This window comes from Serratia sp. Nf2, from assembly GCF_003028435.1.
Classification (GTDB): domain Bacteria; phylum Pseudomonadota; class Gammaproteobacteria; order Enterobacterales; family Enterobacteriaceae; genus Serratia; species Serratia marcescens_L.
Window position 1 is genome coordinate 1 of record NZ_PYTW01000013.1, and the last position, 56,445, is coordinate 56,445.

The following is a 56,445-nucleotide window of genomic DNA, read 5'->3' on the forward strand; positions in this document are numbered from 1 at the left end:
TACGCTTTTCACCCGGAGAGTCAAGCGTTTATTTCGCTTTCTTCTCGCTGACCCGGCGGCTTGTCAGTCGTTGTTCCCGGTCAGTGGAGGCGCATTATAGGGAGTTCTCGGCGGGCCGCAACCCCTATTTTCAATATTTTTTCCGACCGTTGAATGTTTGACCAAAACACCGTTAAAGTGGCAGTTTTTTCAACGATTTAAAGCCGTAGCCCTGCAAAACGGGTAATAAAGCGTCAGTATCTTCATTTAACGCCATGCAATACGCCAGATTCTCTTCCTGGCTTGAGACCAGATTTTCCTGCGTCGAGATGAGCCAGGCGGTACGACGGGCAATCGCTGCGCCGGAATCCACCAGCCGGGTGCCTTCCGGCAACACCTGCATCAGCTCTTCAGCTAATAGAGGGAAATGGGTACAGCCCAGCACGACGGTATCCGGCGGCTCGCGCATGCTCAGCCACGGATGCAGGATCTTCTTCAGCACCGGCAACGGCACGGCTTCGCCGTGCAGCTTGGCCTCCGCCAGCTCCACCAGCTCTGAAGAGCCCAGCAGTTCAATCTTGCAGTCGGTAGCAAAACGGGAAATCAGTTCGTGGGTGTAGCTGCGCTGTACGGTGCCGCGGGTCGCCAACAGGCCGACAATGCCGTTGACGGTAAGACGGGCGGCAGGCTTGATGGCGGGCACCACGCCCACGACCGGGAAACTGAAACGCTCGCGCAGGGCCGGCAAGGAAACGGTGCTGGCGGTGTTGCAGGCAATGACGACAATCGCCAGAGGATGCCGCTGCTGCACCGCGCCGACAATCTCCAGTACGCGCTCAACGATAAACTCTTCGGACTTCTCGCCGTAGGGGAACGCCACGTTGTCGAAAGCGTATATATAGTGGAGATCCGGCAGCAACTGCCGAATCTCCTGATATACCGACAGCCCGCCGACGCCGGAATCGAAAACCAGCACCGTCGGGCGAGGTGTGGCGGTACTGTTAGAAGGTATAGCTTCCAGTGAGGTAATATTCTCTTCCTGGAGTAGCGTAGCCATAGGCCGTCTCATAATCTTTATCAAACAGGTTGGCAATTCTACCACGAACTGTCAGATGAGATGTGACCGGATACGAAACTGCGAGATCCCACAGGCTCACGCCGCCAAGTTTAACCGTACGCGTAGTGTAGCCGCTGTAATCACCGTCGTAGCGCTCTCCCAGATACTGGTAGGTTACCGCCCAGTCAAAGTCATACAACTGCCAGTCCAGCTCATATTTCACCTGCTGTTTGGCACGGCGCAGCAGCACTTCGTTGGTCTTGGCGTTGCGAGGATCGACATAGTCATAGCCAATCTGGTGCGTCAACGGGCCGGTATCAAAAGACGCCGTCGCTTCAATACCTTTAATCCTTGCCTGATTAACATTGTAATAGGCAGAACCTGAACCGCTTGATGCATAGCTGATCAGATTATCTATATCATTGCGATAACCGGTGACGCGCCAGGTAACCGGGCCGGTCAGCCCCTCAAATCCCCCTTCCCACTGTTTGCTTTCTTCCGGTTTCAAATCTGGGTTGCCGCCAAAGCTGCCGTACTGTTGCCCCAAATTCGGCGCTTTAAACGCAGTACCATAAGACGCGATGGCACGATAGCCCTCAACAAACTCCCAAGCCACGCTGGTTTGCCAAGTACCATGCCAACCAAACTGCGAGTTATCGTCACCGCGCACCGCACCTTCCAAAGTAAAGGCATCCACTTGTTGCTGCGCCGTCAGATAAAGCCCGGTATTACGTTGGCTCTTGCTATCAGTGATGTAAGCCGTACCCGGCTCGATTTTTTGATTCTGCCAATCGACACCCGTACTGATATGGCCTTGAGCAACCTGGAACGTATTGCCCCACTGCACATTGTATTGCGTGGAATCATCCAGGGTTGCAGATGCAGAATAAGGGCCGTATTTGGGATCATAGTTATAGTCTTTGGTATGGCTATAGCTCGCGATCAACTGCGCAGCATAGATGCCGTCCTGATAGCGCAGACCGCTATCCCAACTTTGGCTATAGAGTTGGCGAGTGTCGGGCAACGCATCCAAATGTGCCGGATCCGCATAACTGTAATTACCGTCATAAGCCGTGCGATTGTCATAACCATAGCCACGAACAAAGCCGCTGAACGCCTCATTGAACTTGTGCTCAATGCCGCCATACAGAGATTTGCTCATGAAACCGTCGCGGTCAGGCTGCGCCGGATTGCCGAAGCTGTCCGGCAAATTAGCCACTACATTATATCCTTTGGTATAGGTGTAATTCCCTGCCACCGTCGCCACGGTGCTGTCGCCAAGCTGTTGCTGGGTCGACGCGTCATAGGACTGATAGCCGTTGGAACCGACGCCTGCGGAGAGCGTAGTGCCGTTCTTTTCGCGGGTGGTGATGATGTTGACCACGCCGCCGATGGCGTCGGAGCCGTACACCGCCGAACGCGGGCCGCGAATGTATTCGACTTTCTGCACCAGCGAAATCGGGATTTGGCTGAGATCGGAAGAGCCGCTGACGCCCGCCTGATTAAGACGAATGCCGTCAATTAGCACCAGCACATGGCTGGAGTTGGTGCCGCGAATAAACAGCGAACTTTGTTGCCCCAGGCCGCCATTCTGCGAAATATCCACGCCCGGCAGGCGGCGCATCACGTCGGTCAGGCTCTTGGCCTGCCAGCGATCGATATCGTTGCGGGTGACGATGGAAGTCGGCGCCAGCACGGAAGAAACCGGCTGCGGGAAGCGGTTGGCGGTCACCACCAGGTTATCGCCATTCGTGGCTGTCGTGTTGTCTTGCGCCCATCCAGAAAAAGCCGTGACGGAGGAGACCACCGCCAGCAGCGTATTTTTTGTAATTGTCATGAGAAAAGCATCCAAACTTAATTGGCGGATGCCGCAGGATCATGGCCGGTAGTTCGCGACGGCCACGGACATTGCGACGTAACACCGGCAGGTCTTCGGGCTTGGGATTTGCGGGCCGCGGGGCGCGACCGGCAACGGGCGATGACTTCCCATCCTGCAGTGGACAGTGTCTGCGTCGAAACGCTATCGCCGTGACTTCCCCTTACCGCTGCGCGTCAGCTCCGGATTCACACCGGATTCCCTTTTCACTCACTGCTTGAGGCCGGACGGCAATGCTACGATCAATGAAAATAGATGTCTAGACTGCTACTAATGTTACAAATAATAAACGCGACAAAACTGGACTTCACGGGCTGATTCCCTACAATCCCCGCTGATCAAATTTGCCTGACGAGAAGACACACATGACGCCCGAGAATTTGCCTATTGAACGTTACGATGACCAACTGGCGGAGAAAGTCGCCCGCCTGAAGACGTTGATGTCACCGTTCGCGGCGCCCGAGCCGGAAGTGTTCCGCTCGCCAGTCGACCACTACCGCATGCGCGCCGAATTCCGCATCTGGCACGACGCGGACGACATGTACCACATCATGTTCGATCAGCAGACCAAGCAGCGTATTCGCGTCGATCGGTTCCCTGCCGCCAGCGAACTGATCAACCGCCTGATGAGCGCCCTGATCGCCGCACTGAAACCGGAGCCGATCCTGCGTCACAAGCTGTTCCAGATCGATTATCTGTCGACGCAAAGCGGCAAAATCATCGCCTCGCTGCTGTACCACCGCAAGCTGGATGACGTTTGGCAACGGCGCGCCGAGCAGCTGCGCGACGAACTGCGCGCTCAGGGTTTCGATCTGCAGCTGATCGGCCGGGCGTCGAAGACCAAAATCATGCTCGACCAGGATTATGTTGACGAAGTGCTGCCGGTCGCCGGCCGCGACATGATCTACCGCCAGGTGGAGAACAGCTTTACTCAGCCCAACGCGGCCATGAACGTGCAGATGCTGGAATGGGCGCTGGCGGTGACCGCCGGTTCCAAAGGCGATTTGCTGGAGCTGTATTGCGGCAACGGCAACTTCTCGCTGGCGCTGGCGCGCAATTTCGAGCGCGTGCTGGCGACCGAGATCGCCAAACCGTCGGTGGCGGCGGCGCAATACAACATCGCTGCCAACCATATCGACAATGTGCAGATCATCCGCATGGCGGCAGAAGACTTCACTCAGGCAATGAACGGAGTGCGCGAATTCAACCGATTGAAAGGCATCGATCTGAGCGGCTACAACTGCGAGACGATTTTCGTCGATCCGCCGCGCAGTGGGCTGGACGCTGAAACGGTGAAGATGGTGCAGGCTTACCCGCGCATTCTGTATATCTCATGCAACCCGGAAACGCTGTGCGCCAATCTGGAAACGCTGCAGACCACGCACCGGGTCAGCCGCCTGGCGCTGTTCGATCAGTTCCCGTATACCCATCACATGGAATGCGGCGTGCTGCTGGAAAAGCACCGCTGATACGACAGGGGCGCCATCATGGCGCCCCGTTTCATTACGACTCTTGAGTCGGCGCATCCGGCGCCTTGCGCGCCTTCAGCTTGACCCCGATCCACAGCACCAGCGCCACGCAGATTACCGACGGCAGGAAGTTGGAACCGATCTGCGGGTATTCGGCGCGCACGATGGCGCTGTACATCAGCAGCCCCAGCAGGAAACAGGCCGCCGCCAGTTTCGGCATGCCGTCCGGCATAGCGCGGTTCAGGTAACGCTGATGCAGGCAGTACACCGCCAGCACCAATGCGATCAGCGGGAAGATCGAAAACGGCACCACCGAGCTGAACAGCGCGGCAAAGGAACCGTTGATCGAAAGGCCGGCAATCAACGCCAGCAGTAAGGTGCCATTTTCACGGCCTGGTTTTTCCATCACTTTTTACCTTTTTTATACGTGGGACACAGAAGCTTTTTCTTGTTCGCGGCGATACCAGTAATACGCCCCTTTGGAGATCATCCGCAGTTGCAGCACCAGCCGTTCTTCCAGCTGCTGCCGCTGCTCGACGTCGATATCCAGCGCTTCCGCGCCGGCGCTGAACACGATGGTGACCATCGCCTCCGCCTGCGCTTCGGTAAAGCTGCGCGGCATGTGGTTTTCCAACTCGAGGTAGTCCGCCAATTCGGCGATGAAATGCTGGATCTCGCGCGCCACCGCCGCACGGAATGCCGCCGACGTACCGGAACGCTCGCGCAACAGCAGACGGAAGGCATTCGGGTTGTTGCCGATAAATTCCATAAAGGTGGACACCGAGGTGCGGATCACGCTGCCACCCTTGGCGATGCGTTGGCGCGCCTGGCGCATCAACTGACGCAGCATCAGGCCGCTTTCGTCCACCATGGTCAGCCCCAGCTCATCCACATCGCGGAAATGGCGGTAAAACGACGTGGGCGCGATGCCCGCCTCGCGTGAAACTTCCCGCAGGCTCAGGCTGGCGAAGCTGCGTTCGGCGCTCAGCTGGCTGAATGCGGCTTCGATCAGGGAACGACGAGTCCGTTCTTTTTGTTGTGCTCTGACGCCCATATGCATATCCGGATAGGTTCCATTCTCTCAGTCTAACGCCCTAGACTCGGCAATATAGCAAATTTTATTGCAACAGCATTTATACTAACGCGCTCTATCACACTTCCGCCCTGAGCCGATTGTGCTTTGCCTCAAAAAGCCTAATGGTGATTGGGTGAGCAGCGCTATGATGTTAAGATACCGTTGTAATCTTGTATAAAAAAACAGGTCTCTCCTACATGCAACAGCACTATCAATTTGATGCCATTGTGATTGGCTCGGGCCCTGGTGGTGAAGGTGCCGCCATGGGGCTGGTGAAACAGGGCGCCCGCGTGGCCGTTATCGAACGGTACAACAACGTAGGCGGCGGATGTACCCACTGGGGCACCATCCCTTCCAAAGCCCTCCGCCACGCCGTCAGCCGCATTATCGAATTCAACCAGAACCCGCTTTACAACAACTCGCGCACGCTCAGCGCGACCTTCCCTGACATTTTACGCCACGCCGATAACGTCATCAGCCAGCAGACCCGCATGCGCCAAGGCTTCTATGAGCGGAACCAGTGCAAACTGTTCGCCGGCGACGCGCGCTTCATCGACGCCAACACCGTTAGCGTCAGCTATATGGACGGCACCCAGGACACCATCCGCGCCGACCACATCGTGATCGCCTGCGGCTCGCGCCCTTACCATCCGGCCAGCGTCGATTTCAATCACCCGCGCATCTACGACAGCGACTCCATTCTCGAGCTGAGTCATGAACCGCGCCACGTGATCATTTACGGCGCCGGGGTGATCGGCTGCGAGTATGCGTCTATCTTCCGCGGCCTGAACGTCAAGGTGGATCTGATCAACACCCGCGATCGCCTGCTGGCGTTCCTCGATCAGGAGATGTCGGATTCGCTCTCTTACCACTTCTGGAACAACGGCGTGGTGATCCGCCACAACGAGGAGTTCGAGAAGATTGAAGGCACCGAAGACGGCGTGATCGTGCACCTGAAGTCCGGCAAGAAGGTGAAAGCGGACTGCCTGCTGTACGCCAACGGCCGTACCGGCAACACCGACTCGCTGGGCTTGGAAAACGTCGGCCTGGAATCGGACAGCCGCGGGCTGCTGAAGGTGAACAGCATGTACCAAAGCGCGCTGTCGCACATCTACGCGGTCGGTGACGTGATCGGCTATCCGAGCCTGGCTTCCGCCGCCTACGATCAGGGCCGCATCGCCGCGCAGGCGATCGCTTCCGGCGAAGCCAGCGGTCACTTAATCGAAGATATCCCGACCGGCATCTACACCATTCCGGAAATCAGCTCCGTCGGCAAAACCGAACAGGAACTGACGGCGATGAAGGTGCCGTATGAAGTGGGCCGCGCCCAGTTCAAACATCTGGCGCGTGCGCAGATCGCCGGGATGAACGTCGGCAGCCTGAAGATCCTGTTCCATCGCGACACCCTGCAGATCCTCGGGATCCACTGCTTCGGCGAGCGTGCGGCGGAGATCATCCACATCGGACAGGCGATCATGGAACAGAAAGGTGAAGGCAATACTATCGAGTATTTCGTTAATACGACCTTCAACTATCCGACCATGGCCGAAGCCTACCGGGTGGCGGCGCTTAACGGCTTAAACCGCCTGTTTTAACGCGTTGTCGATGTAACCCTGCATGTGCTCGCGGATCGCTTCGGCCAACTGTTCATAACGGCTGCGCAGTGGGGAACCGGGGCGATACACCAACGCGATGGTGCGCTTCGGCTCCGGCTTGTAGCAATCCAGATAGCAGACGCCGTCGCGTTCGCGCTGCGGCGGCACCGCCAGTGACGGCAGCAGGGTAATGCCGCTGCCGGCCGCGACCATATTGCGCAGCGTTTCCAGACTGGTGGCGCGGAAGTGAGTATCTTCGTCCGCGCCCGCCTGGAAGCAGAAGCCCATCGCCTGATCGCGCAGACAGTGGCCATCCTCCAGCATCAGCAGCTTCTCTCCCGCCAAATCCGGCATCGCCACGCGCTCGCGCTGCGCCCACGGGTGATCGGAATACACCGCCAGCTTCATCGGTTCATCGAACAAAGGCACTTCGATAAATGCCTCGGTTTCCTTCACCAAGGCCAGAATGGCGCAGTCCAATTTGCCGCTGTCGAGTTGCGCCAGCAGTTGCTGGGTTTGCGCTTCGTGCAGGTACATTTCCAGTTTCGGGAAGGTTTTGTGCAGCGTCGGGATGATCTGCGGCAGCAGATAAGGCCCCACGGTCGGGATCAGGCCGATGTGCAGCGGCCCGGACATGGCTTCGCCCTGCTGGCTGGCCATCTCCTTCAATACTTTCACTTCGCGCAGCACGGTACGCGCCTGCTCCACCAGCAGCAGACCCGCCTGGGTGAACAGCACCTTGCGGCTGGTGCGCTCGAGCAGCATGACGCCCAACTCGTCTTCCAGCTTGCGGATCTGCCCGCTCAGCGTGGGCTGGCTCACATGGCATGAATCGGCCGCACGGCGGAAGTGCCGGTGCTCGGCCAAGGCGACCAGATACTCTAAATCACGAATATTCATTGTTTCCCTCCATTCCATGATAGCTCATGGCGATAGATAAGATAGCAATGAGCGATTAGATCTATCAAGCCCCAGCGACAATAATGTGTCCCAACGAAGCGATATCGCGCTAAATGCTAAAAATTACTTTTCCTAATTAAGGGGTTAATCAATGTTTACCAGTCAAGAAGGCAAGAAAGTTCCTCAGGTTACTTTCCACACCCGTCAGGGCGACCAATGGATTGATGTGACCACTGATGACCTGTTCAAAAACAAAACCGTTATCGTGTTCTCGTTGCCGGGCGCGTTTACGCCAACCTGTTCTTCGAGCCATCTGCCGCGCTACAACGAGCTGTCCAGCGTATTCAAGCAGCACGGCGTCGACGGCATTCTGTGCGTCTCGGTGAACGACACCTTCGTGATGAACGCCTGGAAGGCCGATCAGCATGCGGAAAACATCACCTTCGTGCCGGACGGCAACGGTGAATTCACCAAAGGCATGAACATGCTGGTCGAGAAAGCGGATCTGGGCTTTGGCCCACGTTCATGGCGCTACTCGATGCTGGTGCGCGACGGCGTGGTCGAGAAAATGTTCGTCGAGCCGAACAAGCCGGGCGACCCGTTTGAAGTGTCCGACGCCGACACCATGCTGAAATACCTGGCGCCGGAATTCAAAGTGCAGGAATCGGTCTCCCTGTTCACCAAGCCGGGCTGCCCATTCTGCGCCAAAGCCAAGCAGATGCTGCAAGAGCGCGGCATTCAGTATGAAGAGATCGTACTGGGCAAAGACGCCACCACCGTCAGCCTGCGCGCCGTCAGCGGCCGCGCCACGGTACCGCAAGTGTTCATCGGCGGCCGTCACATCGGTGGCAGCGACGATCTGGAAACTTTCCTGTCAGCTTAATAAGTAATAACAAAGCCAACGTGAACTTTGGCGGGCTACGGCCCGCCCTTTTTTTACCTTTCAGGAGCGGATATGAAACTGTTGAACGTTGATGTCGCGGTCATCGGCGGCGGCACCGCAGGGCTCGGCGCCTATCGCGCGGCCAAACTGTCTACCCCCAGCGTGGTGATGATCGAAGGCGGGCCTTACGGCACCACCTGCGCGCGCGTTGGCTGTATGCCATCCAAGTTGCTGATCGCCGCTGCCGAAGCGGTGCATCAAATCGAACGCGCGCCGGGCTTTGGCGTGCACCCAACCGGTAAAACCCGCATCGACGGGCGCGAAGTGATGGCGCGCGTCAAGCGCGAACGCGATCGCTTCGTCGGCTTCGTGCTGGAAGGCATGGACGAGATCCCGGCCGGCGACAAAATTCAGGGCTATGCCCGGTTTATCGACGACAACACGCTGCAGGTCGATGAGCATACGCGCATCGTGGCGCAGCGCATCGTGATCGCCACCGGTTCTCGCCCCAGCTGGCCGGCGCCGTGGAACGAACTGGGCGATCGTCTGATCGTCAACGACGATCTGTTCAATTGGGATGATTTGCCACAGTCCGTCGCGGTATTCGGCCCCGGCGTCATCGGGCTGGAGCTGGGGCAAGCGCTACACCGCCTCGGCGTCGACACCAAGGTCTTCGGCATCGGCGGCGCGGTTGGGCCGCTGACCGACAGCGCCGTGCGCGATTACGCCGCCAAAGCGCTGGGGGAAGAGTTCTACCTCGACGCCGACGTGAAGGTAGAGATGATGCAGCGCGAAGGCGACAAGGTGTTTATCCGCTATCAGGATTTGCAGGGCCAACCGCAGGAGATCCTGGTGGACTACGTGCTGGCCGCCACCGGCCGCCGCCCCAACGTCGATCGGCTGGGTCTCGACAACACCGGCCTGCAGCTCGACGCCCGAGGCGTGCCGCTGGCCGACCGCCTGACGATGCAAACCAGCGTGCCGCATATTTTCATCGCCGGCGACGCCAGCAACCAGCTGCCGCTGCTGCATGAGGCCAGCGATCAGGCGCGCATCGCCGGCGCCAACGCCGGCAGCTTCCCAGAGATCAATCCGGGCCTGCGCCGCAGCGCGATTTCGGTGGTGTTCTCCGATCCGCAGATCGCCATGGTCGGCTCAACCTTCCGCGAGCTGAGCGAGAAGTTCAGCGCCTGCGGCTGCTTTGAAGTGGGCAACGTCTCGTTTGAGAATCAGGGCCGCTCGCGGGTGATGCTGCGCAACAAGGGCATTCTGCACGTCTACGGCGAGCAAGGCACCGGCCGTTTCCTCGGCGCGGAAATGATCGGCCCAGATGCCGAGCACATCGCACACCTGCTGGCCTGGGCGCACCAGCAGCAGATGACCGTCGATCAGATGCTGGACATGCCGTTCTATCACCCGGTGATTGAAGAAGGCTTGCGCACCGCGCTGCGCGATCTGCAGGCGAAGCTCAAACTCGGCGTGACCGAAATCGAGCGCTGCCAGCGCTGTCCGGGCGAATAACCTCTCATTCTCCGTTCAACCCCACCGGGCCTTCAGGCCCGGTTTTTTGCGCAACACTTTCCACATTTTCCTTCCTCCTCTTGCCTCACGGCCCTTCTGCACTCATTTTTTATGCTTCGACATTGAATTGATACCAATAATGATACTAAAATGAAGGAAGGAGCCAGAATGGAGGAAGAACATGGAAAAGCGTGAACACTATACCTATCGCATCACCTGGTCAGCGGAAGATCGTGAATATGTCGGGCTGTGCGCCGAATTCCCCTCGCTGTCCTGGCTGGCCGCCACGCGTACCGGCGCACTGGAGGGTATCGAAAAAGTGGTGAGCGAAACAATCGCCGACATGCTGGCGCAAGGCGAAACGCCGCCGCAGGCGCTGGCGGAAAAAAACTTCAGCGGAAAACTGGTGTTGCGCATGACGCCGGAACAGCATCGGCGGCTGGCGATCGGCGCGATGGAGGAAGGCGTGAGCCTGAACCGTTATCTGTGCGCACGCCTGGCGGGGTAAAGGTTCAAGGGCGGCGCCGGGCCGCCCTTGACGTCGTCAGGCCAAACGCTGTTTCGCTGCGGCGATTGCCGCGGCCACCTGCTGCGGTGCGACGCCGCCTTTGGCCGCACGCTTGTCCAGGCAGGATTGCAACGCCAGGATCGGGTAAACGTCGTCACCGATCGTCGCGCTAAACTGCTGCAAATCCGCCAGCGGCAGCGCTTCCAGCGGTTTACCCTGGCGAATCGCCTCTACCACCGCCTCGCCGACGATATGGTGCGCTTCGCGGAACGGCACGCCCTTGGCGACCAGGTAATCCGCCAGCTCGGTGGCATTGGCATAGCCCTGCTCCGCCGCTTCCTGGCAGCGCGGGCGTTTCACCTGAATGCCGTCCAGCACTAGCGCCGCCATTTGCAGGCAGTCCATCCAGGTGTCGAGCGCGTCGAACAGCCCTTCTTTGTCTTCCTGCATGTCTTTGTTGTACGCCAGCGGCAGGCCTTTCAGCGTCATCATCATGCCGGTCAGCGCGCCCTGTACGCGGCCGCACTTACCGCGGATCAGCTCCAGCGCGTCCGGGTTTTTCTTCTGCGGCATCAGCGAAGAGCCGGAGGTCACGCGGTCGGACAGCTCGACAAACGCCGCTTCGCCGCTGTTGAAGAAGATCAGATCTTCGGCGAAGCGCGACAGGTGTACCATGCTGATGGCGGCATTGGACAGCAGCTCCAGCACGTGATCGCGATCGGATACGCTGTCCAGGCTGTTGCGGGTCGCCGAGGCGAAGCCCAGCCAGCCGGCCAGCTGCTCGCGATCGATAGGATAAGCGGTGCCGGCCAGCGCGCCGCTGCCCAGCGGGCTGACGTCCAGCCGTTTCAGGGTATCCTGCAGACGGCTCTCATCGCGCGCCAGCATCTCGACATAGGCCAGGCACCAGTGCGCGAAAGTCACCGGCTGCGCGCGTTGCAGGTGGGTATACCCCGGCATCACCGCATCCTGGTTGGCTTCGGCGGTTTCCACCAGCGCCTGCTGCAGCTGGACGATTGCCTGATGCAGATCGCCGATCTGCTGTTTGCACCACAGCTTCAGATCGGTCGCGACCTGATCGTTGCGGCTGCGGCCGGTGTGCAGCTTCTTGCCCAAATCGCCGACCTTCTCGATCAGCTTCTGCTCCACCCAGCTGTGGATGTCTTCGGCATCGCTTTGGACGATCGCCAAAGGATCGGCCTGAACTTCCGCCAGTAGCGCATCCAGCGCCTGTTCCAGCTGCTGTTGCTCCGTTGCCGTCAACACGTTAACGGTCACCAGCGCCTTAGACCAGGCCACCGAGCCCTCGATATCCTGCTCCGCCAGGCGATAATCGAACCGCAGCGAATCGTTAAGTTGCTTGAACCGCTGATCCGCCGCCTGAGTGAACCGTCCGCCCCAAAGTGCCATATCTTACTCCTGAATTTTTATGCGAAAGGGCGCAGCATGCTGCGCCCTTGCAGAGTCACGCCAATCGATTATTTATTCTTTTTCTCGTTCAACGCGCGGATGCGTGAAGACAGAGAGAACAGACGGATAAAGCCGCCCGCGTGGCTGTGATCGTAAACTTCATCTTCGCCGAAGGTGGCGAACTCTTCGGAGTACAGGCTGTTGGCCGATTTCTTCTGGGTCGCCGTCACCTGGCCTTTGTACAGCTGCAGCACGACTTCGCCGTTCACCTCTTCAGCCAGCGCTTCGGCGGAAGCCTGCAGCGAGCGGCGCAGCGGCGCGAACCAGCGGCCGTCGTACACCACATAGGACATCTCCAGGCCCAGCTGCTCGCGCCATTTGAAGCTGTCGCGATCCAACACCAGCTGCTCGACGGCGCGCAGCGCCGCCACCATGATGGTGCCCCCCGGGGTCTCATAGCAGCCACGGGATTTGATGCCCACCAGGCGGTTTTCCACGATGTCGATACGGCCGACGCCGTGCTTGGCACCCAGCGCGTTCAGGGTTTCAAGGCACTGGTACGGCGACAGCACTTTACCGTTAACCGCCACGACGCGGCCTTTCTCAACGGTAACGGTCACCTGCTCAGGCTGGTCCGGCGCTTCCTGCGGATCGACGGTCCACACCCAGCAATCTTTGTTCGGCGCATTCCACGGACTTTCCAGCACGCCGCCTTCGGTCGAGATGTGCCAGGCGTTCTCATCGCGGCTGTAGATTTTTTCCAGCGATGCGGTGGTCGGGATGTTGCGCTCTTTCAGGTAATCCAGCAGCGCTTCACGGGAACGCAAGTTCCACTCACGCCACGGCGCCACCACCTTCAGCTGCGGCGCCAGCGCGGTGTAGGTGGTCTCGAAACGCACCTGATCGTTGCCTTTGCCAGTCGCACCGTGGCACAGCGCGTCGGCGCCCACTTTCAACGCCAGCTCGACCTGCGCCTTGGCGATGATCGGCCGCGCCATCGACGTGCCCAGCAGGTAGCTGCCTTCGTACAGGGCGCCGGTCTGCAGCACCGGATAAACGTAATCGCGGATAAATTCTTCACGCAGATCGACCACGTGACATTCAGAGGCACCGGACTGCAGGGCTTTTTGCTCCACGCCTTCCAGATCGCTGCGCTCCTGGCCGATGTCCGCCACGAACGCCACCACTTCACAGCCGCCGTAGTTCTCTTTCAGCCATGGAATGATGGCCGAGGTATCCAAGCCGCCGGAGTACGCCAGAACGATTTTTTTGATGCCTTGGTTTTGCATGATCTATTCCTTTCTAATTCTAAAATTAAGCGAGGATCCGGGTGCCAATCGACACGCCGTTAAACAAAGCAGAAAGCTGATCGGCATGGCGCCAGCTGGCGATATCCACCGGGCGGCCGAGGGTGCGGGCCGCGTCGAGCGCCGCATTCACCTTCACCACCATACCATCGGTGATGATGCCTTGCGCGATCAGTTGTTCCGCTTTTTGCGCCGTCATTTCCGCAATGCGTTGCCCCTTGCCGTCGAGGATGCCGCTGACGTCCGACAGCAGGATCAGATCCGCCCCCAGCGTCGCCGCCAGCGCCGTCGCCGCCTGATCGGCGTTCACGTTCATTAACTGCCCTTCGGCAGTGATGCCGATGGAGCTGACAACCGGCAGGTAGCCAGCGCTCAGCAGGGTATTGAGCAGCGCGGGCGAACCGGGCTGCGCGTTGCCGACGTGGCCCAATGCCGGATCGAGAGGGGTCACGACCGCGCTGCCGCCATCCGCCAGGCTCAGGCCGACGGCGTTGATTTGGTGTTTAATCGCCCACGCCAGCAGCGTTTTGTTGGCGGTGCCGGCCAGCGCGCCGGTGATGATGTCGATCTGATCGGCCGGCGTGACCCGCAGGCCGTTCTTTTTCACCACCGGCAAAGCGAGCTGCTTCATCAGTTCGTCCACCACGCAGCCGCCGCCGTGCACGATCACCAGCGGACGCTGATGCTGCTGCCGGTAGCTGTCCAGCGCGGTAAACAGACGCTCCAGCGCTTCTTCACTGTCTAATAACACGCCACCTAACTTGATAATTAACGGGTTCATTGCTGTTTACTCACGCTGGTTTAAAGGAGTGACTGGGTTTCCGGGAAGCCGAAACGGATATTCAGGCATTGCACCGCCTGCGCCGCCGCGCCTTTCAGCAGGTTGTCTTCCACCGCTACGGCGATCAGATGCTCGCCCTGCACCGCAAAACCGATGTCGCAGAACGGCAGCCCCACCACCGCTTTCAGCGCCGGCACGCCCTGGTCGTACAACCGCACCAGCGGCTTGTCGTCATAGGCGGCATGATAGGCGGCGGCGACGTCCTGCGCGGTCACGCCGGCCTTCAGGCGGCAGGTGATGGTTTCAAGGATGCCGCGCGGGAAATTGCCCAGGTGCGGCGTAAAGATGACCGGCACGCCCAGGTGCGCGGCGATCTCCGGCTGGTGCCGATGAGTGAAAATACCGTACGGCTGCAGGCTCACTTCGCAGAAGCTGGTGGTCATGCTGGCCTTGCGCCCGGCGCCGCTGACGCCGCTGGTGGCGTTAATCACCGGCCACTGGTCGAGGTTCAGCAGCTGTTTTTCGATCAACGGTTTCAGCGCCAGCTGCGCCGCCGTCGGGTAACACCCCGGCACGGCAATCAGCTGCGCCTGTTTAATCTTGTCGCTCTGCCATTCCGCCAGGCCGTATACCGCCTGCTCCAGCAGGGCGCCATGCTGATGTTCGAAACCGTAGTACTGGCTATAAAAACCGGCGTCCTGCACGCGGAAGGCGCCCGACAGATCGAACACCACGCAGCCCGCCGCCAGAAAGGCCGGTGCGATATCGTGGCTGACTTCATGGGCGGTGGCGAGGAACACCACGTCGATGCCCTGCGCCGCCTTGGCAACGTCGATCAACGGCTGCAGCGGCAGATCGACGATGCCTTTCAACTGGGGATGGAGATCGGAAAGCAACTTTCCTGCATCTGCACTTTGCGCTGAAACCGCTAAAGCGGTTATGTTCATGTGTGGGTGGCGATTCAGGTAAGCCGTGAGCTCCGCTCCGGCGTAACCGCTGGCACCAACGATCAGCGTATTCAACATGTGGCCTTTCACCTTCTAAACTGACGTGCGGTCGCTTGCGACCCAGGTAACAGGGCTAGCCAGCGTTGATGCGCCGTTCACCCACGGAGCCAGGCGTTGATGCTTTTATAAACATCTGGGTATCGGGTTCCCTTATGCACCGGCTTACTGTATTTTTATTCAAAATAAATGCATGAATATTGATACTATCCTAACCAAAGGCTGTCAACAGTGAAGATGAAATTACCTCCATTTATTGAGCTGTACCGGGCGTTGATCGCCACTCCGTCAATCAGCGCCACCGATGCCGGCCTCGATCAGAGCAATGAGGCGTTAATCAACTTGCTGGCCGGATGGTTTGCCGACCTGGGCTTTCGCGTCGACGTACAGCCGGTGCCGGAATCGCGCCACAAATTCAACCTGCTGGCCAGCATCGGCGAAGGCAGCGGCGGCCTGCTGCTGGCCGGCCATACCGACACGGTGCCTTACGACGAAGGCCGCTGGACGCGCGATCCCTTCACCCTGACCGAGCACGACAACAAGCTCTACGGCCTGGGCACCGCCGACATGAAAGGCTTCTTCGCCTTTATTCTGGATGCGGTGCGCGACATCGACGCGAGCAAACTGACCAAGCCACTGTACATTCTGGCTACCGCAGATGAAGAAACGACGATGGCCGGCGCGCGTTATTTCGCCGCCTCCACCGCCATTCGTCCGGATTTCGCCATCATCGGCGAACCGACCTCGCTGCAGCCGGTGCGCGCGCACAAGGGCCACATGGCCAACGCCATTCGCATCGTCGGCCAGTCCGGCCATTCCAGCGATCCGGCGCGCGGCGTCAACGCCATCGATCTGATGCACGACTCCATCGGCCGCCTGATGGAGCTGCGTAAAACCCTGCAGGAACGCTACAACAATCCGGCGTTCGCCGTGCCTTATCCCACCATGAACTTTGGCCATATCAGCGGCGGCGACGCGGCCAACCGCATCTGTGCCTGCTGCGAGCTGCACCTGGATATCCGTCCGCTGCCCGGCATGACGCTCGACAACATCAACGAGCTGATGCATCAGGCATTGGAGCCGGTGAGCCAACGCTGGCCGGGCCGCCTGACCATCGAAGAGCTGCACGCGTCGGTGCCGGGTTACGAATGCCCGACCGACCACCGCATGGTGGCGGTGATCGAGGAACTGCTGGGCACCCGCACGCAGGTGGTCAACTACTGCACCGAAGCGCCGTTCGTACAGCAGGTCTGCCCGACGTTGGTGCTCGGCCCCGGTTCCATCGATCAGGCCCACCAGCCGGACGAATACCTCGACACCGCGTTTATCGAACCGACGCGCAAACTGCTGGGCCAACTGGTCAATCACTTTTGCCGGCAATAAACCCGACATTTAACAGGGGAAATGCTTTATGCTTCCCCTACCTCAAAATAAGTAGAAACCGGCGAAATAAGCCACGCTGATAACCGACGCGGCGTAATTAAATTTCAGAAAAAGCGCCGATTTTGATGTTTTTTTGCTAAAAATAGTGTCAATTGACGATTGGACAGGAACGCGATGTGATCAGGCAGGCGGTCTGCGCCTGACGCGTGAAATTTATTTACAAGATAAAAATCATACAGAACTGGGTCAGGGGTTATATGAACGAACAATATTCGGCAATGCGCAGTAATGTCAGTATGCTCGGCAAATTGCTCGGCGATACCATCAAAGAAGCGCTGGGCGAGCATATTCTCGATCGCGTTGAGACCATCCGTAAGCTTTCCAAATCCTCACGCGCCGGCAACGAAGCGCATCGCCAGGAGCTGCTCTCCACCCTGCAGAACCTGTCCAACGACGAGCTGCTGCCGGTGGCGCGCGCCTTCAGCCAGTTCCTCAACCTGACCAACGTCGCCGAGCAGTACCACAGCATTTCGCCCAACGGCGAGGCCGCCAGCAACCCGGAAGCGCTGGCTCAGCTGTTCAGCCGTCTCAAAGACAAAAAGCTCAGCGACAAAGAGTTGCAGCACGCGGTGTCGCAACTCTCCATCGAGCTGGTGCTGACGGCACACCCGACGGAGATCACCCGCCGCACCCTGATCCACAAGCTGGTGGAGGTCAACACCTGCCTCAGCCAGCTCGATCACAACGATCTGGCCGACTACGAGCGCAACAAGATCATGCGCCGCCTGCGCCAGCTGGTGGCCCAGTCGTGGCACACCGATGAAATTCGCAAACATCGCCCCTCCCCGATCGACGAAGCCAAATGGGGCTTCGCGGTGGTGGAAAACAGCCTGTGGGAAGGCGTGCCGGCGTTCCTGCGCGAGTTCAACGAACAGCTGGAAAACTCCATCGATTACAGCCTGCCGGCGGAAGCGGTGCCGGTGCGCTTCACCTCCTGGATGGGCGGCGACCGCGACGGCAACCCGAACGTGACCGCCGAAATTACCCGCCATGTGCTGCTGCTCAGCCGCTGGAAAGCCTGCGACCTGTTCACCCGCGATATTCAGGTGCTGGTCTCCGAGCTGTCGATGACCGAATGCACCCCGGAGCTGCGCGCCCGCGCCGGCGGTGACGAAGTTCAGGAACCGTACCGCGAAATCATGAAGCAGCTGCGCAGCCAGCTGATGAGCTCCCAGGCCTATCTGGAAGGCCGCCTGAAAGGCGAGCGCGTACTGAAACCGCACGACCTGCTGGTGAACAACGAGCAGCTGTGGGAGCCGCTGTATGCCTGCTACCAGTCGCTGCAGGCCTGCGGCATGGGCATCATCGCCAACGGTCAACTGCTGGATACCCTGCGCCGCGTGCGCTGCTTCGGTGTGCCGCTGGTGCGCATCGACGTGCGCCAGGAGAGCACCCGCCATACCGAAGCCATCGCCGAGCTGACCCGTTATCTGGGGCTGGGCGACTATGAAAGCTGGTCGGAAGCCGATAAACAGGCGTTCCTGATCCGCGAACTGAACTCCAAACGCCCGCTGGTGCCGCTGAAATGGCAACCGAGCGCCGATACGCAGGAAGTGCTGGAAACCTGCCGGGTGATCGCCGAAGCGCCGCAGGGCTCGATCGCCGCCTACGTGATTTCGATGGCGCGCACGCCTTCCGACGTGCTGGCGGTGCACCTGCTGCTGAAAGAGGCCGGCTGCCCGTTCGCGCTGCCGGTCGCCCCGCTGTTCGAAACCCTCGACGATCTGAACAACGCCGACGACGTGATGACCCAGTTGCTGAACATCGACTGGTATCGCGGATTTATTCAAGGCAAACAGATGGTAATGATCGGCTACTCCGACTCGGCGAAAGACGCCGGCGTGATGGCCGCCTCCTGGGCGCAGTACCGTGCGCAGGACGCGTTGATCAAAACCTGCGAAAAGGCCGGCGTGGCGCTGACGCTGTTCCACGGCCGAGGCGGCTCCATCGGCCGCGGCGGCGCACCGGCGCATGCGGCGCTGCTGTCGCAGCCGCCGGGCAGCCTGAAGGGCGGCCTGCGCGTCACCGAACAGGGTGAGATGATTCGCTTCAAATTCGGCCTGCCGGAGGTCACCATCAGCAGCCTGGCGCTGTATGCCGGCGCGATCCTCGAGGCCAACCTGCTGCCGCCGCCGGAACCGAAGAAAGAATGGCGGGCGTTGATGGACGACCTGTCCGAGACTTCCTGCCGGATGTATCGCGGCTACGTGCGTGAAAACCCGGACTTCGTGCCTTACTTCCGCGCGGCCACGCCGGAGCTGGAGCTGGGTAAACTGCCGCTGGGTTCACGCCCGGCCAAACGCAAGCCGAACGGCGGCGTGGAGAGCCTGCGCGCCATTCCGTGGATCTTCGCCTGGACGCAGAACCGCCTGATGCTGCCGGCCTGGCTCGGCGCCGGTGCCGGATTGCAGGAAGCGGTGAAAGCCGGTAAGCAGGCGGAACTGGAGGCGATGTGTCGCGACTGGCCGTTCTTCTCCACCCGCATCGCCATGCTGGAAATGGTGTTCGCCAAGGCCGACCTGTGGCTGGCGGAATACTACGATCAGCGCCTGGTGGATAAATCGTTGTGGCCGCTGGGCCAACAGCTGCGCGATCAGCTGGAAAGCGACATCAAGGTGGTGCTGACCATCGCCAACGATGCCCACCTGATGGAAGACCTGCCGTGGATCGCCGAATCCATCGCGCTGCGCAACGTTTATACCGACCCGCTGAACGTCTTGCAGGCCGAGCTGCTGCACCGTTCACGCCAGCAGGATCAGCCGGACGCCCGCGTCGAGCAAGCGCTGATGGTCACCATCGCCGGCGTCGCCGCCGGGATGCGCAACACCGGCTAGTGAGCCTAATCGCGGCCCCGTTTATCGGGGCCGTTTTTTTATGCCTTGTCTTCCCCCACAAAAAAAGGGCGCCGCGGTAAAGCGGCGCCCTTTTTTCAACAGAACAGGCCTGTCAGGCGGCGGCCACCGGGCGCACGCCCAGCGTGTGGCAGATCGCGTAGCTCATCTCTGCACGGTTCAGCGTATAGAAGTGGAAATCTTTCACCCCTTCGCGGCTGAGGATCTTCACCATGTCCATGGCGATGTTGGCGCCGACCATTTTGCGGGTCTCCGCATCGTCGTCCAGCCCTTCGAACATGCTGGTCATCCAGCTTGGCACCCGCACGTTGGTCATGGTGGCGAAACGCTGCAGCTGCTTGAAGTTGGACACCGGCAGAATGCCCGGCACGATTTCCACGTCGATACCGGCGGCGACGCAGCGGTCGCGAAAACGCAGGTAGCTCTCGACGTCAAAGAAGAACTGGGTGATGGCGCGGCTGGCGCCGGCGTCGATCTTGCGCTTCAGGTTGATTAAATCGGCCTGGGCGCTCTTCGCCTCCGGGTGCACTTCCGGGTAGGCGGCGACGGAAATGTCGAAGTCGCCCACGTCTTTCAGCAGCGCCACCAGATCGGTCGCGTACATTTCCGGCTTGCCGCCGCCCGGCGGCAGATCGCCACGCAGCGCCACGATATGGCGGATGCCGCTGTTCCAGTAATCGGTCGCGATGTCGCGCAGCTGCGCCGGGCTGGCGTCGATGCAGGTCAGGTGCGGCGCCGCCTCCAGGCCGGTGCGTTCCTTGATCCCCTTGATGATGCTGTGGGTGCGATCGCGCTCGCCGGAGTTGGCACCGTAGGTGACTGAAACGAATTTGGGTTTGAGAATGCTCAGACGATCGATCGACTGCCACAGGGTCTCCTCCATCTCGCTGGTGCGCGGCGGGAAGAACTCGAATGATACGTTAATCTGGCCGTTCAACTCCGCCAGACTCTGATTCAGCGCTTCCCGCTGGTTTGCGTGGAAAAAACTCATACCCTGCCCACCTCTTATCGATCACTGTTTTTATTTCATCTTGATGAGCGTCTATACGTTTAGACGTCTAGATAGAAAATGCCGCATGTTGGCTAAAGAGTCAACAGGAAAATGAGGGGAATAAGATGATTAATCCTCACCCGCTCAACGAGGAAATTTCATGACGGCGACAGGGATAAGTATGGCAGTAAAAGCAAAGGGGCGCGGTGAACCCGCGCCCGCAGAGGATTAAAGCAGCTGCGCCAACCGGTTAAGGTCTGACTGGATCGCGCCGGCGGTCACGTCGCGGCCGGCGCCCGGCCCGCGGATCACCAGCGGATTATCGCGATACCAGCGGCTTTCGATGGCGAACACATTGTCGCACGGCAGCAGCGAGGCCAGCGGATGCTCAGGACGCACCGCCTCCACGCCGACCCGCGCCTTGCCGTTGGCGTCGAAACGCGCCACGTGACGCAGCACCAGGCCCATTTCGCTGGCGGCCTCAAAGCGCTGCTGCATCTGCTGGTTCAGCGCCTCGCCGTTCTCGAAGAACTGATCGACGGAACCCTGCTCGCAGCCCGCCGGCACCAGCGACTCGACCCGCACCTGGTTCGGTTCGATGTCGTAGCCCGCCTCGCGTGCCAGGATCACCAGCTTGCGCATCACGTCCTGACCGGAGAGATCAACCCGCGGATCCGGTTCGGTCAGCCCCTGCTGCCAGGCCTGATCCACCAGCTCGGTGAAAGGCACCGTGCCGTCATACTGCAAGAACAGCCAGGAAAGCGTGCCGGAGAAGATGCCGCTGATCGCCAAAATGCTGTCGCCGCTGTCGCGCAGATCGCGCACCGTATGGTTGACCGGCAGGCCGGCGCCAACGGTGGCGTTATACAGCCAGTGGCGGCCGGTTTTGGCGAAGGCGTCGCGAATTTGGCGATAGGTATCGCTGCATGAGGCACCCGCCAGCTTGTTGGCGCCGATCACGTGGAAACCGTAGCTGGCGAAATCCAGATACTGCCCGGCCAGCTCTTCGCTGGCGGTCACGTCGAGCACCACCAGATCGTCGAACGGGTGCGCGCGCATCCACAGGAACAGCGACTCTTCGTCGAGCGCCTGCGCCTCGTCCTCAAAGAACGCCAATGCGCGGCTGGCATCCAGCCCGTCGTAGTTCAGCAGGCTGCGGCGGCTGTCCACCACCCCCGCCAGGATAAATTCGAAACCGCTGCGCGCGGAAATATTGGTCTGCTCGCGGGCAAACAGCTCCAGCCAGCGCGACCCGATGTTGCCCTTGCCAAACAGCACCAGACCGATGCGCTTCTCGGCGCGGAACAGGCTTTGGTGCAGCCCCTGAATCAGCAGCGCGGTCGGCCCCTGGCGCAATACCGCCACCAGGCTGATGCCATCTTCCGCCTGCCAAATAAACTCGACCGGCTGATCTTTCAGCTGCTGATAGAAACGGTGGCTGTGCAGCGGGTTCTTGCAAACCCCGGCGCCGACCATCGCCACCAGCGCCAACCCTTCGCGCAGGTGCAGTTCACCCGGCAGCGCCGAGGCCTGCAGGGTCGCCAGCGCGCTGTTGACCACCTCGGAGGTGTAGCACAGCTGCACCCGATTGCGGTCAGGATGAATGCCCACCGCCAGCGGTTTGATCTGCGCGCGCTTGAGCACCAGATCCAACTCTTTCTGCGCCAGTTTGAAGTCGTGCTGAGCGGCGACGTGCAGCTCAATCAGACACACGTCATCGTGGCTGGTGACAATCTTGGCGCCGGTGCCGGACGCCAATACGCGCTCGATGCGCGTCGAGCCCTGCTCCGGCTGGTAGCTGCAGCGCAGCTGAAGATCGATATCGCTGCCGGAGACCGGCTGCAGGGTGCGGGTATGCAGCACCGGCGCCGCCAGGCGCGCCAGCTCGCTGGCTTCGTCCAGGCGCAGCAGCGGCAACAGGCAGGCGTCTTTCACCTTGCGCGGGTCGGCGCTGTATACCCCGGCCACGTCGCTCCAGATGGTGACGCGCGCCGCGCCGGCCAACGCGCCGACCTGAGTGGCAGAGTAATCGCTGCCGTTGCGCCCCAACAGCACGGTTTCTCCGGCGTCGTTACGCGAAATGAAGCCGGTCACCACCAGGCGTTTGCCCGGATGTTGAGCCAACAATTGCTGCAGCAGCGGATAAGAACGGCCTTCATCCACCTGCGGCTGCGCGGCGCGCTCGGCGCGCAGGAAATCACGCGCGTCCAGCCAGGCCGCCTGCATATCCAGGTGGTTGAGCACCGCCGCCATCAGGCGCGCCGACCAGATCTCGCCGTGCCCGACCACTTCGGCATAGCACACCTCGTCGACTTTGCCGTCCAGCAGCACCGCCAGACGTTCCAGATCCTGAATGAACTCGGCGATCAGCGGCTCGGCGCTTTCCGCCGGCAGCAGGCCGCCGATAAGATCGCTGTGATAGCGACGCAACGTCTGCTGCACCTGGTGCGCAGACAGGCGGTCGCTCTGGCTGAGCTTCAGCCAGTTGATCAACTGGTTGGTGGTACTGCCGGCGGCCGATACCACCATCATGTCGCCCGGCTGGCTGTATTCCGCCATAATCCCGGCCACACGCAGATAACACTTCACATCCGCCAGACTGCTGCCGCCAAACTTGTGCAGTTGACGCCCGCTCACCGGCCCTGCTACAGCAATTGCATTCATGCTTACCTCGTTGCCGCCGCCTGGAACGCGCGTTCCAGATCGGCAATCAAATCTTCACTGTCTTCAATACCCACGGAAATGCGCAGCAGGCTCTCGGAGATGCCGGCCGCTGCCCGCGCCTCCGCCGCCATGCCGGCGTGGGTCATGGTCGCTGCATGCGAGATCAGGCTTTCTACGCCGCCCAGCGATTCTGCCAGAGTAAACAGCTCAAGGGCAGAGAGAAAACGGCGCAGCACCGCTTCATCGCCGTCCAGTTCAAAACTCAGCATCGCGCCGAAGCCGCGCTGCTGCCGGCGGGCGATCTCATGCCCCGGATTTTCCGGCAGGGAGGGATGATACAGCTTTTTCACCAGCGGTTGCTGCTGTAAATAGCCGACAATCGCTTCGGCGTTTTGCTGCGCCGCCTTGATGCGTGGCGACAGCGTGCGCATGCCGCGCAGCAGCAGATAGCTGTCGAACGCGCCGCCGGTCACGCCGATATTGTTCGCCCACCAGGCCAATTCGACCGCCAGCTCGGGATCTTTGGCAATCACCGCGCCGGCCACCACGTCCGAATGCCCGTTCAGGTATTTGGTGCAAGAATGGACCACCAGATCGGCACCCAGTTCGATCGGCTGTTGCAGGGCCGGGCTGAGGAAGGTGTTGTCCACCACCGTCAACGCGCCCGCTGCGTGTGCGGCGGCGCAGATCGCCGCGATGTCCACCACCCGCAGCAGCGGATTGCTGGGGCTTTCAATCAGCACCAGCTTCGGCTTTTGCGCCAGCGCCTGCTGCAGGGCGGCTTCATTACCCTGATCGACGAACAGCACGCGATAGGCGCCGCGCTTGCTCAGGCTGTCGAACAACCGATAGCTGCCGCCGTAACAGTCGTGCGGCGCCACCAGCAGATCGCCCGGCTTCAACAGCACGGTGGTCACCAGATGGATCGCCGACATCCCGCTGCCGGTCATCACCGCGCCGGCGCCGCCTTCCAGCTCCGCCAACGCGCGTTGCACCACGTCGCGCGTCGGGTTGCCGCGGCGCGAGTAATCATGGGCTCGGGGTTGGTTGAAGTCGGTAAAGTTATAGGTGCTGGACAAATGAATCGGCGGGACAACGCAGCCATACTGTTCGTCGTCGTTCAGGCCGCTGCGTACGGCAATCGTGGCTGGTTTACGCGTCATGGGCTCGCTCGGCTCTCGGTTCGGTGAATGAGGCCTAAAGAGTAATCGCAGGATTGATAGACGTCAATACATCTGGACATCTAAACTTCTCTGCGTATAGATTGAGCAATGGCACAATACCCGCTAAAATTATGCCGATATGACATGACGATAAGATGTTAAGCCACAATGTCCGGCCAAGGCGGGGCATTCAGTGACCCTGGTCGCGTAAAATTGACATTTATTTAGTGAGAACAGTGAAGATCGGGCATAATTGGCCGGTTTTTAGAATTTTGTAATTTTTCTGACAAAGTTAAGGTGTCCCATGGCTGAGTGGAACGGCGAGTATGTCAGCCCTTACGCTGAACACGGTAAAAAAAGCGAGCAAGTCAAAAAGATCACGGTATCCATTCCGCTGAAGGTCCTGAAAATCCTCACCGACGAACGGACCCGTCGCCAGGTGAACAACCTGCGCCACGCCACCAACAGCGAACTGCTGTGCGAAGCGTTTCTGCATGCCTTTACCGGCCAGCCGCTGCCGAACGATGAAGACCTGCGCAAAGAGCGCAGCGATGAAATCCCGGAAGCCGCAAAAGTGTTGATGCGCGAACTGGGTGTCGATCCCGATACCTGGGAATATTGAGAACCGCCCGGCGAACGCCGGCGGCAGAAACGAAAAAAGGCGCCAAAGGCGCCTTTTTCATCGGACGATAAGAAATCTTATTTCTTAGCGCCTGGTACGCTGAAACGCTTGTTGAAGCGGTCAACGCGGCCACCGGTAGCAACGTCACGCTGCTTGCCAGTGTAGAACGGGTGGCATGCGCCACAAACGTCCAGGTTCAGATCGTGGCCCACGGTGGAGCGGATCTTCATCACGTTACCGCAAGAGCAGTTAGCAGTAACTTCTTCGTATTTTGGGTGGATACCTTGTTTCATGGGAAACCTCAGTTAAGGCCGTGTCGCTATCCAGCCCTGTTTCGCCAGACACCACACGTGGTTGATAATAGAATTTTGGTATCGAATTATACCAAAGGCGGCAAATTATACAGCATTAGTCGGGGCGCGCAATCGGAACCGTACATTTGCCGATGCGCCGTGTAAACTGATGCCCACTTTTTTCAATTTGGATGAGATCATGCCCGTCGTACACGTTGCCTTGCCGGTTCCCCTCGCCCGCACCTTCGACTATCTGCTGCCGCCCGGCATGCAGCCGGTGGCCGGCGCGCGCGTGGGCGTCCCTTGGGGCAGGCAGCATGCGATCGGCATCGTCACCGGCTGCAGCGACACCAGCGAACTGCCGCTGGACAAGCTCAAACCGATCGACAGCGTGATCGACGCCGAGTCTCTGTTCTCCCCCAGCCTGTGGCGCATCCTGCGCTGGGCCAGCGATTACTATCACTACCCCATAGGCGAAGTGCTGTTTCACGCGCTGCCGATCCTGCTGCGGCAAGGCAAACCGGCCGAAGCCGCGCCGCTGTGGCAATGGTTCGCCACCGAAGAGGGGCGCGCCACCCCGCCCGAAAGCCTGAAACGCGCGCCGAAACAGCAGCAGGCGCTGGCGGCGCTGCTGCAACGCCCGGTCTACCGCCATCAGGTCAGCCAGCTGGAACTGACGGAAAGCGCCCTGCAGGCGCTGCGTGCCAAAGGGCTGATCGATCTGCGCGCTCAGGTCGCGGATACGCACGACTGGCGCCCCAATTTCGCGGTGCTCGGCGAGCGGCTGCGGCTGAACACTGAACAGGCTACCGCCGTCGGGGCGATCAGAAGCGAGGATGAGCAGTTCGCCGCCTGGCTGCTGGCCGGGGTGACCGGCTCCGGCAAAACCGAGGTCTACCTCAGCGTGCTGGAGAACGTGCTGGCCAAAGGCCGGCAGGCGCTGGTGCTGGTGCCGGAAATCGGCCTGACGCCGCAAACCATCGCCCGCTTTCGCGAGCGCTTCAACGCGCCGGTAGACGTGCTGCACTCCGGGCTGAACGACAGCGAGCGGCTGGCGGTTTGGCTGCGCGCGCGCAGCGGCGAAGCCGCCATCGTCATCGGCACCCGTTCGGCGCTGTTCACGCCGTTCCGTCAGTTGGGCGTGATCATCATCGACGAAGAGCACGACAGCTCCTATAAACAGCAGGAAGGCTGGCGCTATCACGCCCGCGATCTGGCGGTGTTCCGCGCCCGGGAAGAGGACATCCCGATGGTGATGGGCTCCGCGACCCCGGCATTGGAAACGCTGCACAACGTGCAACTGGGCAAATATCGCCAGTTGAAGCTCACCCAGCGCGCGGGCAACGCCAAACCGGCGGCGCAGCACCTGATCGATCTGAAGGGGCTGCCGCTGAAAGTCGGCCTGTCGCAACCGCTGCTGAAGAGCATGCAGCACCATTTAAAGGCCGGCAATCAGGTGATGTTGTTCCTCAACCGCCGCGGTTACGCCCCGGCGCTGCTGTGCCACGAATGCGGCTGGATCGCCGAGTGCCAACGCTGCGATCACTACTACACCTTCCACCAGCACCAGCGTCAGCTGCGTTGCCACCACTGCGACAGCCAGCGGCCGGTGCCGCACCAGTGCCCACAGTGCGGCTCTACCCACCTGGTGTCGGTCGGCGTCGGCACCGAACAGCTGGAGCAGGAGCTGGCGCCGCTGTTCCCCGATACGCCGATCACCCGCATCGATCGCGACACCACCAGCCGCAAGGGAGCGCTGGAGCAGCACCTGGCGGATATCCATCGCGGCGAAGCGCGCATTCTGATCGGCACGCAAATGCTGGCCAAGGGCCACCATTTTCCCGACGTCACCCTGGTGGCGTTGCTGGACGTGGACGGTGCGCTGTTCTCCGCCGACTTCCGCTCCGCCGAGCGTTTCGCCCAGCTGTATACCCAGGTCTCCGGGCGGGCCGGCCGCGCAGGCAAACAGGGGGAAGTGCTGCTGCAAACCCACCATCCGGAGCATCCGCTGCTGCAGGTGCTGCTGCAACAGGGTTACGACGCCTTCGCCAAACAGACGCTGGCGGAGCGCAACAGCGTGTTTCTGCCGCCTTACACCAGCCACATCATCGTGCGCGCCGAAGATCACGATAACCAGCAGGCTCCGCTATTCCTGCAGCAACTGCGCAACCTGCTGGAAGCCAGCCCGCTGAAGGACGATTCGCTGTGGGTAATGGGGCCGGTGCCGGCGCTGCAGTCCAAACGCGGCGGCCGTTTCCGCTGGCAGCTGCTGCTGCAGCACCCGACGCGGCGCGTCCTGCAACAGCTGATGAAAAGCTCGCTGCCGCTGATCGGCACCCTGCCGCAAACGCGCAAGGTGAAATGGACGCTGGATGTCGATCCGATCGACAGCTGATCCCGGAAAAGTCCGATTTAGCTGCCGCAGTGCAAACGTTTACCCTTGAAATTGCGAGCGAACGCTAAAAAACCTTCTCAGGTCACATTTTTTATGCAAATTAGGTAACAAAGGCGGGACATATTCTGTTTAGAATGTCTGCGAGGGCAAATTTTGTCGCCACATCGCAGCGCGACGGAGTGCCCGAACGCGAGTGGCGCTCAATGACAACAATCTCGCCACCGCATGCCGGACATTGTGAGCAAACAGCAGTAGTGGCGTCGGCATGGGGCTGACGCAAGGAGAAAGGCGTTGGAACACAAGAAAGAGTTATCCATGGCGACCATGAAAGACGTCGCCGAAATGGCGGGCGTTTCAACGGCTACCGTATCGCGTGCGCTGATGAACCCGGAAAAGGTGTCAACGCCGACGCGCCAAAAGGTGGAACAGGCCGTGCTGGCCGTGGGTTATTCTCCTCATGCTCTGTCACGCAATATCAAGCGCAACGAATCCCGCACCATCCTGGTGATCGTGCCCGACATCTGCGATCCGTTTTTCGCCGATGTGATCCAGGGGATCGAACAGACCGCTGCCCAGCAAGGCTATCTGGTGCTGATCGGCGACTGCGCCCAGCAAAATCAGCAAGAGCGTACCTTCGTCAATCTGATCATCACCAAACAGATCGACGGCATGTTGCTGCTGGGCTCCAACCTGCCGTTCGACGCCAGCAAGGAAGAACAGCGCAACCTGCCGCCGATGGTGATGGCCAACGAATTCGCCCCCGAGCTGGAACTGCCGACGGTGCATATCGACAACCTGACCGCCGCCTTTGAAGCCGTGCATTATTTGCATCAATTGGGCCACCGGCAGATCGCCTGTATCGCCGGGCCGGAACAGATGCCGCTGAGCCATTATCGGCTGCAGGGTTACGTTCAAGCGCTACGTCGTAATGGCATTACCGTCGAAAGCAGCTATATTACCCGGGGTGATTTTACCTACGAAGCCGGCGCGCAAGCGCTGACGGCGCTGATGGCTCAGCCGAAACCGCCGACGGCGGTGTTCTGCCACAGCGACGTCATGGCGATCGGCGTGCTGTCCCAGGCGAAGAAAATGGGGCTGCGGGTACCGCAGGATCTGTCGATCGTCGGCTTTGACGACCTCAAGCTGGCGCAGTATTGCGATCCGCCGCTGACCACGGTGGCGCAGCCGCGCTTCCAGATCGGCCAGCAGGCGATGTTGTTGCTGTTGGAGCAGTTGAACGGCCAGACGGTGGCCAGCGGCTCCCGGCTATTGGACAGTGAATTGATTATCAGAGGCAGCACCGCTGCCCCGAAACGCTAGTCAAATATTTTAGGGTTCAGTAACATGACGGACTTATCCTTTCATCAGGACACAGCGGAATAATAGTGGCACAAAAAGACTATGTAAGCCGTGGGCGCGCAGCAGGAGCTAAGCGTAAAACCCCCAGCCGTAAAAAACGCAGTTCTCCGAAGGTTTCCAAAACCGTGCTGGCGTTAGCCGCCGCGTTGCTGGTTGTCTTTGTCGGTGGCCTCTATTTCATTACGCACAACAAGCCGGAAGACGCGCCGTTGTTGCCTGCGCACACCACGCGCCCCGGCAACGGCCTGCCGCCGAAGCCGGAAGAGCGCTGGCGCTACATCAAAGAGCTGGAAAATCGGCAGATCGGCGTGCAAACCCCGACCGAACCGACGGCCGGCGGCGAGCTCAACTCCAAAACTCAGTTGACCGCCGAACAGCGGCAGCTGCTGGAGCAGATGCAGGCCGACATGCAGCAGCGCCCGACGCAGCTGAACGAAGTGCCGTATAACGATCCGGGCCAGGCCAACGCGCGCAGCAACCGCCAGCAGCAGCAGATGCAACAACAGCAAATGCAGCAGCAACCTGTGCAGCAACAGCAGCAGGTCAGCCAGCCGCCGCGCAACCCGTTCAACAACGGGGCCACCACCGCGCCGGTGCAGCAGCACCCGCAGCCAAAACCGACTACCCAACAACCGGTGCAGGTGAAACAGCCTGAGCCGAAGCCGCAACCGAAGCCGGAGCCGAAACCGGAAGTGAAACAGGAAACGGCCAAGCAGGAAACCAAACCGGAGTCGAAGCAGAAGTGGATGGTGCAATGCGGTTCGTTCCGCGCCACCGATCAGGCTGAATCCGTGCGCGCGCGCCTGGCGTTCGAAGGCATCGAGAGCCGCATCACCGCCGGCGGCGGTTGGAATCGCGTCGTGCTCGGCCCTTACAGCAGCCGCGCCGCCGCGGACAAAACCCTTTCGCGCCTGAAGGGCGTCGGCATGTCGAGTTGCATTCCCCTCTCCGTTGGGGGTTGAAAAGCGTCAATCCCCCCCCATCTATACTCTCAATATGCCTCGTAGCGTCTGCGAAAGCAGGCGCTGCGGGGACTTCTTTCCGTCTTTAACGAGGGTCTGCTCGTGACAACAATTGTAAGCGTACGCCGCAACGGCCAGGTCGTCATCGGTGGTGATGGCCAGGCAACCCTGGGTAATACGGTGATGAAGGGTAACGTCAAGAAAGTGCGTCGCCTGTATAACGACAAAGTGATCGCCGGTTTCGCTGGTGGCACCGCTGACGCCTTCACGCTGTTTGAACTGTTTGAACGCAAACTGGAAATGCATCAGGGCCACCTGGTGAAAGCCGCCGTCGAGCTGGCGAAAGACTGGCGCACCGATCGCATGCTGCGCAAGCTCGAAGCGCTGCTGGCGGTCGCCGATGAAAGCGCTTCGCTGATCATCACCGGCAACGGCGATGTGGTGCAGCCGGAAAACGATCTGATCGCCATCGGCTCCGGCGGCCCGTACGCCCAGGCCGCAGCCCGCGCCATGTTGGAAAATACCGAGCTGAGCGCCCGCGACATCGTTGAGAAATCCCTCAACATCGCCGGCGACATCTGTATTTACACCAACCATTTCCACACCATTGAAGAATTGCCTTCCAAAGCGTAAGGATCGAATACCATGTCTGAAATGACCCCGCGCGAGATCGTCAGCGAACTGGACAGCTATATCATTGGCCAAAACAAGGCCAAACGCGCTGTCGCCATTGCCCTGCGCAACCGCTGGCGCCGGATGCAGCTCAACGAGATGCTGCGCCACGAAGTGACCCCGAAAAACATTCTGATGATCGGCCCGACCGGTGTCGGTAAAACCGAAATCGCCCGTCGTCTGGCGAAGCTGGCCAACGCGCCGTTCATCAAGGTTGAAGCCACCAAGTTCACCGAAGTGGGCTATGTGGGCAAAGAAGTGGATTCCATCATCCGCGATCTGACCGATGCCGCCATCAAAATGGTGCGCATGCAGTCGATCGAGAAAAACCGCACCCGTGCCGAAGAGTTGGCCGAAGAGCGCATTCTCGACGTGCTGATCCCGCCGGCCAAGAACAACTGGGGCCAGCCGGAAGAGCATCAGGAGCCGTCCGCCGCCCGCCAGGCATTCCGCAAGAAACTGCGCGAAGGCCAGTTGGACGACAAAGAGATCGAAATCGATCTGGCCGCCGCGCCGATGGGCGTGGAAATCATGGCGCCTCCGGGCATGGAAGAGATGACCAACCAGCTGCAGTCGATGTTCCAGAACCTCGGCGGCCAGAAGCAAAAGCCGCGCAAGGTGAAGATCAAAGAAGCCTTCAAGCTGCTGGTGGAAGAAGAAGCCGCCAAGCTGGTGAACCCGGAAGAGCTGAAAGAGCAGGCGATCGAAGCGGTTGAACAGCACGGCATCGTGTTTATCGACGAGATCGACAAAATCTGTAAGCGCGGCGGCCAGAGCTCCGGTCCGGACGTCTCGCGCGAAGGCGTGCAGCGCGATCTGCTGCCGCTGGTGGAAGGCTGCACCGTGTCGACCAAGCACGGTATGGTGAAGACCGACCACATCCTGTTCATCGCTTCCGGCGCATTCCAGACCGCCAATCCGTCGGATCTGATCCCGGAACTGCAGGGCCGTCTGCCGATCCGCGTTGAGCTGCAGGCGCTGACTACCGAAGACTTCGAGCGCATCCTGACCGAACCGAGCGCGTCGCTGACCGAGCAGTACAAAGCGCTGATGGGCACCGAAGGCGTCAACATCGAGTTCACCGCCGACGGCATCCGCCGCATCGCCGAAGCCGCGTGGCAGGTCAACGAAAGCACCGAGAACATCGGCGCGCGTCGTCTGCACACCGTGCTGGAGCGTCTGATGGAAGATATTTCCTACGATGCGAGTGAAATTAATGGCCAATCCATTACAATTGATGCGGATTACGTGCGCAGTCATCTGGATGAACTGGTGGCGGATGAAGATTTGAGTCGTTTTATCCTATAATCGCTCAATCATTGTCTTGTCAGTCATCTGTGTGGGAGGCATTGCCTCCCACAATTATTTGTAACGGACACAGAAGCGAAACATGAGCTCATCAACCTCCACCACCCCGATCTCCGCCTGGCTGGAAAGTCTACGCCCCCGCACCCTGCCGTTGGCTTTTGCCTCCATCGTGGTCGGCTCGGCCATCGCCGCCTGGCACGGCAGCCTGAAACCTGAAGTGGCGCTGCTGGCGCTGTTGACCGCCGGCCTGCTGCAGATCCTCTCCAACCTGGCGAACGACTACGGCGATGCGGTCAAAGGCAGCGACAAAGAAGATCGCATCGGGCCCTTGCGCGGCATGCAAAAAGGCATGATCACCCAGGCACAGATGAAACGGGCGCTGGTGGTGACGGTGGTGCTGATCGCCCTCGCCGGCTGTTCGCTGATCGCCGTCGCCTGCGAGCAACCCAGCGACGTAGTGGGCTTCCTGGTGCTGGGCGGGCTGTCTATCGTGGCGGCCATCACCTATACCGTCGGCAACAAGCCCTACGGGTATTTGGGGCTGGGCGACATCTCGGTGCTGGTGTTCTTCGGCTGGCTGAGCGTAGCCGGCACCTACTATCTGCAAACGCACACCTTCGACAGCGTCGTGATGCTGCCGGCCACCGCCTGCGGTCTGCTGGCGACGGCGGTGCTCAACATCAACAATCTGCGCGATATCGAGAGCGATCGCGAAAACGGCAAGAACACGCTGGCGGTGCGTCTCGGCCCGCACAAGGCGCGCATTTACCATGCCCTGCTGCTCGGCGGCGCGGTGCTGTGTTTCGCGCTGTTTACGCTGTTCAATCTCCACAGCCCGTGGGGCTGGCTGTTCGTGCTGGCGATCCCGCTGTTGGTGCGTCACGGCCTGCGCGTACTGCGCGATCCGACGCCGGTCGGCATGCGGCCGATGCTGGAGCACATGGTCAAGGCGGCGTTGCTGGCCAACCTGCTGTTCGCCATCGGCGTGGCGCTCAGTTAAAAACTGATGATTTTGCCAACAGGGCGAATAAAGGGATATACTGAACATTCCAGCGGCAAACAGACGTAAAATCCTATGAAATACGATACTTCCGAACTTTGCGACATCTATCATGAAGAGGTGAACGTTGTTGAACCTCTGTTCTCCAATTTTGGCGGGCGTACTTCATTTGGCGGGCAGATCACCACGGTGAAATGCTTTGAGGATAACGGCCTGTTGTTCGATCTGCTTGAAGAAAACGGCCGCGGCCGCGTGCTGTTGGTCGACGGCGGCGGGTCGGTACGCCGGGCGCTGATCAACGCCGAACTGGCACGCCTGGCCGCCCAGAACGAATGGGAAGGCATCGTGGTGTACGGCGCGGTGCGTCAGGTGGACGATCTGGAAGAGCTCGACATCGGCATTCAGGCGATGGCGGCGATCCCGGTGGGTGCCGTGAGCGAAGGCGTGGGCGAAAGCGATATCCGCGTCAACTTCGGTGGCGTCACCTTCTTCTCCGGCGATCACCTGTATGCCGACAACACCGGCATCATCCTCTCCGAAGACCCGCTCGACATCGAGTGATTTTCGGTTATGAAAAAGGGCGCCTGAGGCGCCCTTTTCGTTGCTGCATGGCGTGAGGAATCAGACCTCTTCCATTTTGCCCAGCAGAGCGCGCAGGCGATCTTGCCATACGTGCTGTTCTTCTTTCAGCTGTTGGTTTTCGCGCACCAGCGCTTCGTGGTTGCCGGAGGCAGCCTGAACTTCCTGCGACAGAGAATTGTTTTTGTCTTTCAGCTCTTCAATTTCCATCTGCAACAAGGTGATGGTATCAATCGCCTGCTGTACTTTTGCTTCCAGTTTCTCAAATACTTCAAATGACATGCTTCAGTCCCCTCATGATAGCAAGGCGTACATCTATAAGTAGCGGCCGCAACATCGGCTGCAGCTACTGCGAATATTGCATCGCGCTCAGTGACGCGCGCCGTTACGGAAGGCGCGCCAGTCTCGATTCGTTAAAAACGATTGTAAGTAGCCAGTCTCCGCCTGTCTAGCAACATACCGGATCATCGCGCAGTCTGTTGCAATTTTCCTGCCCCCGCCATCAGCAAAAACTGAAAATCCCCGCCGCCGCCACCGCGAGTTGTTAACAACCCTCGCCAAATCACTGGTCAGATCACACTTTTATGGCTCAGAAAGAACACTAAACGACGCGAAATCGCTCAATTTTATGACGCGCCACACACATTTTGATTTCGCTATTTCTCGTTTATGTTCGTTAACGATAAATTTACATCACGTCCTTATTCAATAATTGGACGAGATGAAAAAAACTGTGCCCATAGGCCGGATGTATACCCAACTGAGCCTATAAACCAACAACCGCCGTTTTGCAGGACAACAACATTATGAGCCAAACCACCAGTCCGACATTAAAAGGCCAGTGCATCGCCGAGTTCCTCGGCACGGCGCTGCTGATCTTCTTTGGCGTAGGCTGCGTTGCCGCGCTGAAACTGGCGGGCGCCAGCTTCGGCCAGTGGGAAATCAGCATCATTTGGGGCCTGGGCGTCGCCATGGCCATCTATCTGACCGCCGCCATTTCCGGCGCGCATCTCAACCCCGCGGTCACCCTCGCCCTGTGGCTGTTCGCCTGCTTCGACGGGCGCAAAGTGGTGCCTTACATCATTGCGCAGGTCGCCGGTGCCTTCTGCGCCGCCGCCCTGGTCTATGGGCTGTACTACAACCTGTTCTTCGACTTCGAAGCGGCTCACCACATGGTGCGCGGCAGCAACGAAAGCCTCGAACTGGCCAGCATCTTCTCGACTTACCCTAACGCGCACATCTCCGTCGGCCAGGCCTTCCTGGTAGAAATGGTGATCGCCGCCATTCTGATGTGCCTGATCCTGGCGCTGACCGACGACGGCAACGGCATTCCGCGCGGCCCGCTGGCGCCGCTGCTGATCGGTATTCTGATTGCCGTGATCGGCGCCTCCATGGGACCATTGACCGGCTTTGCGTTGAACCCGGCGCGCGACTTCGGGCCGAAACTGTTCGCCTACCTGGCCGGCTGGGGCAAAGTCGCCTTCACCGGCGCACGCGACATCCCGTACTTCCTGGTGCCGATCTTCGCCCCTATCGTCGGCTGTGGCCTGGGCGCTTTCGGTTACCGCGCGCTGATTGGCCGCCACCTGCCGTGCGACGTCTGCGTGACGGAAGAAGAGCCTGATGCCAAGACCCAGCAGCGCAAAGCGTGATGGGTGCAGTTTTAAACGGTTAACAACAGCAGGATAATTACCATGACTGTAGAAAAAAAATACATTGTCGCACTCGACCAAGGGACCACCAGTTCACGCGCCGTCGTGCTCGATCACGACGCCAACATCGTTGCGGTATCGCAGCGCGAATTCCCGCAGATCTATCCAAAGGCCGGCTGGGTTGAGCACGACCCGATGGAGATCTGGGCGTCGCAAAGCTCGACGCTGGTAGAAGTGCTGGCGAAAGCCGACATCAGTTCCGATCAGATCGCCGGCATCGGCATCACCAACCAGCGCGAAACCACCATCGTCTGGGAAAAAGAGACCGGCAAGCCGATTTACAACGCCATCGTCTGGCAGTGCCGCCGCACCGCCGACATCTGCGAGAAGCTCAAGCGCGACGGTCTGGAAGAGTACATCCGTCACAACACCGGCCTGGTGGTTGACCCGTACTTCTCCGGCACCAAGGTGAAGTGGATCCTGGACAACGTCGAAGGCGCCCGCGAGCGCGCCAAGCGCGGCGAACTGCTGTTCGGTACCGTCGATACCTGGCTGGTGTGGAAAATGACCCAGGGGCGTGTACACGTCACCGATTACACCAACGCCTCACGCACCATGATGTTCAACATCCACGAGCTGGACTGGGATGAGCGCATGCTGGAAGTGCTGGATATCCCGCGCGCCATGCTGCCGAAAGTCCGTCCTTCCTCCGAGGTATACGGCCAGACCAACATCGGCGGTAAGGGCGGCACGCGTATTCCTATCGCCGGTATCGCCGGAGACCAGCAGGCGGCGCTGTACGGCCAGCTGTGCGTTCAACCGGGCATGGCGAAGAATACCTACGGCACCGGCTGCTTCCTGCTGATGAACACCGGCAAAGAAGCGGTGCGCTCGAAAAACGGCCTGCTGACCACCATCGCCTGCGGCCCGCGCGGCGAAGTGAACTATGCGCTGGAAGGCGCGGTGTTCATCGGCGGTGCGTCTATCCAGTGGCTGCGCGACGAGCTGAAATTGATCAGCGACGCCGCCGACTCCGAATACTTCGCCACCAAGGTGAAAGACAGCAACGGCGTCTATGTGGTGCCGGCCTTCACCGGCCTTGGCGCCCCTTACTGGGATCCGTATGCTCGCGGCGCCATCTTCGGCCTGACCCGTGGCGCCAACAGCAACCACATCATCCGCGCCACGCTGGAATCCATCGCCTTCCAGACCCGTGACGTGCTGGACGCCATGCAGGCCGACGCCGACACCCGCCTGCAATCGCTGCGCGTGGACGGCGGCGCGGTCGCCAACAACTTCCTGATGCAGTTCCAGTCCGATATCCTCGGCACCCGCGTGGAACGCCCTGAAGTGCGTGAATCGACGGCGCTGGGCGCCGCGTTCCTGGCGGGCCTGGCCATCGGCTACTGGAACGATCTGGATGAAGTGAAGAGCAAAGCGGTGATTGAGCGTGAATTCCGCCCAAGCATCGAAACCACCGAACGTAACTACCGCTACAGCGGCTGGAAAAAAGCGGTGGCTCGCGCTCAGGCGTGGGAAGATCACGACTAAACCCAGCCTTGTCGTTCCCCCCAAATTGCGCTGCCTGCGGGCGGCGCTTTTTTTTGCCCCGCCCCGCCACCGCTGCGCTGTGATAGACTTTGCCGATATTTTCTTCCCTTTCTCACAGACAGGTTTGCCATGAAACGTGAATTAGCCATCGAATTCTCCCGCGTTACCGAAGCCGCCGCGCTGGCGGGCTACAAATGGCTGGGACGCGGCGACAAGAACGCCGCCGACGGCGCGGCGGTCCACGCCATGCGCATCATGCTCAACAAAGTGGATATCGATGGCCGCATCGTGATCGGCGAAGGCGAGATCGACGAAGCGCCGATGCTGTATATCGGCGAACAGGTCGGCACCGGCCAGGGCGACGCGGTCGACATCGCGGTCGATCCGATCGAAGGCACCCGCATGACCGCCATGGGCCAGTCCAATGCGCTGGCGGTATTGGCGGTGGGCGATCGCGGCACCTTCCTGCACGCGCCGGACATGTACATGGAGAAGCTGGTGGTCGGCCCGGCGGCGCGCGGCGCCATCGATCTCAACCTGCCGCTGGCGGAGAACCTGCAGAACGTCGCCGCACGGCTGGGCAAACTGCTGTCGCAGCTGACGGTGATCGTCTTGGCCAAACCGCGCCACGACGGCGTCATCGCGCAGATGCAGCAGCTGGGCGTGCGGGTGTTCGCCATTCCTAACGGCGACGTGGCGGCCTCCATTCTCACCTGCATGCCGGAAAGCGAGGTCGATGTGATGTATGGCATCGGCGGCGCGCCGGAAGGGGTGATCTCCGCGGCGGTGATCCGCGCGCTGGACGGCGACATGCAGGCGCGTTTGCTGCCGCGCCATAAGGTGAAAGGCGACAGCGCCGAGAACCGCCGCATCGGCGAACAGGAGCTGGCGCGCTGCCGGGAAATGGGTATCGAGGCCGGTCAGGTGCTGCGCATGGACCAGATGGCGCGCAACGACAACGTGATCTTCTCCGCCACCGGCATCACCAAGGGCGATCTGCTGGAGGGCATCAGCCGCCAGGGCAACATGGCCACGACCGAAACCCTGCTGATCCGCGGCAAGTCGCGCACCATCCGCCGCATCCGCTCAACCCACTATCTGGATCGCAAGGACCCGGCGCTGCACGAATTTTTGCTGTAAGCCGGCAAGAGACCGCCCCCAGCCGCCGCTGAGGGCGGGTTCATCCCGCCACCGGCGTTTTGGCGGGCAGCAGTTTTCCACGCAACAGCAGCCACAGCGTCTTCACCATCAGGCCGATGAGCAGCAGGTTGGCCAACGCGAACAGCCCCCAGGCAAGCACTTGCATATCTGCTCCGCGCTGGCTCTGCAGCAACCGCAGCGACGCGTTCGCCATCGCCGATAAGCCGAACGAGAAAGCCCACATGCCCGGACTGAAGCCACCGGCAAAAAACCAACGCACCAACCTGAACATAAAAAACAGCTGCAGCAGGCCGTAGCCCAACAGGATTAAGGCGAACGTATCGAAGTCGTTGCCATTGACGCATAACCACGCATAGCAGGCGACAAAGGCCGGAGCCAGCTGAATACCGATAACGCCGCGGGCGGCGGCCGGCAGCGCGGTCTTGGTGCGCAGGCGGTGGATGATGGCGGGTTCGAGGGTCAGCCATGAAATCAAACCGGCGCCAAGAAACATCATGCCGATATCATGATGGCCGGCGGTGCCAAACGCCATCGCGCAGATAAAGTTAGCAGCCACCGTCGGCAGGTAGAATCCCGGCGTCGTGGCCTCCGATGCGAACTCGCCGCGCCACAACGGCGCGCAGCGCCAGGCCGAGAAAATGAGCTGGCCGATGGAGCCCGTGACCATCAGCCCATTCGCCAACGGCAGGCTGTAGGGGTGCAGGCCGATGGACACCAGCACGCCGCCCGCCGGGAGCAAGCTGATAAAACTGAACTGAGTGTTGCTGCGAAACTCGTCACGCACCGCGCGTGGATCTGTCAGGCCGCGACAGAGATAGACCAGCGCCAGCACCAGCCAGATGGCACTGCCGAGAAAGATGAGCGACTCGCCCAGCCAGCCGGGCCCATAGCCGAGCGTGGCGGCGTATCGCCAGGCGCTGCCGAGGCCGAAAACCCCCAGAACCATCCCAAAGAAGCCGACGGGAACACGTTGAATGAACTGCAGTGATGACATAGCGAATAACCCGGAAAAACACTGTCGATAAAGTGTATACCGATCGCCGCAGCGCAGTAATAATCTGGGTCAAAACCGGCGGCATGACCTTAGTCGTCTTGCAAGACTAAGGCCTGCGCCGGTTCGGGAAGGGTGTTATGCGGTATGCCCCTGATGTTGCATCCGGTTGGACAGCGGCCACCAGCACAGCAGGATCAGCAGCGCCATCGCGAACATCAGCAATCCGAGGCTGAACTGCCCGGTTTGCGGCAGCATGGCGGAAAGCCAGGTCGCGAGCCCCGATCCCATATTCTGCATGCCGCCCACCAGCGCGCCCGCCGCGCCGGCCAGGTAAGGGAACGGCTCCATCGCCCCGGTGGTCGCCAGCGGGAACAGCATGCCGGCGCCGAAGAAGAACAGCGCAGCCGGCACGATCAGCGTCCAGATGTTCATCACGCCGAACCAGCCCGGGATCCACATCATCGCCCCCGCCAGCAGGCAGCTAATCACCGAATGCCACATCAGCGTGTGGAAGGTCTTGCCGTCGCGCCCGGCGTACCAGGCGCCGAAAAACGCCGCCGGGATCGGCAGAATGAACAGGATGCTGACGGTCAGGCCACTGAGCCCCAACACGCCGCCCATCAACACGCCACAGCTGGCCTCGAATACCGCAATGCCCGCCAGCGCGCCGATCAGCATCACCAGATAGCAGCTGAAGGTGCTGTCGCCCAGCAGCTGGCGGAAACTGGCCAGCATGCGGCGTTTTTCCGTTTGCACCGGGCGGGTTTCCGGCAGCCAGCGGAACATGGCGAAGGCGACGCAGGCGCACAGCGCCAGCAGGAAGGCGTAGCTGGCACGCCAGCCGAACACCATCGCCAATGCGCCGCCGATCACCGGCGCCAGCAGCGGGCTGACCAAAATCCCCATGTTCAACAAACTGTTGGCATAGCGCAGCGCGGTGCCGGCATACAGATCGCGCGGCATAGTGCGCGCCATCACGCCCGCCACGCCGGTGCCCATCCCCTGGATGGCGCTGGCGGCGACCAGCATCGTCAGGTTGGTGGACAGCAGCGCGCCCAGCGCGCCGACCAGGAAGATCATCATGCCGGTCAGGATCACCGGGCGACGCCCGATACGATCCGATATCGGCCCGTAAATCAGCTGGGAGAAACCGTAGGTCAGCAGATATGCCGCCATCACCCGTTGCACGGCGCCGGTGCGAACCGACAGATCGTGGGCGATATCAGCAATAACGGGAACATAAATGGTTTGCGCCATCTGGCCGACGGCGACTAACAGGATAAGCATCACCAGCAGGTGAAAATTTTCTAGTTTTCTCATTATCTTCGTTAACGTTTCAACTCGTCACAGCGTCCCGGTATGGCCGTTGCAGCAGCCAGAACGGCGAGCAGCCCTCTATGGCGGCATAAACTAATCAAATCTGATTTTTTTAGCGAGTTTCAGGCAGATATTGATCCAGGTCACACTGGCAGCAAACCCGACCAGGCTCGTAAATTAAACTGTACGTCTAACGCTTTAGAGTTAAAAATAGCGCCCTTGCAGTAGCCGCGCTTTAGCATTTAATCGATAATTATTTTCATCAACTTGAAATAAAATAACACCATAGGGATTTGGTTCATGAAAACACCTGAGCTGATTTTATTGCAGTTAAAGGCTCTCGGCCCGCACTCGGCCAAAATGCTGGCGGAGCGTCTGGACATCACGCCGATGGGCATCCGACAACATCTGCAATCCCTGGAAAAACGTGAGTTGGTTTGTTACGAAGAAGCGCGTAGCAAGGTCGGCCGCCCGACGCGTTACTGGTCACTGACCGAGCGAGGGCATGCCTTTGCCGCCGCCGATCAGGAGCGGCTGCGGGCATCCGCGCTGGAGCTGTTTGGCGGCGCCGGGGTGGAGCCGTTGCTCAGCGCGCGCGAAGAGCAGCTTTATCTGCGTTATGCCGAAGAGCTGTCCGCCGAGCGCAGCCATCAGGACCGGTTAGCCCGCCTGGTGCGCCTGCGGCAACACGACGGTTACATGGCCGAATTGCTCGACCACCCGCACGGCGCGCTGCTGGTGGAAAACCACTGCCCGATCGGCGTGGCCGGCTCCAACTGCAGCAGCCTGTGCAATTCCGAGCTGCAGCTGTTTCACCGCCTGTTCGGCAACGACTACCGGGTAGAGCGCACCGCGCACGCCATTTCCGGCTCACGACATTGTGCTTATTTGATTCGACCACGGGAGCTTTAGAGTATGGCTGAATGGGTAAACGGCAAGGTTACGCAGGTAAAACAATGGACCGACGGGCTGTTCAGCCTGGTGGTCAATGCCCCCATCGATCCTTTCACCGCCGGGCAATTCGCCAAGCTGGCGCTGGAGATCGACGGCGAACGGGTGCAGCGCGCCTACTCCTACGTCAATGCCCCCGACGACGCTAATCTGGAGTTCTATCTGGTCACCGTGCCGGAAGGCAAACTGAGCCCGCGCCTCAGTCAGCTGCAGCCGGGATCGGACGTGATGGTAACCAAAGAAGCGGCCGGCTTCTTCGTGCTGGACGAGGTGCCCGACTGCGACACGCTGTGGATGCTGGCGACCGGCACCGCCATCGGCCCCTATTTATCGATTCTGCAGCAGGGCATCGGCCTGGAGCGCTTTAACAACCTGGTGCTGGTGCACGCCGCGCGCTTTGCGCGTGACCTCAGCTACCTGCCGCTGATGCAGCAACTGCAGCAGCGCTACAACGGCAAGCTGCGCATCCAGACCGTCGTCAGCCGCGAAGAAACACCCGGTTCACTGACCGGCCGCGTACCGGCGCTGATCGAGGACGGCCGGCTGGAAGCGGCGATCGGCTTGACCATCGACGCCGAAACCAGCCACGTGATGCTGTGCGGCAACCCGCAAATGGTGCGGGACACGCAGCAAACGCTGAAAGATCACCGCGAGATGCGCAAGCATCTGCGCCGCAAGCCGGGCCACATCACCAGCGAACACTACTGGTAACCCGAAGGGGATCAGCGGAACTTCACCGGTTCGGCTTCCGGGCCGAACCGATTGTCTCCCGGCGTGCCGACGAAGGCGCCCAGATCGATCATCATCATCACGATAATCAGCGTCGGGATGAAACGCCCGACGCCCCATTGCCAGATCGGCGCCAGCATCTGCCAGTTCCCCGCCGCCAGCATCCATGCCAGGATCAGCAGCAGCGCCCACCAGCCGGCCTTGTTGCGATCGTGCAGGCGTTTGACCAGCACCGCCGCCGTCGGCCACAGCAGCGCCACGATAAAGAAGGCGATGGATTGGATGGCGATCAGCTGATAATTGGCCAGCGTAAACGCCACCGCCATCAGCACCAACCACAGCCCCATCCAAATCCAGAAGTCGCGCCGCCCGATGCGGCCCTTAAAAGAAAAACACCACTGTTGTAACGTCATCGATTCCTGCGCTCTAAGCCTGCCCATATTCTGCGCCGCAGTGTAACATAGGCGCTGCCAGGCCGAGTTTTCCGCCTCGTATAACGCGGTGCGCCGCACAGCTTTCTCGTCAGCGAACCGATAATGGCGTGGGATCTTTGACAAGCCCCGCGGGTTATCGCTTTAATCGGAGCCATCTTTGTCCTTGATGCCATACGCCATGCTGAGAAAAACCCTCGTCATCGCCTGCCTGTTGCAGGCCGCCGCCAACGCCTGGGCCGATCCGCCGCCCGCCGATGCAACGCCCGCCGCACCTTACCTGCTGGCCGGGGCGCCGACGTTCGATCTGACGGTGGTCAAATTCCGCGAAAAATACAATCGCGACAACCCGAAGCTGCCGATTGGCGAATTCCGCGCCATTCCCGCCGCCGAAGACGATTCGCCACTGCTGACGCGCGCCGCCAGCAAACTCAACGAAAACCTGTACGCCTCCACCGCGCTGGAGAAAGGCACAGGTAAAATCAAAACGTTGCAGATCACTCACCTGCCGCTGCAGCAGGCCAATGAAGAAAAAGCCGCGCGCGCCATCGCCATCAGCTATATGGCGGCGCTGATGCGCCAGTTCGAACCGGCATTGACGGTGGAACAGAGCCAGAACAAGGTGAACAGCCTGCTGGAAAAAGGCAAAGGATCGCGTTTTTACCAACAGCAGGTCGGCGCCATTCGCTATGTCGTCTCGGACAACGGCGATAAAGGCGTAACCTTCGCGGTTGAACCGATTAAGCTGGCGCTTTCCGAGCCGTAACGGCGCGGCATTTAATGACGAAAAGCAAAGCCTTCGCGCTTAATGATCTCTATACTGTTGGGCAGGTAAACTGCCGGTCCGGCAGTTGTCATTTCGACTCTCGCGTTCCCTAGTTGGAGGAAAAAACATGCGTCATCCATTAGTTATGGGTAACTGGAAGCTTAACGGCAGCACCCACATGGTCAACGAACTGATCGCCGGCCTGCGCAATGAGCTGAGCAGCGTTGACGGCTGTGGCGTCGCCATCGCCCCGCCGGTGATGTACCTGGATCAGGCCAAGCACGCGCTGGCCGGCAGCCGCATCGCGCTGGGCGCGCAGAACGTGGACGTTAACCTGTCCGGCGCCTTCACCGGTGAAGTTTCCGCCAACATGCTGAAAGACGTCGGCGCCCAGTACATCATCATCGGCCACTCCGAGCGTCGCACCTACCACAAAGAAAGCGACGAAGTCATCGCCGAGAAATTCGCCGTGCTGAAAGAAGCCGGCCTGATCCCGGTGCTGTGCATCGGTGAAACCGAAGCGGAAAACGAAGCGGGCAAAACCGAAGAAGTGTGCGCACGCCAGATCGACGCCGTGCTGAAAACGCTGGGCGCGCCGGCGATGAAAGGCACCGTGATCGCCTATGAGCCGGTCTGGGCCATCGGCACCGGCAAGTCCGCTACCCCTGCGCAGGCGCAGGCCGTACACAAATTTATCCGTGACCACATCGCCAAGCACGATGCCGCGGTTGCCGCTGAAATCATCATCCAGTACGGCGGTTCGGTGAACGACAAGAACGCCGCAGAGCTGTTCGGTCAGCCAGACATCGACGGTGCGCTGGTTGGCGGCGCCTCGCTGAAAGCCGACGCTTTCGCCGTGATCGTCAAAGCCGCTGCCGCAGCGAAAAAAGCCTGATTGCCTTAGGCTTGCCATAAAAAAACCCCGGCTTGCCGGGGTTTTTTATTGCCGCTCAACCGGCATCAGCGTTTGCTTATCTCGTCGAACACGCCGCCGGTGGCGAAGTGCACCTTCTGCGCTTCGGTCCAGCCGCCGAAGGTATCATCCACGGTGAACAGCTTCAACTGCGGGAACTGCCCGGCAAACTTGGCCGCCACCGCCGCATCGCGCGGACGGTAATAGTGCTGTGCCGCGATGGTCTGCCCTTCCGGCGAATACAGATACTTCAGGTAGGCGGTCGCCACGTCGCGGGTACCGCGTTTATCGACCACCTTATCCACCACCGACACCGTCGGTTCGGCCAGGATCGATTCACTCGGGGTGATAATCTCGAATTTGTCTTTGCCCAGCTCTTTCTCCGCCAGCAGCGCTTCGTTTTCCCAGGCGATCAGCACGTCGCCGATGCCGCGCTCAACGAAGGTGTTGGTCGAGCCGCGCGCGCCGGAATCCAGCACTTCGACGTTCTTGTACAGGTTTTTGACGAAGTCCTGCGCCTTGGTCTTATCGTTGTTGTTGTGGTGCAACGCGTAGCCCCAGGCGGCCAGGTAGTTCCAGCGGGCGCCGCCGGAGGTTTTCGGGTTCGGGGTGATCACCGACACGCCCGGCTTGAGCAAATCGGGCCAGTCGTGAATTTGTTTCGGGTTGCCTTTACGCACCAGGAAGACGATGGTCGAGGTGTAAGGCGCCGAGTTGTCCGGCAGGCGTTTGATCCAGTCTTTCTCGATACGCCCGCGTTCGGCAATGGCGTCGACGTCATAGGCCAACGCCAGCGTCACCACATCGGCCTCGATGCCGTTGATCACCGAGGTCGCCTGTTTGCCGGAACCGCCGTGCGACTGGCGCACCGTCACCTTGTCGCCGGTTTCCGCCTGATAGTGCTTGCTGAATGCCGTGTTGTAAGCCTGATAGAACTCACGCGTCGGATCGTATGACACGTTCAGCAACTGAATATCCTTCGCCATGGCGCCGGACGCCAACAGCACCAATGTCAGACCTACACCCCATTTACGCATCGACAGGCTCTCCCAGAAAATTAAGCGCAACCTTAATCGGTTGATTTAGCATCAGAGCCTGCCAGAAACTTTCCCGGCAATTAAAGAATAAAAAATTTTGGGATAGATGATTCCGGAATATATCGCCAACGGGCATAAAAAAACCCCCGCGAGCGGAGGCTTTTTTGTCGTACGATGAGCGGCGTATCAGTACAGCTTTTTCGCCGTTTCCAGCCAGTCGCCCTTGAACGGACGCTTCATGTTTTCGATCGCGTCGATGATGTCGTGGTGCACCATTTTTTCGTTCTGGATACCGACACAGCGGCCGCCGTAGCCCTGCAGCAGCAGCTCGATGGCGTAGGCGCCCATGCGCGAGGCCAGGATGCGGTCGTAGGCAACCGGTGAACCGCCGCGTTGAATATGGCCCAGCACGGTGGCGCGGGTTTCACGCTTGGTTTCCTGCTCGATGTGGCGCGCCAGCTCATCGATGTCGCAGATGTGCTCGGTGATCGCCACGATGGCGTGTTTTTTACCCTTGGCGATACCGGCCTTGATTTCGCACACCAGATCTTCGCGGTTGAATTCGATTTCAGGCAGCACGATGAATTCGCAACCGCCGGCAATCGCCGCCGCCAGCGTCAGATCGCCGCAGTAACGGCCCATCACTTCCACGATGGAGATACGCTGGTGCGAAGAGGAGGTATCGCGCAGGCGGTCGATCGCTTCCACCACGGTTTCCAACGCGGTGAAGTAACCGATGGTGTAGTCGGTGCCGGCAACGTCGTTATCGATGGTGCCCGGCAGACCGATGCACGGGAAGCCTTCTTCCGTCAGGCGTTTGGCGCCCATGTAGGAACCGTCGCCGCCGATCACCACCAGCGCGTCGATGCCGCGATTCTTCAGGTTTTCAATCGCCTTGGCGCGCACGTTCTCATCCCTGAATTCCGGGAAGCGGGCCGAGCCAAGGAAGGTGCCGCCGCGGTTGATCATGTCGGACACGCTATAGCGATCCAGCTGCTCCATGCGATCTTCGTACAAGCCAAGGTAGCCATCGTAAATACCAAAAACTTCCAGACCTTCTGAAAGCGCAGAACGCACAACGCCGCGGATTGCAGCGTTCATACCCGGCGAATCACCGCCGCTCGTCAGTACACCGATTTTCTTGATCATGACTACCTCTGAACTGTGTAGATGCAATTTCTTAAGAATTCTGTCTCCGCCGATCGTCTTGAAACCTCTCCGGCTGCAGAAAACCAGCTTTACGGCTTATTGCTGGATATTATATCAAAAACACCCAGCTGAATTGATTCAAGTCACGCAATATAACGGTAAAAACACCGCATGGCACGCTGAGCTAACTCAGATATTCATGATAATACTTCGATCTATGCCTCTATCTGATTATAGCTCCCAATGTCCCTGCCTACCCGGCGGCACCACGGAGCACGGATCCAGGTGAATAATGACGTCCGCCCCCGCAAAACGGCGCCGCAGCGCCTGTTCCACCTGATCGGCCAACCGGTGCGCCTCGCGCAGCGGCAGCGAGTCTTCCATCTCCAGATGCAGCTGGATGAAACGCGTCGGCCCCGACTGCCGCGTGCGCAGATCGTGCGCGCCTTTCACCCCGGGCCAGGAGGAAACCACCTCGATAATCGCCTGGCGTTCGTCATCCGGCAACGCCCGATCCAGCAGCGACTGCACCGCTTCGTAGCCCATGCGCAGCGCGCTATACAGGATGTAAACGCCGATGCCCAGCGCGAACAGCGCGTCCGCCCGCCGGAAGCCGTACCAGCTTAGCCCAAGAGCGATAAGAATAGCACCATTCATCATGACATCTGACTGATAATGCAGCATATCTGCGCGCACCGCCTGGCTGCGCGTTTTTCTGACCACCCAACGTTGATAGGTGACCAGAATCAGGGTACTGATCAACGCGATCACCGTCACGACGACCCCAACGCCGGGATCGCGCAGCGTTTGCGGCGCATACAAATGCTGGAAGCCGGTGAGGAACAGAAACAGGGCGGAGCCGGAAATAAACATGCTTTGCGCCAGCGCCGCCAGCGACTCCGCTTTGCCGTGGCCAAAGGTGTGCTCGGCATCGGCCGGCTGCAGCAAATAGCGCACCACCAGAAGGTTGGTCAGGGAGGCGGCGATATCGACCAGCGAATCCACCAGCGCCGCCAGCAGGCTGACCGAACCGGTGTGGTACCAGGCGACGATTTTGATTAACAGCAGCGACGACGCCAGCGCGGTAGCGGCCAACGCAGCGGACTTTACCAGGCGTGCATAGCGCTGTTCCATTAAGGGATCCCGGTCAAAAGGTATGGCGCTCAATATAGCGAAATGTCGGATAAAAAAAACCCCGCCATCATGGCGGGGAAGACAGGGATGGTGTCTATGGCAAGGAAAAACAGGGGACTACTCAGTCGTACTTCACTTCTGGGCAGAAGCTTGCTGCAAACCAGAAATTTGTTGCTCCATCTGCTGCATACGCTGCTGATGTTTCTGGTCTAAAACACTTTTTTGCTCTGGCGTCAGCAGGTTATACATTTGGTTGCGCACCCGGGCCATTTCGACCTGGCGCTTGACCTGCTGCTGGGCCATCTTTTCCGCCTGGGCATACACGGCGGCTTCGTCAAATTTCTCTGCGGTCACCAGTTTATGCATGGCTTCCATTTCAGCTACATTGACACCAGGCAGATCGTGCCGGGCCTGGCGCATCAAATCGCGCATTTGCTGGCGCTGCTGTTCGCTGAGGCTGACACCGTCGAACATATGGTGCTGGCCGGGTATTCGGGTCATCGCGTCGTTGCCGGGAGGTTGGGCTGTGTCCGGTATAGTGTCGGCAGCGAAGGCAGCGGTCGAACCAATTGCCAGCAGTGATGCCATAACTAATGCGGTCACCTTACGCATTTCAACTCCTCAAGCTTTCTCACTTTGCGAATCAACGAGGAGCAGTGTACCGCTACACCTGAAAACCTGCGTCAGTGCATGTAAAACTACGTAAAGTCATGGAATGGCAACAGTTGATGACGTATTTTGCGTCTGGAGGTAAATCATAATGAACAAGATTCTGTTAGTTGACGACGACCGCGAGTTGACCTCGCTGTTAAAAGAACTGCTTGAAATGGAAGGTTTTAATATCGTCGTCGCGCACGATGGCGAGCAGGCGTTGTCGCTGCTGGACAGCTCCATCGATCTGCTGCTGCTCGACATCATGATGCCGAAGAAAAACGGCATCGATACGCTGAAAGAACTGCGCCAACATCACCAGACGCCGGTCATCATGCTGACCGCCCGCGGCAGCGAACTGGACCGCGTGCTGGGCCTGGAGCTGGGCGCCGATGATTATCTGCCGAAACCCTTCAACGATCGCGAGCTGGTCGCGCGCATTCGCGCCATTCTGCGCCGTTCCAACTGGAGCGAACAGCAGCAGGTCGACAGCGGCGCCCCGACGCTGGATGTCGATGGCCTGCAGCTGAACCCCGGCCGCCAGGAGGCCAGCTTCGACGGCCAGGTGCTGGATCTGACCGGCACCGAATTCACCCTGCTTTACCTGCTGGCGCAGCATCTCGGCCAGGTGGTGTCGCGCGAACTGCTGAGCCAGGAAGTGCTGGGCAAACGCCTGACCCCGTTCGATCGCGCCATCGACATGCATATCTCCAACCTGCGGCGTAAGCTGCCGGACCGCAAAGACGGGCATCCGTGGTTCAAAACCCTGCGCGGGCGGGGTTATTTGATGGTATCTGCAACATGATCAACAGTTTGACGGCACGCATCTTCGCCATTTTCTGGTTCACGTTAGCCCTGGTGCTAATGCTGGTGCTGATGGTGCCCAAGCTCGACTCCCGTCAAATGACCTCTCTGCTCGACAGCGAGCAGCGGCAGGGGTTGATGCTGGAACAGCACGTCGAGGCCGAGTTGCAAAACGATCCGGCCAACGATCTGATGTGGTGGCGCCGCCTGTTCCGCGCCATCGACAAATGGGCGCCGCCGGGCCAACGCCTGCTGCTGGTCACCAGCGAAGGCCGGGTGATCGGCGCGCAGCGCAACGAAATGCAGATCGTCCGCAACTTCATCGGCCAATCCGATAATTCGGATCATCCCAAGAAGAAAAAGTACGGCCGCGTTGAGCTGGTCGGGCCGTTCGCCGTGCGCGACGGCGAAGACAACTACCAGCTGTACCTGATCCGTCCCGCCAACAGCCCGCAATCCGATTTCATCAACCTGATGTTCGACCGGCCGCTGCTGCTGCTGATCGTCACCATGCTGATCAGCGCCCCGCTGCTGCTGTGGCTGGCCTGGAGCCTGGCGAAACCGGCACGCAAACTGAAAAACGCCGCCGATGACGTGGCGCGCGGCAACCTGAAGCAGCATCCGGAACTGGAGGCCGGCCCGCAGGAGTTTCTGGCCACCGGCGCCAGCTTCAACCAGATGGTCAGCGCGCTGGAGCGCATGATGAACGCGCAGCAACGGCTGATCTCGGACATCTCGCACGAGCTGCGCACGCCGCTGACGCGTCTGCAGCTGGCCACCGCGCTGATGCGCCGCCGCCACGGCGAAGGGCACGAGCTGGCGCGCATCGAAACAGAAGCGCAGCGGCTGGATTCGATGATCAACGATCTGCTGGCGCTGTCGCGCGGACAGCAAAAAGGCGAACTGGCGCGCGAGCAGCTGAAGGCCAACGACCTGTGGGCCGACGTGCTGGACAACGCCCGTTTCGAAGCGGAACAGATGGGCAAGCAGTTGGAAATCACCGCGCCGCCAGGCCCGTGGACGCTGTTCGGCAACGCGAGTGCGCTGGACAGCGCGTTGGAAAACATCGTGCGCAACGCCCTGCGTTATTCGCACACCCGCATTGCCGTGGCGTTCAGCGCCGACAATCAGGGCGTGACCATCCAGGTTGACGACGACGGCCCCGGCGTCAGCGCCGAAGATCGCGAACAGATCTTCCGTCCGTTCTACCGCACCGATGAAGCGCGCGACCGCGAATCCGGTGGCACCGGCCTCGGCCTGGCGATCGTCGAAGCGGCGGTCAATCAACATCGCGGCTGGGTGAAGGCCGAAGACAGCCCGCTTGGCGGCCTGCGACTGGTGCTGTGGCTGCCGCTGCATCATCAACGTTTGTCGACTAAGACAGAACAGTAAGAGTTTGCTATCCTGCGCCCCTCGTTCACGAGGGGCCTGCAACATGCTGAACATCGTTTTATTTGAACCCGAAATTCCACCCAACACCGGCAATATCATCCGCCTGTGTGCCAATACCGGCTTTAACCTGCACCTGATTGAACCGCTGGGATTCCCGTGGGACGACAAGCGCCTGCGCCGCGCCGGGCTGGACTACCATGAGTTCACCCGCGTCAGCCGTCATGCCGATTACGCCGCCTTTCTCACCGCCGAAAACCCGCAGCGGCTGTTTGCTCTCACCACCAAGGGCACGCCGGCGCACAGTGCCGTCAGCTACCAGGCCGGCGACTACCTGCTGTTCGGCCCGGAAACGCGTGGATTGCCTGCCGACATCCTCGATGCGCTGCCCGCGCAGCAAAAAATCCGCATCCCGATGCAGGCGCAAAGCCGCAGCATGAACCTGTCGAATGCCGTATCGGTGGTGGTGTATGAAGCCTGGCGGCAGCTGGACTATGCCGGCGCGCTGATCAAGGCGTAATCCGCGACGACGCGCCATACTGGAAAGGTTAACCTCTCCAGGCACGGCACATGGCTTTCGTTGCAGATATTGTTACCCAGCTTCGCCGGCTCGAACCGGCGCTGAACGAGGCGCTGTTGCGGCTGCAACAGGCGCAAGACACCGAAGCGTTGCACGACTTGCGCGTCTGTCTGCGCCGCATTCGCAGCCTGCTGCGTCCGTTGCGCGGCTGCCCCGGCGCAACCCGGCTCGATCGGGCCGCCGCCGAGTTAGGGCGGCTCACGACGCCGCTGCGCGATCTCGAGGTGCTGATCGCCGAACTGGCACGCCATCGCCTCGATTGGCAGGCCAACGTGCGCCGGAGCGATCTTCAGGCTCGCTGCCGTCAACTGCTCACCCATCCGCAGCTCATCGACTTTCCCTCGCTGTTGCACGCCTGGCCGCGCCGCTTCCGCCGCACCGCGCGACGCACCGCCAAACACCGCCTAAATCGACGCCTGCAGCGCCAGCAGCGGCAATTGCGCCGGGCACTGGCCGATACCGGCTACGACCGCCACCGCCTGCGGCTGCTGATAAAACGCCTGCGTTACGCGGCCGAAGCCTATCCGCAACGCCTCCCCCTCTCTCCCACCGCGATGGCGAGCCTCAAGGCGGCGCAGAACGCCCTCGGCGATTGGCACGATCGGGAGGTCTGGTGCCTGCAGGCAGAACATCAGGCGGATCTCTGGCCCTTGTTGGCCCAATGGCAAACTGAGCAACGCCTGGCGCTGGCCAGCGCGAACGCCTTACTCGCCGCCTTATCGTCGGCGCTGGCGGCGAAAACCAGCGGCGCATCACGATCCTGAAAAAAGGCCACGGCAGGGCACGCCCGGCCCCGAAAATGCCCGATGAGGCGCAGATAATGCGCTATGTTTTGTAAGGGTAATCACCACTCATCATAGGAAACCATATGAAGAAACAACGCTTGAGCGTTGCCATGGCGGTTCTGGCAGCGGGCCTGTTGCTGGCAGGCTGTTCGTCCAAAGTCACCCAAACGTCGCAGTATTCGGGCTTCTTGTCCGATTACAGCAAGCTGCAGGAAACCACCTCGCCAAGCGGCCATAAAACGCTGCGATGGGTAGACCCAAGCTACAAGGAATCCAACTATCGCGGCATCTATTTCCAACCGGTGGTCTATTTCCCGGCGGAGAAGCCCACGGCGCGCGTCAGCCAGGACACGTTGAACAAGATTAAGGCCTACGCGACCCAGCGGATCAAAACCGCGCTGCAGAATCGCTTTACCATTCTGCCAAGCCCGACGGGCTCACGCGTGCTGGTGGCCAAGCTAGCCATCACCGCCGTTTCCGCCGAAAATGAAGACATGAAGTTCTATGAGGTGGTGCCGGTCGCCGCCGTGGTCGCCAGCACCATGGCTGCGACCGGGCACCGGACGCAAAATACCGCGCTGTATATCGAAGGTGAGCTGATCGACCAGGATACCGGCAAAACGGTGATGGAAGTGGTACGCAAGGCCTACGGTAAAACCGTCAACAACGACAGCACGCCGGTCACGGCGGATGACGTCAAGGCGGCGATCGACGACATCGTTACCGATATCACCAACTTCCCGAAACAGGGCTGACCGCCACCTGAAAAACGCAGGGGGAGCCGAAGCTCCCCCTGAATGGCTGCGCAGGCGGCGCTCAAATGCCGTCGCCGTACTCGAAGCCGTGATTGCTACCGTTGAAGTATTGGTCCATATCCATCGACGGCGTATCGCTCTCCGGCCGCCCGACGATGCGCGCCGGCACGCCGGCGGCGGTGGTGTGCGGCGGTATCGCCTGCAAGACCACCGAGCCCGCGCCGATCTTCGCACCCTTGCCCACTTCGATATTGCCGAGAATTTTGGCGCCGGCGCCAATCATCACCCCTTCGCGGATTTTCGGGTGACGGTCGCCGCTGGTTTTACCGGTACCGCCCAGGGTAACCGACTGCAGGATAGAGACGTTATTCTCCACCACCGCCGTTTCACCGATCACGATGCCGGTGGCGTGGTCGAGCATGATGCCGCAGCCGATGGTCGCCGCCGGGTGGATGTCCACGCCGAAGGCGACGGAAATTTGATTTTGCAGGTAGATAGCCAGCGCTTGCCGCCCTTGCTGCCACAGCCAATGACCGATGCGGTAAGCCTGCAGCGCATGGAACCCTTTCAGGTAAAGCAGCGGCGTGGAGTATTTATCGACCGCCGGATCGCGCAACCGCACCGCGAGAATATCGCGCGCCGCCGAAACGATCATCTGGTTGTCGGACTTGTAGGCCTCTTCCACCACCTCGCGCACCGCGATGGCGGGCATGATCGGCGTCGCCAGCTTGTTGGCCAGCATATAGCTGAGCGCGCTGCCCAGGTTCTCGTGCTTGAGCAACGTCGCATGGAAAAAGCTGGCCAGCATCGGTTCACAATCAGCCAGTGCTCGCGCTTCTGATTTAATGCTGTTCCAGACCTGTTCCAACTCTTCTGACGACATCACATTCCCCTCTGCCTTGCCAAACGGGCCGCTTCGCACGGTAGCGCGAAGCGGCCCAGGTCATTTGCGGGGTCAGCATTCTGCTGCCCCGGCATATCGTTTTATGTCACGCGCTGGGTTTTTCGTCCTTTCGGGCTCGCCCCAGCAGGCTCAGCGCCGCTTCGCGGGCGTCCTTGTGGCAGTAAAGCACCTGATAAATCTGTTCGGTGATCGGCATTTCCACGCCGTGCCGCTGCGCCAGCGCCAACACCTCTTTGGTATTGCGATAGCCCTCGACCACCTGGCCGATGCTGTCCTGCGCTTCCTGCACGCCTTTGCCTTGCCCCAGCATAATGCCGAAGCGGCGGTTGCGCGATTGGTTGTCCGTGCAGGTTAGCACCAGATCCCCCAGCCCCGCCATGCCCATGAACGTCGAAGGATCGGCGCCCAGCGCAGACCCCAGACGGCTCATTTCCGCCAGCCCGCGTGTAATCAACGCGGTGCGGGCGTTGGCGCCGAAACCGATGCCGTCGGACATGCCGGCGCCAATGGCGATCACGTTCTTCACCGCGCCGCCAAGCTGTACGCCGATGAAGTCGGGATTGCTGTAGACGCGGAAGCTCTTGCCGCAGTGCAACAGCTGTTGCAAATCGTCGGCGAACTGCGCATCGGTCGCCGCCAGCGCGATCGCCGTCGGCAGGCCGGCGGCCAGCTCTTTGGCGAACGTCGGCCCGGAGAGCACCGCCAGCGGGATCGTCTCGCCCAACGCCTCACGCGCCACGTCCTGCAGCAACCGGCCGGTTTCCGCTTCCAGTCCCTTGGTAGCCCACACGATGCGGGCGTCCGGGCGCAGATGCGGCTTCAGCTGGCGCAGCACGTCGCCGAACACGTGGCTCGGCACCACCACCAGCACGTCGCGGCTGGCCGCCAGCGCACGCGCCAAATCGGCTTCAAGCAGCAGGGTATCGGGGAAGGGAACGTCGGGCAGAAACGCCTGATTGCAGCGATCTTGCTGCAACGTTTGAATTTGCGCGGGGTTGTGCCCCCACAGCACCACGGCGTGGCCGTTACGCGCCAGCGTAATGGCCAATGCGGTGCCGTACGAGCCGGCACCGATGACAGTCATTGAAGCATTGACGGTGTTCATCAGGCATCCTGATGTGGTGCGGCACCTTCGCCTTCCGCCTGCTGCTGCAGATAGTTCATGAACAGCGCGTCAAAGTTGACCGGTGCCAGGTTCAGCTGCGGGAATGTACCGCGGGAAACCAGGCTGGTGATGCACTCGCGCGCATACGGGAACAGGATGTTCGGGCAGTATGCACCCAGGCAATGCGCCAGCTGCGTGCCTTCGATGCCTGCTACCGAGAAGATGCCCGCCTGTTGCACTTCGCACAGGAACGCAGTTTCTTCGCCCAGGCTCGCCGTCACGGTTACGCGCAGTACCACTTCATACACTTCGTCAGCCAGCTGGCTGGACGCGGTATCCAGATCAAGTTTAACTTCCGGCTGCCATTCCTGCTGGAAAACCTGCGGCGCGTTCGGCGCTTCGAAGGAGATGTCCTTGGTATAAATACGTTGGATCTGGAAAGCCATTTCGGTGCTGTTTTGTTCTGACATGTGAGTAATACCCTTGGTTAAACGTCCTTATTGACACTCGGTGAACCGGCAAGCTGCTTAAAGCAGCGGATCCAGGCCGCCGCGAGCATCGAGTTCATATAAATCATCGCAGCCGCCGATATGCCGGCCGTCGATGAAAATCTGCGGCACCGTGGTACGCCCGCTGCGCTCGATCATCACTTCGCGTTTGGCGTTATCGCCGTCGATGGCGATCTCGTTAAACGCCGCGCCCTTGCTGTTCAACAGCGCCTTGGCACGATGGCAGAACGGACAGGTCGCTTTGGTGTAGATATCAATGTTAGCCATGGATTGCCACCTCAAATAGGTTAAACGGTTACTTACCGCGCACCAGCGGCAGGTTTTCTCCGCTCCAGCCGGAAATGCCGTCTTTCAGCATCGTCACCTTTTCAAAACCGGCCTTGCTCAGGTTCTCCGCCGGCTCGCGGGAGGCGGTGCCGTTGGCGCACACGACGATGATCGGCTGCGCTTTGTGTTTTTCCAGCTCGCCCAGGCTGCCGCTTTTGATTTCGCTGGCGGTCAGGTTGATGGCGCTGGCCAGGTGACCACGGCGGAAATCGTCGCGGCTGCGGGTGTCGACCACCACGGCTTCTTCTTTGTTGATCAGGCGAATAGCTTCACCGCGTGCGATCTCTTTGACCTTGGAGAAACGGCTTTTGAAGGTCATGACGATCACGGCGACCAGCAGAGCGATCCAAGCCAGGCTCAGAATAGGGTGTCTGCTTACGAATGGCATAATTTCTTGCAGCATGGGGTGTAACAACTCCCGTCAGTTAAGGGATAAATAAGTCAAGGTTCCAGAGTATACCTGCCGAGTGCGGCAAATACAGCCAATAAGCAAGCGCGATTGTAGAAACTGCGGGCTGCGCTGAGAAATTCCCGACGTCAGAGCATAAAAGCCCGCGCGATTCGCCGCAACCTTGATCTCTTTGGGCTATTTATCGCCGCCGGCGGTGTAAAATCAGCCGGTTTTTCGAGGGTGAATAGCCATGCTTGCGGCGGGCGCATGGCTATTCGCAGCTTAAAAGGTTCATAAGAGGTCAATGCAATGTCGAGCAACAAAAAACCGATGGTACTGGTGATCCTGGACGGTTACGGCCATCGTGAAGAGCGGCAGGACAACGCGATCCTGAACGCCGGCACCCCGGTAATGGATCGCCTGTGGCGGGAGCAGCCGCATACGCTGATCGCCGCTTCCGGGCTGGATGTCGGCCTGCCCGACGGGCAAATGGGCAACTCTGAAGTCGGCCACGTCAACCTGGGCGCCGGGCGCATCGTGTACCAGGATCTGACCCGGCTGGACAAAGCTATCGCCGACGGCGACTTCTTCGCCAACCCTGTGCTGACCGCCGCTGTCGATAAGGCCGTAGCGGCCGGCAAGGCGGTGCACATCATGGGCCTGCTGTCGCCGGGCGGCGTGCACAGCCACGACGAGCACATCCTGGCCATGATCAAGCTGGCCGCCCAACGCGGCGCCAAAGCCGTTTATCTGCATGCCTTCCTCGACGGGCGCGACACCCCGCCGCGCAGC

Annotated in this window: 54 protein-coding genes and 1 riboswitch (1 of these 55 only partly in view); of the genes, 28 read left to right on the plus strand and 26 right to left on the minus strand. The window is 60.1% G+C overall.

Annotation, left to right across the window (positions count from 1 at the left end; translation table 11 throughout):
• Positions 1-172: 172 nt before the first annotated feature.
• The gene (gene murI, locus C9411_RS23295) at positions 173-1,036 is read right to left on the minus strand and encodes a glutamate racemase (RefSeq protein ID WP_107228017.1); all 864 of its coding nucleotides are present in this window, start codon (positions 1,034-1,036) and stop codon (positions 173-175) included.
• The gene (btuB, locus tag C9411_RS23300) at positions 981-2,873 is read right to left on the minus strand and encodes a TonB-dependent vitamin B12 receptor BtuB (protein WP_107228018.1); all 1,893 of its coding nucleotides are present in this window, start codon (positions 2,871-2,873) and stop codon (positions 981-983) included. The genes murI and btuB overlap by 56 nt, the downstream gene beginning before the upstream one ends.
• A 68-nt stretch (positions 2,874-2,941) precedes the next feature.
• Positions 2,942-3,155: riboswitch (cobalamin riboswitch) on the minus strand.
• A 122-nt stretch (positions 3,156-3,277) separates the two neighbouring features.
• Between btuB and trmA the strand changes: the two genes are divergently transcribed.
• Entirely contained in the window at positions 3,278-4,381 is a 1,104-nt protein-coding gene (trmA, locus tag C9411_RS23305) for a tRNA (uridine(54)-C5)-methyltransferase TrmA (protein ID WP_107228019.1), read from the plus strand.
• Positions 4,382-4,415: 34 nt separating this feature from the next.
• On the opposite strand, the gene C9411_RS23310 is transcribed toward trmA, so the two are convergent.
• Positions 4,416-4,787 carry a YijD family membrane protein gene (locus C9411_RS23310; protein ID WP_049201879.1) on the minus strand — a complete coding sequence of 124 codons (372 nt, stop codon included), beginning with the start codon at positions 4,785-4,787 and terminating at the stop codon, positions 4,416-4,418.
• 15 nt (positions 4,788-4,802) lie between these two features.
• Positions 4,803-5,435, minus strand: coding sequence for an HTH-type transcriptional repressor FabR (fabR, locus tag C9411_RS23315; protein WP_004931044.1), 633 nt, complete (start codon positions 5,433-5,435; stop codon positions 4,803-4,805).
• A 218-nt stretch (positions 5,436-5,653) separates the two neighbouring features.
• On the opposite strand from fabR, the gene sthA reads away from it, so the two are divergent.
• Positions 5,654-7,051, plus strand: a complete 1,398-nt coding sequence (gene sthA, locus C9411_RS23320; protein ID WP_107228020.1) for a Si-specific NAD(P)(+) transhydrogenase — start codon at positions 5,654-5,656, stop codon at positions 7,049-7,051.
• On the opposite strand, the gene oxyR is transcribed toward sthA, so the two are convergent.
• Positions 7,034-7,951 carry a DNA-binding transcriptional regulator OxyR gene (gene oxyR, locus C9411_RS23325; protein WP_033636422.1) on the minus strand — a complete coding sequence of 306 codons (918 nt, stop codon included), beginning with the start codon at positions 7,949-7,951 and terminating at the stop codon, positions 7,034-7,036. The genes sthA and oxyR overlap by 18 nt on opposite strands.
• Before the next feature lie 151 nt (positions 7,952-8,102).
• On the opposite strand from oxyR, the gene C9411_RS23330 reads away from it, so the two are divergent.
• The 3 genes from C9411_RS23330 to C9411_RS23340 all read left to right on the plus strand — a co-directional run bounded on the left by C9411_RS23330 (position 8,103) and on the right by C9411_RS23340 (position 10,863).
• A complete protein-coding gene (locus tag C9411_RS23330; protein WP_019452251.1) occupies positions 8,103-8,834 on the plus strand; it encodes a glutathione peroxidase in 732 nt (243 codons plus the stop codon).
• Positions 8,835-8,906: 72 nt separating this feature from the next.
• Positions 8,907-10,355 carry a dihydrolipoyl dehydrogenase gene (locus C9411_RS23335; RefSeq protein ID WP_107228021.1) on the plus strand — a complete coding sequence of 483 codons (1,449 nt, stop codon included), beginning with the start codon at positions 8,907-8,909 and terminating at the stop codon, positions 10,353-10,355.
• A gap of 181 nt (positions 10,356-10,536) precedes the next feature.
• Positions 10,537-10,863 carry a type II toxin-antitoxin system HicB family antitoxin gene (locus C9411_RS23340; RefSeq protein WP_107228022.1) on the plus strand — a complete coding sequence of 109 codons (327 nt, stop codon included), beginning with the start codon at positions 10,537-10,539 and terminating at the stop codon, positions 10,861-10,863.
• Positions 10,864-10,899: 36 nt separating this feature from the next.
• Here C9411_RS23340 and argH read toward each other — a convergent pair whose 3' ends face one another.
• The 4 genes from argH to argC form a co-directional block, all read right to left on the minus strand.
• The gene (argH, locus tag C9411_RS23345; protein ID WP_063991334.1) at positions 10,900-12,273 is read right to left on the minus strand and encodes an argininosuccinate lyase; all 1,374 of its coding nucleotides are present in this window, start codon (positions 12,271-12,273) and stop codon (positions 10,900-10,902) included.
• Positions 12,274-12,341: 68 nt separating this feature from the next.
• Positions 12,342-13,562 (minus strand): argininosuccinate synthase, encoded by a 1,221-nt coding sequence (locus C9411_RS23350; RefSeq protein ID WP_107228023.1) that lies wholly within the window; start codon positions 13,560-13,562, stop codon positions 12,342-12,344.
• Positions 13,563-13,587: 25 nt separating this feature from the next.
• On the minus strand, positions 13,588-14,361 hold the full coding sequence (argB, locus tag C9411_RS23355) for an acetylglutamate kinase (protein WP_063991333.1): 774 nt from the start codon (positions 14,359-14,361) through the stop codon (positions 13,588-13,590).
• A 20-nt stretch (positions 14,362-14,381) separates the two neighbouring features.
• Positions 14,382-15,386: an N-acetyl-gamma-glutamyl-phosphate reductase gene (gene argC / locus C9411_RS23360; RefSeq protein ID WP_063991332.1), complete on the minus strand. Its 1,005-nt coding sequence runs from the start codon at positions 15,384-15,386 to the stop codon at positions 14,382-14,384.
• 216 nt (positions 15,387-15,602) lie between these two features.
• Here argC and argE point away from each other — a divergent pair, with 216 nt between their 5' ends.
• The gene (gene argE / locus C9411_RS23365; RefSeq protein WP_199200150.1) at positions 15,603-16,748 is read left to right on the plus strand and encodes an acetylornithine deacetylase; all 1,146 of its coding nucleotides are present in this window, start codon (positions 15,603-15,605) and stop codon (positions 16,746-16,748) included.
• 257 nt (positions 16,749-17,005) lie between these two features.
• Positions 17,006-19,642: a phosphoenolpyruvate carboxylase gene (gene ppc, locus C9411_RS23370; protein ID WP_107228025.1), complete on the plus strand. Its 2,637-nt coding sequence runs from the start codon at positions 17,006-17,008 to the stop codon at positions 19,640-19,642.
• Positions 19,643-19,754: 112 nt separating this feature from the next.
• Here the strand turns inward: ppc and metF are convergent, their stop codons facing one another.
• The 3 genes from metF to metB all read right to left on the minus strand — a co-directional run bounded on the left by metF (position 19,755) and on the right by metB (position 24,478).
• On the minus strand, positions 19,755-20,651 hold the full coding sequence (gene metF / locus C9411_RS23375; RefSeq protein ID WP_033645217.1) for a methylenetetrahydrofolate reductase: 897 nt from the start codon (positions 20,649-20,651) through the stop codon (positions 19,755-19,757).
• Between the two features lie 228 nt (positions 20,652-20,879).
• On the minus strand, positions 20,880-23,315 hold the full coding sequence (locus tag C9411_RS23380; RefSeq protein ID WP_107228026.1) for a bifunctional aspartate kinase/homoserine dehydrogenase II: 2,436 nt from the start codon (positions 23,313-23,315) through the stop codon (positions 20,880-20,882).
• Between the two features lie 2 nt (positions 23,316-23,317).
• Entirely contained in the window at positions 23,318-24,478 is a 1,161-nt protein-coding gene (gene metB / locus C9411_RS23385; RefSeq protein WP_025304659.1) for a cystathionine gamma-synthase, read from the minus strand.
• 304 nt (positions 24,479-24,782) lie between these two features.
• Here metB and metJ point away from each other — a divergent pair, with 304 nt between their 5' ends.
• On the plus strand, positions 24,783-25,100 hold the full coding sequence (metJ, locus tag C9411_RS23390) for a met regulon transcriptional regulator MetJ (protein ID WP_006317756.1): 318 nt from the start codon (positions 24,783-24,785) through the stop codon (positions 25,098-25,100).
• 77 nt (positions 25,101-25,177) lie between these two features.
• On the opposite strand, the gene rpmE is transcribed toward metJ, so the two are convergent.
• Complete coding sequence (gene rpmE, locus C9411_RS23395) at positions 25,178-25,393, minus strand: 50S ribosomal protein L31 (RefSeq protein ID WP_004931078.1); 216 nt, start codon at positions 25,391-25,393, stop codon at positions 25,178-25,180.
• A gap of 199 nt (positions 25,394-25,592) precedes the next feature.
• On the opposite strand from rpmE, the gene priA reads away from it, so the two are divergent.
• The 7 genes from priA to rraA all read left to right on the plus strand — a co-directional run bounded on the left by priA (position 25,593) and on the right by rraA (position 33,650).
• Positions 25,593-27,788, plus strand: a complete 2,196-nt coding sequence (gene priA, locus C9411_RS23400; protein ID WP_033654545.1) for a primosomal protein N' — start codon at positions 25,593-25,595, stop codon at positions 27,786-27,788.
• A gap of 291 nt (positions 27,789-28,079) precedes the next feature.
• Positions 28,080-29,108, plus strand: a complete 1,029-nt coding sequence (cytR, locus tag C9411_RS23405) for a DNA-binding transcriptional regulator CytR (RefSeq protein WP_063991329.1) — start codon at positions 28,080-28,082, stop codon at positions 29,106-29,108.
• A 65-nt stretch (positions 29,109-29,173) separates the two neighbouring features.
• The gene (gene ftsN, locus C9411_RS23410) at positions 29,174-30,109 is read left to right on the plus strand and encodes a cell division protein FtsN (protein WP_107228027.1); all 936 of its coding nucleotides are present in this window, start codon (positions 29,174-29,176) and stop codon (positions 30,107-30,109) included.
• 102 nt (positions 30,110-30,211) lie between these two features.
• A complete protein-coding gene (hslV, locus tag C9411_RS23415; protein ID WP_107228028.1) occupies positions 30,212-30,742 on the plus strand; it encodes an ATP-dependent protease subunit HslV in 531 nt (176 codons plus the stop codon).
• Between the two features lie 12 nt (positions 30,743-30,754).
• Positions 30,755-32,089, plus strand: a complete 1,335-nt coding sequence (gene hslU / locus C9411_RS23420; protein ID WP_025304663.1) for an HslU--HslV peptidase ATPase subunit — start codon at positions 30,755-30,757, stop codon at positions 32,087-32,089.
• 82 nt (positions 32,090-32,171) lie between these two features.
• The gene (locus C9411_RS23425) at positions 32,172-33,089 is read left to right on the plus strand and encodes a 1,4-dihydroxy-2-naphthoate polyprenyltransferase (RefSeq protein WP_015379416.1); all 918 of its coding nucleotides are present in this window, start codon (positions 32,172-32,174) and stop codon (positions 33,087-33,089) included.
• A 75-nt stretch (positions 33,090-33,164) separates the two neighbouring features.
• Complete coding sequence (rraA, locus tag C9411_RS23430; protein WP_038872664.1) at positions 33,165-33,650, plus strand: ribonuclease E activity regulator RraA; 486 nt, start codon at positions 33,165-33,167, stop codon at positions 33,648-33,650.
• Between the two features lie 60 nt (positions 33,651-33,710).
• On the opposite strand, the gene zapB is transcribed toward rraA, so the two are convergent.
• Positions 33,711-33,950, minus strand: coding sequence for a septal ring assembly protein ZapB (zapB, locus tag C9411_RS23435; protein WP_004931092.1), 240 nt, complete (start codon positions 33,948-33,950; stop codon positions 33,711-33,713).
• Between the two features lie 524 nt (positions 33,951-34,474).
• On the opposite strand from zapB, the gene C9411_RS23440 reads away from it, so the two are divergent.
• From C9411_RS23440 to glpX, 3 genes are all read left to right on the plus strand, one after another.
• Positions 34,475-35,320, plus strand: coding sequence for an MIP/aquaporin family protein (locus C9411_RS23440; protein ID WP_039569603.1), 846 nt, complete (start codon positions 34,475-34,477; stop codon positions 35,318-35,320).
• Positions 35,321-35,362: 42 nt separating this feature from the next.
• Complete coding sequence (gene glpK, locus C9411_RS23445) at positions 35,363-36,871, plus strand: glycerol kinase GlpK (protein ID WP_063991327.1); 1,509 nt, start codon at positions 35,363-35,365, stop codon at positions 36,869-36,871.
• A 129-nt stretch (positions 36,872-37,000) separates the two neighbouring features.
• Positions 37,001-38,011: a class II fructose-bisphosphatase gene (gene glpX / locus C9411_RS23450; RefSeq protein WP_107228029.1), complete on the plus strand. Its 1,011-nt coding sequence runs from the start codon at positions 37,001-37,003 to the stop codon at positions 38,009-38,011.
• 40 nt (positions 38,012-38,051) lie between these two features.
• Here glpX and tehA read toward each other — a convergent pair whose 3' ends face one another.
• Together tehA and emrD are read right to left on the minus strand one after the other, a co-directional pair.
• A complete protein-coding gene (gene tehA / locus C9411_RS23455; RefSeq protein ID WP_063991325.1) occupies positions 38,052-39,026 on the minus strand; it encodes a dicarboxylate transporter/tellurite-resistance protein TehA in 975 nt (324 codons plus the stop codon).
• A 135-nt stretch (positions 39,027-39,161) separates the two neighbouring features.
• Positions 39,162-40,346, minus strand: a complete 1,185-nt coding sequence (emrD, locus tag C9411_RS23460) for a multidrug efflux MFS transporter EmrD (RefSeq protein ID WP_107228030.1) — start codon at positions 40,344-40,346, stop codon at positions 39,162-39,164.
• A 297-nt stretch (positions 40,347-40,643) separates the two neighbouring features.
• Between emrD and C9411_RS23465 the strand changes: the two genes are divergently transcribed.
• On the plus strand, positions 40,644-41,255 hold the full coding sequence (locus tag C9411_RS23465; RefSeq protein WP_063991323.1) for a metalloregulator ArsR/SmtB family transcription factor: 612 nt from the start codon (positions 40,644-40,646) through the stop codon (positions 41,253-41,255).
• Positions 41,256-41,258: 3 nt separating this feature from the next.
• Positions 41,259-42,005 carry a ferredoxin--NADP(+) reductase gene (gene fpr, locus C9411_RS23470; protein WP_107228031.1) on the plus strand — a complete coding sequence of 249 codons (747 nt, stop codon included), beginning with the start codon at positions 41,259-41,261 and terminating at the stop codon, positions 42,003-42,005.
• 11 nt (positions 42,006-42,016) lie between these two features.
• On the opposite strand, the gene C9411_RS23475 is transcribed toward fpr, so the two are convergent.
• On the minus strand, positions 42,017-42,436 hold the full coding sequence (locus C9411_RS23475; RefSeq protein ID WP_063991321.1) for a DUF805 domain-containing protein: 420 nt from the start codon (positions 42,434-42,436) through the stop codon (positions 42,017-42,019).
• Positions 42,437-42,635: 199 nt separating this feature from the next.
• On the opposite strand from C9411_RS23475, the gene C9411_RS23480 reads away from it, so the two are divergent.
• Together C9411_RS23480 and tpiA are read left to right on the plus strand one after the other, a co-directional pair.
• Entirely contained in the window at positions 42,636-43,220 is a 585-nt protein-coding gene (locus C9411_RS23480) for a DUF1454 family protein (RefSeq protein ID WP_063991320.1), read from the plus strand.
• A gap of 127 nt (positions 43,221-43,347) precedes the next feature.
• Entirely contained in the window at positions 43,348-44,115 is a 768-nt protein-coding gene (gene tpiA, locus C9411_RS23485; RefSeq protein ID WP_063991319.1) for a triose-phosphate isomerase, read from the plus strand.
• A 65-nt stretch (positions 44,116-44,180) separates the two neighbouring features.
• Here the strand turns inward: tpiA and C9411_RS23490 are convergent, their stop codons facing one another.
• From C9411_RS23490 to cpxP, 4 genes are all read right to left on the minus strand, one after another.
• A complete protein-coding gene (locus tag C9411_RS23490) occupies positions 44,181-45,170 on the minus strand; it encodes a sulfate ABC transporter substrate-binding protein (protein ID WP_063991318.1) in 990 nt (329 codons plus the stop codon).
• A 186-nt stretch (positions 45,171-45,356) separates the two neighbouring features.
• The gene (gene pfkA, locus C9411_RS23495; protein WP_004931116.1) at positions 45,357-46,319 is read right to left on the minus strand and encodes a 6-phosphofructokinase; all 963 of its coding nucleotides are present in this window, start codon (positions 46,317-46,319) and stop codon (positions 45,357-45,359) included.
• Positions 46,320-46,550: 231 nt separating this feature from the next.
• Entirely contained in the window at positions 46,551-47,453 is a 903-nt protein-coding gene (gene fieF, locus C9411_RS23500; protein ID WP_107228032.1) for a CDF family cation-efflux transporter FieF, read from the minus strand.
• A 132-nt stretch (positions 47,454-47,585) separates the two neighbouring features.
• The gene (gene cpxP, locus C9411_RS23505) at positions 47,586-48,065 is read right to left on the minus strand and encodes a cell-envelope stress modulator CpxP (protein WP_004931122.1); all 480 of its coding nucleotides are present in this window, start codon (positions 48,063-48,065) and stop codon (positions 47,586-47,588) included.
• Positions 48,066-48,213: 148 nt separating this feature from the next.
• On the opposite strand from cpxP, the gene cpxR reads away from it, so the two are divergent.
• The 5 genes from cpxR to C9411_RS23530 all read left to right on the plus strand — a co-directional run bounded on the left by cpxR (position 48,214) and on the right by C9411_RS23530 (position 52,417).
• Entirely contained in the window at positions 48,214-48,909 is a 696-nt protein-coding gene (gene cpxR, locus C9411_RS23510) for an envelope stress response regulator transcription factor CpxR (protein WP_063991316.1), read from the plus strand.
• Positions 48,906-50,300, plus strand: a complete 1,395-nt coding sequence (gene cpxA, locus C9411_RS23515; protein WP_048232185.1) for an envelope stress sensor histidine kinase CpxA — start codon at positions 48,906-48,908, stop codon at positions 50,298-50,300. The genes cpxR and cpxA overlap by 4 nt, the downstream gene beginning before the upstream one ends.
• Positions 50,301-50,343: 43 nt before the next feature.
• Positions 50,344-50,817: a tRNA (uridine(34)/cytosine(34)/5-carboxymethylaminomethyluridine(34)-2'-O)-methyltransferase TrmL gene (gene trmL / locus C9411_RS23520; protein ID WP_063991315.1), complete on the plus strand. Its 474-nt coding sequence runs from the start codon at positions 50,344-50,346 to the stop codon at positions 50,815-50,817.
• A 50-nt stretch (positions 50,818-50,867) separates the two neighbouring features.
• Positions 50,868-51,641, plus strand: coding sequence for a CHAD domain-containing protein (locus tag C9411_RS23525; RefSeq protein ID WP_063991314.1), 774 nt, complete (start codon positions 50,868-50,870; stop codon positions 51,639-51,641).
• A gap of 104 nt (positions 51,642-51,745) precedes the next feature.
• Positions 51,746-52,417: a DUF3313 domain-containing protein gene (locus C9411_RS23530; RefSeq protein WP_063991313.1), complete on the plus strand. Its 672-nt coding sequence runs from the start codon at positions 51,746-51,748 to the stop codon at positions 52,415-52,417.
• Between the two features lie 61 nt (positions 52,418-52,478).
• Here the strand turns inward: C9411_RS23530 and cysE are convergent, their stop codons facing one another.
• The 5 genes from cysE to C9411_RS23555 form a co-directional block, all read right to left on the minus strand.
• Positions 52,479-53,300, minus strand: coding sequence for a serine O-acetyltransferase (cysE, locus tag C9411_RS23535; RefSeq protein WP_063991312.1), 822 nt, complete (start codon positions 53,298-53,300; stop codon positions 52,479-52,481).
• A gap of 106 nt (positions 53,301-53,406) precedes the next feature.
• Positions 53,407-54,426, minus strand: coding sequence for an NAD(P)H-dependent glycerol-3-phosphate dehydrogenase (gpsA, locus tag C9411_RS23540; protein ID WP_025304677.1), 1,020 nt, complete (start codon positions 54,424-54,426; stop codon positions 53,407-53,409).
• Entirely contained in the window at positions 54,426-54,896 is a 471-nt protein-coding gene (secB, locus tag C9411_RS23545; protein WP_025304678.1) for a protein-export chaperone SecB, read from the minus strand. The genes gpsA and secB overlap by 1 nt, the downstream gene beginning before the upstream one ends.
• Before the next feature lie 57 nt (positions 54,897-54,953).
• On the minus strand, positions 54,954-55,202 hold the full coding sequence (grxC, locus tag C9411_RS23550) for a glutaredoxin 3 (protein ID WP_004931142.1): 249 nt from the start codon (positions 55,200-55,202) through the stop codon (positions 54,954-54,956).
• Positions 55,203-55,230: 28 nt separating this feature from the next.
• Positions 55,231-55,665: a rhodanese-like domain-containing protein gene (locus tag C9411_RS23555; RefSeq protein WP_063991310.1), complete on the minus strand. Its 435-nt coding sequence runs from the start codon at positions 55,663-55,665 to the stop codon at positions 55,231-55,233.
• Between the two features lie 297 nt (positions 55,666-55,962).
• Between C9411_RS23555 and gpmM the strand changes: the two genes are divergently transcribed.
• On the plus strand, positions 55,963-56,445 hold the 5' portion of the coding sequence (gene gpmM, locus C9411_RS23560) for a 2,3-bisphosphoglycerate-independent phosphoglycerate mutase (protein WP_107228033.1). The gene runs 1,062 nt beyond the window's last position; 483 of the gene's 1,545 nt are visible here — the first part of the coding sequence; it begins with the start codon at positions 55,963-55,965; its stop codon lies beyond the right edge, outside the window.

Bases quoted from the DNA above. Each gene is read 5' to 3' on its own strand.
- grxC (WP_004931142.1), bottom strand. From the start codon at position 55,202: ATGGCTAACATTGATATCTACACCAAAGCGACCTGTCCGTTCTGCCAT.
- tpiA (WP_063991319.1), top strand. From the start codon at position 43,348: ATGCGTCATCCATTAGTTATGGGTAACTGGAAGCTTAACGGCAGCACC.
- cpxA (WP_048232185.1), top strand. From the start codon at position 48,906: ATGATCAACAGTTTGACGGCACGCATCTTCGCCATTTTCTGGTTCACG.
- fabR (WP_004931044.1), bottom strand. From the start codon at position 5,435: ATGGGCGTCAGAGCACAACAAAAAGAACGGACTCGTCGTTCCCTGATC.
- argB (WP_063991333.1), bottom strand. From the start codon at position 14,361: ATGAACCCGTTAATTATCAAGTTAGGTGGCGTGTTATTAGACAGTGAA.
- argE (WP_199200150.1), top strand. From the start codon at position 15,603: ATGAAATTACCTCCATTTATTGAGCTGTACCGGGCGTTGATCGCCACT.
- metJ (WP_006317756.1), top strand. From the start codon at position 24,783: ATGGCTGAGTGGAACGGCGAGTATGTCAGCCCTTACGCTGAACACGGT.
- oxyR (WP_033636422.1), bottom strand. From the start codon at position 7,951: ATGAATATTCGTGATTTAGAGTATCTGGTCGCCTTGGCCGAGCACCGG.
- C9411_RS23350 (WP_107228023.1), bottom strand. From the start codon at position 13,562: ATGCAAAACCAAGGCATCAAAAAAATCGTTCTGGCGTACTCCGGCGGC.
- rpmE (WP_004931078.1), bottom strand. From the start codon at position 25,393: ATGAAACAAGGTATCCACCCAAAATACGAAGAAGTTACTGCTAACTGC.
- C9411_RS23340 (WP_107228022.1), top strand. From the start codon at position 10,537: ATGGAAAAGCGTGAACACTATACCTATCGCATCACCTGGTCAGCGGAA.
- priA (WP_033654545.1), top strand. From the start codon at position 25,593: ATGCCCGTCGTACACGTTGCCTTGCCGGTTCCCCTCGCCCGCACCTTC.
- C9411_RS23335 (WP_107228021.1), top strand. From the start codon at position 8,907: ATGAAACTGTTGAACGTTGATGTCGCGGTCATCGGCGGCGGCACCGCA.
- glpX (WP_107228029.1), top strand. From the start codon at position 37,001: ATGAAACGTGAATTAGCCATCGAATTCTCCCGCGTTACCGAAGCCGCC.
- cpxR (WP_063991316.1), top strand. From the start codon at position 48,214: ATGAACAAGATTCTGTTAGTTGACGACGACCGCGAGTTGACCTCGCTG.
- C9411_RS23555 (WP_063991310.1), bottom strand. From the start codon at position 55,665: ATGCTGCAAGAAATTATGCCATTCGTAAGCAGACACCCTATTCTGAGC.
- C9411_RS23490 (WP_063991318.1), bottom strand. From the start codon at position 45,170: ATGCGTAAATGGGGTGTAGGTCTGACATTGGTGCTGTTGGCGTCCGGC.
- sthA (WP_107228020.1), top strand. From the start codon at position 5,654: ATGCAACAGCACTATCAATTTGATGCCATTGTGATTGGCTCGGGCCCT.
- metF (WP_033645217.1), bottom strand. From the start codon at position 20,651: ATGAGTTTTTTCCACGCAAACCAGCGGGAAGCGCTGAATCAGAGTCTG.
- murI (WP_107228017.1), bottom strand. From the start codon at position 1,036: ATGGCTACGCTACTCCAGGAAGAGAATATTACCTCACTGGAAGCTATA.
- secB (WP_025304678.1), bottom strand. From the start codon at position 54,896: ATGTCAGAACAAAACAGCACCGAAATGGCTTTCCAGATCCAACGTATT.
- argH (WP_063991334.1), bottom strand. From the start codon at position 12,273: ATGGCACTTTGGGGCGGACGGTTCACTCAGGCGGCGGATCAGCGGTTC.
- rraA (WP_038872664.1), top strand. From the start codon at position 33,165: ATGAAATACGATACTTCCGAACTTTGCGACATCTATCATGAAGAGGTG.
- C9411_RS23475 (WP_063991321.1), bottom strand. From the start codon at position 42,436: ATGACGTTACAACAGTGGTGTTTTTCTTTTAAGGGCCGCATCGGGCGG.
- argC (WP_063991332.1), bottom strand. From the start codon at position 15,386: ATGTTGAATACGCTGATCGTTGGTGCCAGCGGTTACGCCGGAGCGGAG.
- fpr (WP_107228031.1), top strand. From the start codon at position 41,259: ATGGCTGAATGGGTAAACGGCAAGGTTACGCAGGTAAAACAATGGACC.
- C9411_RS23310 (WP_049201879.1), bottom strand. From the start codon at position 4,787: ATGGAAAAACCAGGCCGTGAAAATGGCACCTTACTGCTGGCGTTGATT.
- ppc (WP_107228025.1), top strand. From the start codon at position 17,006: ATGAACGAACAATATTCGGCAATGCGCAGTAATGTCAGTATGCTCGGC.
- tehA (WP_063991325.1), bottom strand. From the start codon at position 39,026: ATGTCATCACTGCAGTTCATTCAACGTGTTCCCGTCGGCTTCTTTGGG.
- fieF (WP_107228032.1), bottom strand. From the start codon at position 47,453: ATGGAACAGCGCTATGCACGCCTGGTAAAGTCCGCTGCGTTGGCCGCT.
- cpxP (WP_004931122.1), bottom strand. From the start codon at position 48,065: ATGCGTAAGGTGACCGCATTAGTTATGGCATCACTGCTGGCAATTGGT.
- pfkA (WP_004931116.1), bottom strand. From the start codon at position 46,319: ATGATCAAGAAAATCGGTGTACTGACGAGCGGCGGTGATTCGCCGGGT.
- C9411_RS23480 (WP_063991320.1), top strand. From the start codon at position 42,636: ATGCTGAGAAAAACCCTCGTCATCGCCTGCCTGTTGCAGGCCGCCGCC.
- cysE (WP_063991312.1), bottom strand. From the start codon at position 53,300: ATGTCGTCAGAAGAGTTGGAACAGGTCTGGAACAGCATTAAATCAGAA.
- C9411_RS23525 (WP_063991314.1), top strand. From the start codon at position 50,868: ATGGCTTTCGTTGCAGATATTGTTACCCAGCTTCGCCGGCTCGAACCG.
- emrD (WP_107228030.1), bottom strand. From the start codon at position 40,346: ATGAGAAAACTAGAAAATTTTCACCTGCTGGTGATGCTTATCCTGTTA.
- glpK (WP_063991327.1), top strand. From the start codon at position 35,363: ATGACTGTAGAAAAAAAATACATTGTCGCACTCGACCAAGGGACCACC.
- gpsA (WP_025304677.1), bottom strand. From the start codon at position 54,426: ATGAACACCGTCAATGCTTCAATGACTGTCATCGGTGCCGGCTCGTAC.
- C9411_RS23380 (WP_107228026.1), bottom strand. From the start codon at position 23,315: ATGAATGCAATTGCTGTAGCAGGGCCGGTGAGCGGGCGTCAACTGCAC.
- C9411_RS23530 (WP_063991313.1), top strand. From the start codon at position 51,746: ATGAAGAAACAACGCTTGAGCGTTGCCATGGCGGTTCTGGCAGCGGGC.
- C9411_RS23440 (WP_039569603.1), top strand. From the start codon at position 34,475: ATGAGCCAAACCACCAGTCCGACATTAAAAGGCCAGTGCATCGCCGAG.
- hslU (WP_025304663.1), top strand. From the start codon at position 30,755: ATGTCTGAAATGACCCCGCGCGAGATCGTCAGCGAACTGGACAGCTAT.
- C9411_RS23330 (WP_019452251.1), top strand. From the start codon at position 8,103: ATGTTTACCAGTCAAGAAGGCAAGAAAGTTCCTCAGGTTACTTTCCAC.
- C9411_RS23465 (WP_063991323.1), top strand. From the start codon at position 40,644: ATGAAAACACCTGAGCTGATTTTATTGCAGTTAAAGGCTCTCGGCCCG.
- trmL (WP_063991315.1), top strand. From the start codon at position 50,344: ATGCTGAACATCGTTTTATTTGAACCCGAAATTCCACCCAACACCGGC.
- metB (WP_025304659.1), bottom strand. From the start codon at position 24,478: ATGACGCGTAAACCAGCCACGATTGCCGTACGCAGCGGCCTGAACGAC.
- trmA (WP_107228019.1), top strand. From the start codon at position 3,278: ATGACGCCCGAGAATTTGCCTATTGAACGTTACGATGACCAACTGGCG.
- C9411_RS23425 (WP_015379416.1), top strand. From the start codon at position 32,172: ATGAGCTCATCAACCTCCACCACCCCGATCTCCGCCTGGCTGGAAAGT.
- zapB (WP_004931092.1), bottom strand. From the start codon at position 33,950: ATGTCATTTGAAGTATTTGAGAAACTGGAAGCAAAAGTACAGCAGGCG.
- btuB (WP_107228018.1), bottom strand. From the start codon at position 2,873: ATGACAATTACAAAAAATACGCTGCTGGCGGTGGTCTCCTCCGTCACG.